Source organism: Kitasatospora sp. NPDC002543, assembly GCF_053594915.1.
The window spans coordinates 57,672-101,330 of sequence record NZ_JBSFWR010000019.1 but is presented as its reverse complement, the minus strand read 5'-3'; the positions used below and the strand labels follow the sequence as shown (position 1 = coordinate 101,330).

At 73.8% G+C, this 43,659-nt stretch carries 34 protein-coding genes and 2 tRNA genes (1 of these 36 cut by a window edge); 24 read left to right on the top strand and 12 right to left on the bottom strand.

The genetic code is table 11. The annotated features are described in order from the left end of the window. Positions 1 to 734 (bottom strand): GOLPH3/VPS74 family protein (locus tag ACWD4P_RS11615; protein WP_449779439.1); only part of this gene is annotated, 734 nt, incomplete at its 3' end. 298 nt (positions 735 to 1,032) lie between these two features. Here ACWD4P_RS11615 and ACWD4P_RS11610 point away from each other — a divergent pair. Next, the gene (locus ACWD4P_RS11610) at positions 1,033 to 3,480 is read left to right on the top strand and encodes a D-alanyl-D-alanine carboxypeptidase family protein (protein WP_449779438.1); all 2,448 of its coding nucleotides are present in this window, start codon (positions 1,033 to 1,035) and stop codon (positions 3,478 to 3,480) included. A gap of 79 nt (positions 3,481 to 3,559) precedes the next feature. On the opposite strand, the gene ACWD4P_RS11605 is transcribed toward ACWD4P_RS11610, so the two are convergent. Then, entirely contained in the window at positions 3,560 to 5,098 is a 1,539-nt protein-coding gene (locus ACWD4P_RS11605; protein WP_359828539.1) for a glycosyltransferase family 39 protein, read from the bottom strand. A gap of 165 nt (positions 5,099 to 5,263) precedes the next feature. On the opposite strand from ACWD4P_RS11605, the gene ACWD4P_RS11600 reads away from it, so the two are divergent. From ACWD4P_RS11600 to ACWD4P_RS11590, 3 genes are all read left to right on the top strand, one after another. Continuing rightward, positions 5,264 to 5,336, top strand: a tRNA-Arg gene (locus ACWD4P_RS11600). Between the two features lie 214 nt (positions 5,337 to 5,550). Beyond that, positions 5,551 to 7,242, top strand: a complete 1,692-nt coding sequence (locus ACWD4P_RS11595; protein ID WP_449779437.1) for a PKD domain-containing protein — start codon at positions 5,551 to 5,553, stop codon at positions 7,240 to 7,242. A gap of 248 nt (positions 7,243 to 7,490) precedes the next feature. Continuing rightward, complete coding sequence (locus tag ACWD4P_RS11590) at positions 7,491 to 9,968, top strand: FtsX-like permease family protein (RefSeq protein ID WP_449779436.1); 2,478 nt, start codon at positions 7,491 to 7,493, stop codon at positions 9,966 to 9,968. A 95-nt stretch (positions 9,969 to 10,063) separates the two neighbouring features. Here ACWD4P_RS11590 and ACWD4P_RS11585 read toward each other — a convergent pair whose 3' ends face one another. Together ACWD4P_RS11585 and ACWD4P_RS11580 are read right to left on the bottom strand one after the other, a co-directional pair. Continuing rightward, on the bottom strand, positions 10,064 to 10,954 hold the full coding sequence (locus ACWD4P_RS11585) for a carbon-nitrogen hydrolase family protein (RefSeq protein WP_449779435.1): 891 nt from the start codon (positions 10,952 to 10,954) through the stop codon (positions 10,064 to 10,066). A 53-nt stretch (positions 10,955 to 11,007) separates the two neighbouring features. Continuing rightward, positions 11,008 to 11,841 carry a phosphatase PAP2 family protein gene (locus ACWD4P_RS11580; protein WP_359828533.1) on the bottom strand — a complete coding sequence of 278 codons (834 nt, stop codon included), beginning with the start codon at positions 11,839 to 11,841 and terminating at the stop codon, positions 11,008 to 11,010. 422 nt (positions 11,842 to 12,263) lie between these two features. On the opposite strand from ACWD4P_RS11580, the gene ACWD4P_RS11575 reads away from it, so the two are divergent. Together ACWD4P_RS11575 and ACWD4P_RS11570 are read left to right on the top strand one after the other, a co-directional pair. After that, entirely contained in the window at positions 12,264 to 13,238 is a 975-nt protein-coding gene (locus ACWD4P_RS11575; protein WP_359828532.1) for a sigma-70 family RNA polymerase sigma factor, read from the top strand. A 122-nt stretch (positions 13,239 to 13,360) separates the two neighbouring features. Beyond that, on the top strand, positions 13,361 to 13,597 hold the full coding sequence (locus ACWD4P_RS11570) for a hypothetical protein (protein WP_449779434.1): 237 nt from the start codon (positions 13,361 to 13,363) through the stop codon (positions 13,595 to 13,597). Between the two features lie 38 nt (positions 13,598 to 13,635). On the opposite strand, the gene mscL is transcribed toward ACWD4P_RS11570, so the two are convergent. From mscL to ACWD4P_RS11550, 4 genes are all read right to left on the bottom strand, one after another. Further along, positions 13,636 to 14,055: a large conductance mechanosensitive channel protein MscL gene (gene mscL / locus ACWD4P_RS11565; protein ID WP_359828530.1), complete on the bottom strand. Its 420-nt coding sequence runs from the start codon at positions 14,053 to 14,055 to the stop codon at positions 13,636 to 13,638. 645 nt (positions 14,056 to 14,700) lie between these two features. Next, positions 14,701 to 15,009: an FmdB family zinc ribbon protein gene (locus ACWD4P_RS11560; RefSeq protein ID WP_359828528.1), complete on the bottom strand. Its 309-nt coding sequence runs from the start codon at positions 15,007 to 15,009 to the stop codon at positions 14,701 to 14,703. A 126-nt stretch (positions 15,010 to 15,135) separates the two neighbouring features. Further along, positions 15,136 to 16,527, bottom strand: a complete 1,392-nt coding sequence (locus ACWD4P_RS11555; protein ID WP_449779433.1) for an MFS transporter — start codon at positions 16,525 to 16,527, stop codon at positions 15,136 to 15,138. A 311-nt stretch (positions 16,528 to 16,838) separates the two neighbouring features. Continuing rightward, positions 16,839 to 18,323 carry a potassium/proton antiporter gene (locus ACWD4P_RS11550; RefSeq protein WP_449779432.1) on the bottom strand — a complete coding sequence of 495 codons (1,485 nt, stop codon included), beginning with the start codon at positions 18,321 to 18,323 and terminating at the stop codon, positions 16,839 to 16,841. A gap of 240 nt (positions 18,324 to 18,563) precedes the next feature. On the opposite strand from ACWD4P_RS11550, the gene ACWD4P_RS11545 reads away from it, so the two are divergent. Continuing rightward, complete coding sequence (locus ACWD4P_RS11545; protein ID WP_449779431.1) at positions 18,564 to 21,281, top strand: penicillin acylase family protein; 2,718 nt, start codon at positions 18,564 to 18,566, stop codon at positions 21,279 to 21,281. 98 nt (positions 21,282 to 21,379) lie between these two features. Here ACWD4P_RS11545 and ACWD4P_RS11540 read toward each other — a convergent pair whose 3' ends face one another. Next, positions 21,380 to 21,970 (bottom strand): 5-formyltetrahydrofolate cyclo-ligase, encoded by a 591-nt coding sequence (locus tag ACWD4P_RS11540; protein ID WP_359829303.1) that lies wholly within the window; start codon positions 21,968 to 21,970, stop codon positions 21,380 to 21,382. Between the two features lie 63 nt (positions 21,971 to 22,033). Between ACWD4P_RS11540 and ACWD4P_RS11535 the strand changes: the two genes are divergently transcribed. The 10 genes from ACWD4P_RS11535 to ACWD4P_RS11490 all read left to right on the top strand — a co-directional run bounded on the left by ACWD4P_RS11535 (position 22,034) and on the right by ACWD4P_RS11490 (position 31,547). After that, a complete protein-coding gene (locus ACWD4P_RS11535) occupies positions 22,034 to 22,996 on the top strand; it encodes a GGDEF domain-containing protein (RefSeq protein WP_449779430.1) in 963 nt (320 codons plus the stop codon). Between the two features lie 9 nt (positions 22,997 to 23,005). Beyond that, a complete protein-coding gene (gene galU / locus ACWD4P_RS11530; RefSeq protein WP_359829301.1) occupies positions 23,006 to 23,926 on the top strand; it encodes a UTP--glucose-1-phosphate uridylyltransferase GalU in 921 nt (306 codons plus the stop codon). Between the two features lie 34 nt (positions 23,927 to 23,960). Next, positions 23,961 to 25,298, top strand: a complete 1,338-nt coding sequence (glp, locus tag ACWD4P_RS11525; protein WP_359829300.1) for a molybdotransferase-like divisome protein Glp — start codon at positions 23,961 to 23,963, stop codon at positions 25,296 to 25,298. A 127-nt stretch (positions 25,299 to 25,425) separates the two neighbouring features. After that, positions 25,426 to 25,866, top strand: coding sequence for a cyclic pyranopterin monophosphate synthase MoaC (gene moaC, locus ACWD4P_RS11520; RefSeq protein ID WP_380635337.1), 441 nt, complete (start codon positions 25,426 to 25,428; stop codon positions 25,864 to 25,866). Next, positions 25,863 to 26,393, top strand: a complete 531-nt coding sequence (locus tag ACWD4P_RS11515) for a MogA/MoaB family molybdenum cofactor biosynthesis protein (RefSeq protein WP_359829299.1) — start codon at positions 25,863 to 25,865, stop codon at positions 26,391 to 26,393. Before moaC ends, ACWD4P_RS11515 begins: the two co-directional genes overlap by 4 nt. Beyond that, positions 26,390 to 27,016: a GNAT family N-acetyltransferase gene (locus ACWD4P_RS11510; protein ID WP_359829306.1), complete on the top strand. Its 627-nt coding sequence runs from the start codon at positions 26,390 to 26,392 to the stop codon at positions 27,014 to 27,016. The genes ACWD4P_RS11515 and ACWD4P_RS11510 overlap by 4 nt, the downstream gene beginning before the upstream one ends. A gap of 150 nt (positions 27,017 to 27,166) precedes the next feature. After that, complete coding sequence (sepX, locus tag ACWD4P_RS11505; protein WP_449779429.1) at positions 27,167 to 28,174, top strand: divisome protein SepX/GlpR; 1,008 nt, start codon at positions 27,167 to 27,169, stop codon at positions 28,172 to 28,174. A gap of 82 nt (positions 28,175 to 28,256) precedes the next feature. Further along, a tRNA-Ala gene (locus ACWD4P_RS11500) sits at positions 28,257 to 28,330 on the top strand. A gap of 351 nt (positions 28,331 to 28,681) precedes the next feature. Beyond that, positions 28,682 to 29,884: a glycosyltransferase 87 family protein gene (locus ACWD4P_RS11495; RefSeq protein ID WP_359824912.1), complete on the top strand. Its 1,203-nt coding sequence runs from the start codon at positions 28,682 to 28,684 to the stop codon at positions 29,882 to 29,884. A gap of 43 nt (positions 29,885 to 29,927) precedes the next feature. Next, a complete protein-coding gene (locus ACWD4P_RS11490) occupies positions 29,928 to 31,547 on the top strand; it encodes a DUF2079 domain-containing protein (RefSeq protein WP_359824915.1) in 1,620 nt (539 codons plus the stop codon). 97 nt (positions 31,548 to 31,644) lie between these two features. Here ACWD4P_RS11490 and ACWD4P_RS11485 read toward each other — a convergent pair whose 3' ends face one another. Together ACWD4P_RS11485 and ACWD4P_RS11480 are read right to left on the bottom strand one after the other, a co-directional pair. Continuing rightward, positions 31,645 to 32,517 carry a peptidase gene (locus tag ACWD4P_RS11485; RefSeq protein ID WP_449779428.1) on the bottom strand — a complete coding sequence of 291 codons (873 nt, stop codon included), beginning with the start codon at positions 32,515 to 32,517 and terminating at the stop codon, positions 31,645 to 31,647. A 2-nt stretch (positions 32,518 to 32,519) separates the two neighbouring features. Further along, positions 32,520 to 33,848 (bottom strand): VWA domain-containing protein, encoded by a 1,329-nt coding sequence (locus tag ACWD4P_RS11480; RefSeq protein WP_359824919.1) that lies wholly within the window; start codon positions 33,846 to 33,848, stop codon positions 32,520 to 32,522. Positions 33,849 to 34,013: 165 nt separating this feature from the next. On the opposite strand from ACWD4P_RS11480, the gene ACWD4P_RS11475 reads away from it, so the two are divergent. From ACWD4P_RS11475 to ACWD4P_RS11445, 7 genes are all read left to right on the top strand, one after another. Beyond that, a complete protein-coding gene (locus ACWD4P_RS11475; protein WP_449779427.1) occupies positions 34,014 to 34,865 on the top strand; it encodes an ATP-binding cassette domain-containing protein in 852 nt (283 codons plus the stop codon). Next, positions 34,862 to 35,548, top strand: coding sequence for an ABC transporter (locus ACWD4P_RS11470; RefSeq protein ID WP_449779426.1), 687 nt, complete (start codon positions 34,862 to 34,864; stop codon positions 35,546 to 35,548). The genes ACWD4P_RS11475 and ACWD4P_RS11470 overlap by 4 nt, the downstream gene beginning before the upstream one ends. A gap of 157 nt (positions 35,549 to 35,705) precedes the next feature. Next, a complete protein-coding gene (locus tag ACWD4P_RS11465; protein WP_359824926.1) occupies positions 35,706 to 36,203 on the top strand; it encodes a DUF1269 domain-containing protein in 498 nt (165 codons plus the stop codon). Between the two features lie 128 nt (positions 36,204 to 36,331). Next, a complete protein-coding gene (locus ACWD4P_RS11460; protein WP_449779440.1) occupies positions 36,332 to 37,666 on the top strand; it encodes an FtsW/RodA/SpoVE family cell cycle protein in 1,335 nt (444 codons plus the stop codon). Beyond that, positions 37,663 to 39,171 carry a penicillin-binding transpeptidase domain-containing protein gene (locus tag ACWD4P_RS11455; RefSeq protein WP_449779425.1) on the top strand — a complete coding sequence of 503 codons (1,509 nt, stop codon included), beginning with the start codon at positions 37,663 to 37,665 and terminating at the stop codon, positions 39,169 to 39,171. Before ACWD4P_RS11460 ends, ACWD4P_RS11455 begins: the two co-directional genes overlap by 4 nt. A 193-nt stretch (positions 39,172 to 39,364) precedes the next feature. Further along, positions 39,365 to 40,909, top strand: a complete 1,545-nt coding sequence (locus ACWD4P_RS11450) for an amino acid permease (RefSeq protein WP_449779424.1) — start codon at positions 39,365 to 39,367, stop codon at positions 40,907 to 40,909. 128 nt (positions 40,910 to 41,037) lie between these two features. Further along, the gene (locus ACWD4P_RS11445) at positions 41,038 to 42,474 is read left to right on the top strand and encodes a glycosyltransferase 87 family protein (protein WP_449779423.1); all 1,437 of its coding nucleotides are present in this window, start codon (positions 41,038 to 41,040) and stop codon (positions 42,472 to 42,474) included. Between the two features lie 79 nt (positions 42,475 to 42,553). On the opposite strand, the gene ACWD4P_RS11440 is transcribed toward ACWD4P_RS11445, so the two are convergent. Then, positions 42,554 to 43,659: the 3' portion of a penicillin-binding transpeptidase domain-containing protein gene (locus ACWD4P_RS11440; protein WP_359824931.1), read on the bottom strand. The gene runs 655 nt beyond the window's last position; the window shows 1,106 of its 1,761 coding nt (coding positions 656-1,761); the start codon falls outside the window, past its right edge; the stop codon is at positions 42,554 to 42,556.

The window sequence follows — 43,659 nt, the reverse complement described above, 5'->3', positions numbered from 1 at the left end:
GCTGACCATGACGGTCGAGGACTCGCTGCCGTCGGTGTGGATCGGCGACCACTGGCGCCCGTACGGCCGGGGGCGGCCCCGGAACCCTGGGAAGAACGGTTCTGCTGCGCCGGCAGGCCGTTCTGCACGTCCATCACGGCGTGCGCGACCATCCCGCCCAGCGGGTCGTACCGGATCAGGTCGCGCAGCCGCGACCGCGAGGACCGGCCCTCGTTGCCCGGGTACAGGTGCTTGCCCAGCCCGACCGAGTGGGCGAGCGCGGCGAGCGCGGCCGTCCGCGGGTCCGGCGGGACGCCGGTGCGGATCGCGGTGTCCAGCCGCTGCTTGATCGCGGCGTTGGTGCAGTCGTCGGACGCCTGGTACCGGGTCGTCGGCAGCACCCCGCACACCTGGCCGGGCACGGCCGTGACCATGCCGCAGCGCTCCAGGTGCGCCAGGTACGTCTGCCGCAGCCCCAGCCGGGGCCCGCCGATCCAGTGCGCCGCGCGGACCGGACTGCCGCGTCGGCGCAGCAGTTCCAGTGCGTGGTCAAGGGTCGGGTCGCCGGTCGGCCGTGCGAGCACGACGGCGATCCGGTCTCCCTCCGGTACGATCCGTCCGGCCAGGGACAGCTCGACGAGCTGCGCCCCGGCGAGTCCGAGGTCGAGGGTCTGCGGCTGCGCCGTGGTACCCGTGGTCGGGTCCAAAGCGAGCAGCAAGAGTTCCTCGGGAACAGTTCTGCGGCTCTTGCCCATCCAAGCCTCCCCGCGTGGATGAGAGACAGGGTGACGCCTCTCACACGGGCTTGTCGAGTACGCCTCCGAATCGTGACCTTGCGGTGAAGGCGCGGAACCGGCGGCGGCGGGCCCGGCGTCTGACCGGTGAACGGACCGCGGTGCGGCCGGGCGCCGACAATAAGCGCCGGTCGGGCGGGGTGTGCGCGGCCGGATCGGCCGACGGTGGCGGAGACTGTACAGGTACACGGAGCGGGGCGTCGGCTTCCCGAAATCGGGTTCGCCGGTGCCCCGCCGGGCGTTGAGGAGGCTGGGATACGTGGGCGAGTCCCCCGACAGGGTGCTGAGGGACGGCGACGAGCGGCAGCGGGACCGCGAGCGCGAACGGACCGGTGCGTCGGCCGGCGCTGCCGGGGCCGCCGCCGAGGCCGCCACTGAGGCCGCCGGGGGCGGCCGGGGCGCATCGGCCGAGCGTGCGTCAGCCGACCGCGCGTCAGCCCCCGGCGCCGCCGGGGCGACCTCCGGGACCTCCGGGACCTCCGCCGCCGACGCCTCCCCGGACGCTCCTGCGGAGACCTCCGGCGGGACGGGCCCGGAGACGGCTCCGGAGACGGTTCCGGAGCCGGCCGCCGACGCTCCCGCGGAGACGCCCAAGGGCGGCTTGACCGTGGAGCTCCGCGTCCGGGATGTGGACAGCAGGACGACGATGCTGCGGCTGCCGGTGGACGACAGGACCACCGCGCTGCGGCTGCCCGAGGCGCTGGTGAAGCCCGCCGGCGAGAGCACTTCCGAAGGTGGGGACAAGGAGAAGGAGTCCTCGCCGGACACCGCGGAGGCGGCCGAGCCCGCCGCGCGTCCGGTCGCCGCCGACCCCCGTCTCGCCATCCGGACGGCCGGCGCGGTGGCGGGGAAGGCCGGGAAGGCCGGGGAGAAGGCGGCCGAGTCGTCGGGGGAGACCGGCTCCGCCTCCGCCTCCGCGGGGGCCGGGAAGCCGACCGGGAAGCCGGCCGACGAGTCGGTCGGGAAGGCCGGAGGACAGACCGAAGCGGCGACGGCTGACGACGCGGCCGCCGAGGCCGACGGGACGGAGGGCGACCCGGAGGAGACCGCGGACGCCGGGCACACCGCCGCCGAGGACGCCCCCGCGAAGGGCGCCGTGACCCTCGCGCTGACCAAGACCGGGCAGCCTGGTCAGCCGTCGGGCCGGAAGCCGGACAAGCAGCCGGGCCGGGGCGCGAAGCTGGAGAAGCCCGCGCCGCTGCGCGCCGCGGCCGCCGTCCCCGCGTCCGGCACCGTGCCGGAGCCGAAGCCCAAGCCCCTCCCCGAGCCCGAGCCGACCCCCGGCCCGGCGCCGCTGCCGAAGCCGACCCCCGCTCCCCGACCGGCCCCGAAGCCGCTGCCGGAGCCCGACCCGCGGCCGGTGCCGCCGGTCCCACCGCTGCCCAAGCCCGAGCCGCTGCCCGCCCCGGAGCCGCTGCCGTCGCCGGAGAACACCGCCGAGGCGATGGAGGTCCTGGCCTCCCTCAACGCCCGCCCGGTCTCGCCGCTGCGGCGCGCCCTCAAGCGGGTGACCATCTGGACGGTCTTCTTCGCCGTGGTGCTCGGCGCGCTCGCGGTGGCCCAGCTGCTGCGTCCGCTGCCGGACCCCAAGCTGAGGATGACCGCCGCGGGCAGCTTCAGCTTCTCCGGCGACGCGCTCGACCTGGCCTGGCCGGCCAAGGGCCAGTCCGCCGCCGAGGTGGTCGGCGTGGGCAGCCTCGGCAGCTCGGGCCAGGAGACGCCGGCCTCGATCGCCAGCGTCACCAAGGTGATGAACGCCTACCTGATCCTCCAGAAGTTCCCGCTGAAGAAGGGGGAGAGCGGCCCGAAGATCACCGTCGACAAGCAGGCCGCGCAGGAGTCCGGGAACAAGGACGAGTCCCGGGTGACCCTCACCGAGGGCCAGGTGCTCACCGAGTACCAGGCGCTGGAACTGCTGATGCTGCCCTCGGCCAACAACGTGGCCCGGCTGCTCGCCCGCTACCACTCCGGCTCCGAGGACGAGTTCGTCAAGCTGATGAACGACACCGCGAGCAAGTTCGGCATGGCCAACACCATCTACGCGGACCCGGCGGGCTTCAACGCGGACACCAAGTCCACCGCCAAGGACCAGCTGAAGCTGGCCGAGCAGGTCATGCAGGACGAGATCTTCCGGCAGATCGTCTCCACCCCGGAGACCAACTTCAACAACGTGAAGATCCCCAACACCAACAACCTGATCAACCCGAAGACCGGCGTCATCGGCGTCAAGACCGGCTCCAGCACCCCGGCCGGCGGCTGCCTGATGTGGGCCGCGTACAAGGAGATCGGCGGCGTGAAGCGGATGATCCTGGGCGTCACGCTGGGCCAGCCGCCGGCGGTGCTCGCCCCGGGGGACGGCATCCTGGAGAGCGTGCTCAAGGTCAGCGGCAAGCAGATCCAGGCCGCGCAGAACGGCGTGACCGGTCAGACCGTGGTGAAGAAGGGCGACGTCGTCGGCTCGGTGGACGACGGGCTCGGCCGCAAGGTCGCGGTCGTCGCGACCAAGGACCTGGTGGTGGCGGGCTTCCCCGGCATCTCCGGCACGGTCACCCTGGAGTCGGCGAAGATGGGCCACAGCGAGCCGGCCGGCAAGGAGGTCGGCGTGCTGCGGGTGGGCTCGGGCGACGACAAGGCGGAGGTCCCGGTGGCCCTCCAGTCCGACCTGAACCCGCCGTCGATCCAGTCCCGGCTGCTGCGCACGCTGTGAGGCGTTGAGCCGCCGAGGCACGGAGGCAAGGAGAAGGGGAGCCGGTACGCACCGGCTCCCCTTCTCCTTGCCCCGGCGCCTACACGTCCCGGTCGAGCAGGGCGAGGGTGAGGCCGCCGAGCGGCGTCACCCGGTCCGGGTCGCCGTACTGGGCGCGGAGCGCCTCCGCCTGGTCCCCCGGCATCGCGCCCAGCGGGTCCTGGGTGTCGCCGAGGACCAGCAGCCAGATCCGGGGCACCCCGCCCAGGCAGTCCACCGGCTGCGCGCAGGGCGTCGGCCAGAGCTCCTCGGCGTCGTCGGCGCTCTGCGCGACGAAGACCGGGAAGGGGGCGACGTCCGCGGGCAGGTAGTAGCTGACACCCGGCCAGGCCATCGCCCAGGACTGGTCGCCCAGCGGGGCCGCCAGCCCGTCCCCGGAGCGGTAGCCGGCCGCTATCTCCCGGGCCGCCGCCTTGAACGGCTCCTCCGAGCCGTTGTGCGAGCCCACGTACCGGACGGTGGACTGCTTCGGCAGCGCTGCCACGGCCGGCACCGCGAGCAGCCCGACCGTCAGCAGCCCGGCCGTCGCGACGACCGCGCGGGGCGCCCGGCCGCGCCGCCGGGCCAGGGCCGCCACCGCGCCGTACACCGCCCCGGCGCCGCCGCCGGCCAGCACCGCCCAGGCGGGCACCGTGAACAGCAGGTACCGCCCGAGGAAGTACGAGGTGTCGGTCAGCCGGGACACCAGCCAGACGCTCACCACCGGCAGCTCCGCGAGCAGCAGCGCCTGCCAGGCCCGGAGCCGTCGGCCGGGCAGTGCCAGCGCGAGCAGCGCCAGCGGGACGAAGGAGTAGAACACGAGGTCCGAGCCGAAGAGGCGCTCGCCGAAGTAGGCGAGGCCGCGCATGGAGGGCGTCGGTATCCAGCCCAGCTGCCGGTCGGACTGCCGGCTGCCCAGCAGCACCACCGGCAGCACCGGAAGCGCCGCCACCACGACCGCCAGCGGGTACTGCCAGAGCAGCCGCCGGTCCGCCTCCGGGCGGGTGCGCCACAGGTGCAGCGCCAGGAGCGCCACCTGCCCGGCGACCGTGCTGAAGGAGACCAGGTGCCCGGCGCCGGCCAGCGCCATGGCCACGCAGTACGGCGCCCAGCGCCGCCAGGCCGGCCGCTCCAGCGCCCGCAGCAGGAAGTACGAGGCCGCCGCGATCGCGCAGGTCACCAGCGCGTAGGAGCGCGCCTCCTGGGCGTAGCGGGAGATCTCCGGGGGCACCGCGAGCAGCAGGCCGGCGGTGACCGCCGCCACCCGGTTGTCGAACAGCTTCCGCGCGGTGAGCGACACGAACGCCGCCGCCCCGGCCATCGCCAGCACGGAGGGTATTCGGAGCGAGACCGTCGAGTCGCCGAACACCGCCGTCCAGCCGTGCATCAGCAGGTAGTACGCGCCGTTGCTGGCGTCGACGTGCTGGAGCAGCCGCAGCATGTCGTCCAGCGAGCGGGTGGCCACCGTCCAGGTCGCCATCTCGTCCCGCCACAGGTCCGGTGTGCCCAGCCGGTACCCGCCCACGGCCAGCATGACCACCACGGGCCACACCCACACCTGCCCCAACAGCCGACCCACCGGGCGCACAGCAGGTTTCATCGGGTCCTTCGTCTCCTTAGCGCGGGGGCCCGGGCGGATCCCACCCTGCCCGGCAGGCTACTTGACCCGCCCTGACGCCCCATCGGCCGCCCGCACCCCCGCCGTCACCCCTCGCCCCAGCCCGGATCCGGTACGCTGTGAACGGCCTGGTAGCACTCAGGCCGTGCCTCAGTAGCTCAGGGGATAGAGCACGGCTCTCCTAAAGCCGGTGTCGCAGGTTCGATTCCTGTCTGGGGCACAGCGAACACGCAGGTCACAGGTCCTCCGCCCGCGTCGGGCGGGGGGCCTGTGCCGCTTTCCGGCCCGGTCCGGCCGGTCCGGGCCTCCCGTCCTCCTCCCGTCGGGAGGCGGCCGAATATTCCATCGGGTCCGAACCTTTGCTCGGGTAGGCTCTGGCCCAGGCTTTTTGAACTCGTTCAAGTACTGGGGGGCCGGTGCACCGTCACCGCTTCATGATCTCCGCCGCCGTCGTCGCGGCAGTCGTCGGCTTCGTACCCGCCACGGCGCAGGCGGCCGCTCCGTCCACCGGCCCGGGCCGGGCCGCGGACGCCACCGCCCCGGCCGCCGGGGCCGCGAAGGGGACGACCGAGCAGCAGAAGGCGGCCGAGCGGCAGGAGGCGGCCGTCGAGGCCGCCACCGAGCAGTCCGCGAAGGACGCCGCCGCCGGGGCCGAGGCCAGGACCGAGGCCGAGACCGCGCCGAAGGCCGCGGCCGCCGCACCGTACTTCCGGGTGTTCACGGGCTCGTCCACCTCCAACGCGCACGGCATGGGGATGGCGGCCGGAGTCTCCACCGACCTGAAGTACGCCGTCATCAACTACACGGTCGACTGGGGCGACGGGACCCCCGAGGGCCTGGAGTTCGGCATGCCCGGGGAGAACGTGTACCTCAAGCACACGTTCGCCAAGGCGGGTGCCCACACGGTCACGGTCACGGCGACCGAGCCGGTCGGCAAGCTGACCGACACCACCACCTTCGACGTGGTCGTGGACGGCTCCGAGTTCACCCCGTACGCGCCGACCCGGCTGCTGGACACCCGGGACGGCACCGGGGCCCCGGCCGCCGGCGCGGTCGCCGCGTTCGGCACCACCAAGGTGAAGGTGGCCGGCAACGGCGGCATCCCGGCCGGGGTGACGGCGGTGGCACTGAACCTCACCGCGACGAACGCGGTGGCGGACGGGCACGTCATCGCGTACGCGTCCGGCACGAAGCAGCCGACGACCTCGAACGTGAACTTCACGGCGGGGCGGACGGTGCCGACGCTGGCGATCGTGCCGGTCGGCGCGGACGGGTGCGTCGAACTGGTCAACCGCAGCGGCGGCCCGCTGGACCTGATCGCCGACGTGACGGGCTACTTCAGCAGGACCGCGGCCAACGGGTACACCTCGATGAAGCCGGCCCGGATCGCCGACACCCGCGAGGGCAGGGGCACCGCGCAGGGGCCGGCCGCCGGCCAGAGCACCTTCGACCTCCAGGTCGCGGGCGAGGGCGGGCTCCCCGCCCAGGGCGTGGCGGCCGTGGCGCTGAACGTCACGGTGACGAACCCGCAGGGCTCGGGCCACCTGACGGTCTCGCCGAGCGGCGGGCGGGTGCCGGGCACGTCGAACCTGAACTTCGAGCCCGGGCAGACGGTGGCCAACGCGGTGATCGTGCCGGTCGGCCCGGACGGCAAGGTGACCGTCCGCAACGGCTCCTGGTCCGGCGCGGACGTGATCGTCGACGTCACCGGCTACTACAGCGCCGACGGCAGGGCCGCCTACATGCCGACCGAGCCCACGCGGGAGCTCGACGACCGGACCTGGGGCACCGGAGGCGTCACCGGGCAGAACTACTACCGGCACTACGTTCCGCAGATCTTCGGCTCGTTCGACTCCGTCGTCATGAACGTGACGGTGACCAACACCCAGGGCGGCGGGCACCTCTCGGTCGCCCCGGACCCGAACCGGGCGGCCGACTACAGCTCCGGCAAGGCCGTCCGGCCGACGCCGCCGGACTCCTCGGTCCTGAACTGGGAGAAGGGCGCCACCGTGTCGAACCTCGTGCAGGCGAGCCTCAGGAACACCGACACGATCGACGTCTGGAACCGGAGCTGGTCGCCGACCAACCTGATCATCGACGTGTTCGGCCGCTACGAGACGAGCTGACGCCGCACCAGGCCCGTCGAACCGGCCGTCCGTCCCTCCCCGGGGCGGGCGGCCGTCGGCACACCCGGGGCGGGCGGCGTCAGGGGCGGCGTACTCCTCCAGGAGGAGGCGGCGGAGCACGACCGTCCGTCCACGGTGTGATCATGAAACAGACCTCGTGCCGATGGCTCGCGGCCACCCCCCTCCTAGGCTCGACGAGACCCCTGCCGGAGCACCGTTCCCGGCCAGGGCGGACGAGCCGGGGAACCATGACGACGTACCGATACACCGTGGCCGAGCTGCGCGGCCAACTGCGCCAACTGCTCCTGAGCGGTGCCGCGATCGCGCTGGGGGTGGCCTTCCTGATCGCCTCCGTCAGCGGCAGCGGCGCGCTGGTGGACTCCTACAGCCAGACCGCGGCGGCCGAGGTCGGGCCCGCCGACATCCAGGTGACCGCGAAGGCCACGGCCGGCGGAGCCGGCGGACTGGACCCGGCCGCCGCGGAGCGGATCCGGCAGACCGCGGGAGTCGCCTCGGCGGCCCCGCGACTGACCGGCAAGGGCGCCGTGCTGGCCGCCGACGGACGGCCGCTCGACCGCACCGCCGCGGTCAGCGCCGTCGCCGAGGACCCGGCGCTGCGCTGGCAGCTGCTCAAGGACGGCCGCTGGCCCGCCGGCCCCGGCGAGGTGCTGCTCGACACCGGGACGGTGCACCGGCTGGACGCCGCCGTGGGCGCCGAGGTCCACCTGACCCGGGCCGACGGAAGCGCCGCCACCGCCCGGCTGGTGGGCACCCTGGACGAGCGGGGCGCACCGAGCCTCGCCGGAGTCCCGATCATCGGCGTCCCGGCAAGTGCGGTCGCCGACTACGCGACCGGCGTCACCACCGACCGGATCGACGTCAGGGTCACCCCCGACGCCTCCCGGACCGGGACCGTCGACGCCCTGCGCGCCGCTCTCGGCACCGGCGCCCAGGTGCACACCCACGAGGCCTCGGTCGCCGAGGCGACCCGGCAGAGCAGCACCATGTACGGCGTGGTGCTGATCGCCGCGCTCTCCTTCGTCCTGATCGCGCTCGCGGTGGCGCGGATGGTGGTCGGCAACACCTTCACGGTCGTGCTCGCCCAGCGGACCCGCCAACTCGCCCTGCTGCGCTGCGTGGGCGCCGACCGGCAGCAGCTGCGCCGGCTGATCCGCCGCCAGGGGCTGCTGCTCGGGGTGGGAGCCTCGGCGGCGGGCGTGCTGCTGGGGGTCGGCCTCGGCGCGCTCGGCACCGCCGTGATCGGCGGGCTCGACCTCGGACCGGTGCACCTGTCGCTGATGCCCTCCCCGCTGACCTGCCTGCTGGCCGGACTGTTCGGGGTGCTGCTGACCCTGCTGGCCGTCCGCGGCCCGGCGAAGGCCGCCGCGGCGGTGCCGCCGATCGCCGCGCTCGGCGGCACCGCCGCTCCGGCCGACGGGGCCGCCCGGGCGCGGGCCGCGGTGTGGACCACCGGGCTGCTGCTCGCGGGCACGGCGCTGCTGGTGGCCGGGGCGGTGACCCCGCCGCCGCTGTCGCTGCTCGCCGTCACCGTCGGGGCGATCGCCAACTTCTTCGGAGTGCTGCGGCTCTCCCACCGGGTGCTCCCCGCGGTCGTCGGCCTGCTCGGCCGGCCCGCCCGCAGGCTCGGCGGTACGGCCGGGCGGCTCGCCACCCAGCAGCTGCGGCTCAACCCGGGCCGCACCGGTGCCACCGGCTCGGCCCTGCTGCTCGGCGTGACCGTGATGGTCGGTGCGGTCACCGCGCTGGACCTCACCTCGCGCTCCCTGGTGCCCGTGGTGTCCGCGCGGCAGCCCGGTGTCTTCTCGGCGACCGTCACCGGCGGCGGCGCCCTGCCCGCCGGGGCGCTCGGGGCCCTGGGCGCCGAGCCCGGACTGACCGTCACCCCGGTCCGGTCGGCCACCGTCGACCTCGACGGCCGGCCCACCGTGGTCGCCGCCGTCGACCCCACCCGGCTCAACTCCTCGACCGACGACGTGGACCGGGCCCGCGCGCTCACCGGGGGCGGCGCGCTGAGCGGGCTCGGCGACACCGGGACGCGCCGGGCCGGCGACGTCGAGCTGCGGCTCCAACCCGGCCGCAGCAGCCTGCCGTTCACCCTGCAGACCGATGCCACCCTGCTGGTGACGCCCGCGACCCTGGACCGCCTCGCCCCCGGCGCAGCCGTCACCACGGCCTGGATCAGCCCGGCCGCGGGCGGCGACCGCCCCACCGCCCGACGCGCCCTGGACCGCGCCCTCGCCGACCACCCGCAACTGACCGTCACCGACACGGCCGCCCAGGCCGACACCCTGCGCGTCCTGCTCGACCGCCTGAAGACCGTCAGCATGGCCCTGCTGTCCTTCTCCGTCGCCATCGCCGGCCTCGGCGTCGCGGCCACCCTGATGCTCAGCATCAGCGAACGCTCCCGCGAGATCGGCATGCTGCGCGCGATCGGGATGTCGCGTGAGCAACTGCGCCGGATGCTCACCCTGGAGGCACTGCTGCTCTCCCTGGCCGGCGCCCTGGTCGGGACCGTGCTGGGCGTCGCCTACGGCTGGACGGCCGCCCGCTCGATCACCTCGACACTGGGCACCGTCGGTACCCCGCCGCTCCTGCCGATCCTGGCCGCCCTGGCCCTGACCGTCCTGGTCGGCCTCGCCGCCGCGGTGCTCCCGGCCCGCCGGGTCGGCCGGATGACGGCGGTGGCCGCGATGCGGGCCTCCTGACGGGGCCGCCCTCGGCGGGCCGCACCGGGCCGGGGGCCGAGGGCGGGGCTGCTGGTCCGGCCCGGGGCGGGGGCGGCTCCGGCCGGAGCCGGGGCTCAGCCCAGGGTGAACCGGGCCCGCGGCGTGGGCGGGCTGTCGGCGGTGCGGGCGAGGTCGGCGAGGAGGGTATCGGACTCACGGGTGGCGCGCAGGACGGCCGGGTCGAGGTCGTGGACGACGAGTTCCCGCCGGTCCTCGCTCGCCTCGGCGATCAGCCGCCCGTCCGGGCCCCAGACCGCGCTGCCGCCGCAGGTGTCCCAACTGCCGGTCCGGCCGATGTGGTTGGCGAGCACCGTGTAGAGGGTGTTGTCGAGCGCGCGGGCCGGGAACCAGGTGCGGGACTCGTGGTGGCCGTTGCCCTTGGAGAACAGCGCGCCGACCAGGTAGGCGTGGCAGCCGTCGAGCGCGGCGGCCCGGGCGTGCTCGGGGAAGCCGGAGTCGTAGCAGATCCCGAGGCCGAGTCGCCAGCCGTCCAGTTCCAGGGTGCAGCCGGCCGTGCCGGGCCGGTAGTAGTCGCGCTCGGACCTGAACAGGTGCTGCTTGTCGTAGCGGGTGACGAAGCCGCCGTCCGGGCCGAAGACGAGGGCGGAGATGCGCAGGTCGGGTCCGTCGTGCACGGCGGCGCCGACGATCGCGGCGGTGCCGGTCCCGCGGCAGGCCTCGGCTATCGGCGCCAGGCGTGGATCGCCGGGCCGGACCGCGTACGCGACGGGGTCGGAGCTGATCAGCTCGGGCTCGTAGCCGGAGAGGAACTTCTCCGCGAACAGCACCAGCCGGGCCCCGTCCCGGGCGGCCTCGCGGATCAGTCCGGCGGCCTGTTTGGCGTTGGCCGGGATGTCGCCGGCCACGGCTCGGGCCTGGACGGTGGCGATCCGCAGCGGGCGCCCGGGGTAACCGGGGGCCGGTACGGACGCGGCGGGGGAACCGGGGGCGAGGGTATCGGACACGGCCGTCACCCTATGCGCTCCCGATGACGGAGCGTCAACGGGCGTTCCCGCCGTCAACGGACGCTCCCGTCCGGCCGGTCGGCTCGGTCGGCCCGGTCGGCCGGGGCCTCGTCGTCGTGCGGGGCGGTGGTGCGCGAGGACCGTCCGGCCGATACGACGACCCGCTGCACCCGGGGCCTGGTGCGCCAGTTGACCCGCCGTACGTCCCGGGCGAGTGCGCCGGGTCGCCAGAGCTGGATCACCGCGGTCACGGCGCCCAGCACGATCCCGGCGGCCAGCCAGCCGGCCAGGACGTCGCTGGGCCAGTGCACGCCGAGTGCGACCCGGGTCCAGCCGATGGTCAGCACCGTCGCCGCCGCCACCACGCAGGCGGCGGTCCGGCCGCGCCGGTGCACCCGGTACCAGAGCAGGCCGACCAGGACGGCGCAGGTGATCGCCGAGGCCATGGCGTGCCCGGAGGGGAAGGCGGGGCCGCCGGCGTGCGAGACGGGATCCGTGAAGGAGGGGCGGCTGCGGCCGAAGGCCAGTTTCAGCGCCCACTGGGCGCCCCAGCCGACCAGGGTCTGGGCGGCCACCCAGCCGGCCAGCACCCGGGCGCCGATCAACCAGAGCCACCCGGCGGCGATGCCGAGCAGCAGGCGCATCGTGGTGGTGCCGCCGATGTCCGAGAGCGTCTGGACCGAGGCGGTCCACATCCGGTGCCCCCGGGCGTAGGTGTGCAGCTCGCCGATCCACTCCTGGTCGAAGCGGGCCAGCGGGCGCCAGTGGCCGGTGACCAGGACCGCCAGCAGGCTGAACAGCGCGGCACAGCCCAGCGCGAGCGCGGCGTCCCGAAGGAGACTGCGGTTACGCGCAGTGAGGTTGGTCGTGCTGTTGGTCAGGTGCATGGCTGACACCTTCCCAGTGTCCTGTGCCCGGCAAGGGCCGGAGTGATAGCGATTCGGCATCGTTTGTGCGGAGGATCTGCGTGCGCCCGGGTGTGTGCGGGCGGAGCGCGGGCGCGCGGGGAACGCCGACGGCCGTTCGCGGGTTCAACGGGGTAGCAGGTGGCCGCGTGTGGGTGGAGTGAAGAAAGCGCTCCCGGAACGGTCACCCGGTGGCGCGGAAAGTGCCCGATCGGTCACCCAGTGTCCAAAGCCGGGGTGAAAACCGGCAGGATACTGCATCGCCGGGAAGAATCTGAGTGACTTGGGAATGTTGTCCGGAATCTGTTCGTTGGATCGTTACGTGTGAGCCCCCAGGGGCCCGCACTTCTTGCCCTCACCAGGCAGGCAGGCAGACCTCGGCAACACCAGCAAAGGGAGCAAGCATGGCCACCCGTGCCGTCGTTCGCGACAGGGCCGACCGGAGTCGCGCGGCCCGCCCGACCAACCTCGAGGCCGACCGCGACCTGGTCGGCATGTACCTCGACGAGATCGCCAGGACACCCCTGCTCGATGCCGCCGAGGAGGTCGAGCTCTCGCTGCGGATCGAGGCCGGCGTGTACGCCCAGCACCTGCTGGAGGAGGAGGGCGGGCTCCCCGCCGGCGTCACGCGGGAGGAGTTGGAGGCGATAGCCGCCGACGCCGAACGGGCCAAGGACGTCTTCATCCGCTCCAACCTCCGGCTCGTGGTCGCCGTCGCCCGCCGCTACCCGCGCAGCGGCCTGCCGCTGCTCGACCTCATCCAGGAGGGCAACGCGGGCCTGGTGCGTGCCGTCGAGAAGTTCGACTACGCCAAGGGCTTCAAGTTCTCCACGTACGCGACGTGGTGGATCCGGCAGGCGATCACCCGGTCCATCGCCGACCAGTCCCGCACCATCCGGCTCCCCGTGCACCTGGTGGAGGAGCTGGGGCGGATCCGGCGCGTGCAGCGGGAGAAGTCCAAGGAGTTGGGCCGCGAGGCGGAGCCGGCCGAGATCGCGGCCGAGCTGGACACCACCGAGGCCCGGATCAAGGACGTGCTGGACTGGGCGCGCGACCCGGTCAGCCTCAACATGTCGGTCGACGACGAGGGCGAGACCCAGTTCGGCGACCTCGTCGAGGACACCGGGGCCACGTCCCCCGAGGACGCCGTGATGGTCATGCTCCGTCGCGAGGAACTGGACGGCCTGATCGGGCGGTTGGACGACCGCACCGCCTCGATCATCCGCTCCCGCTACGGGATGGAGGACGGCCGCGAGCGCACCCTCACCGAGGTGGGCAAGCAGCACGGGCTCACCCGTGAGCGGATCCGCCAGATCGAGAAGCACGCGCTTGCGGAGCTGAAGAAGATCGCGGACCACGCGGGCTTCGAAGCCGCCTGACGGACGGGTCGGCTCCGGCCGAGCCCTCACCCGGGCCCTGATGCGGAGCGCTCCGCGCCAGGGCCCGAGGCGTGCCACGGGCCTCTTAGGCTGGAAGGAAACGAGCGGACGGAGTGGACGGCGTGAGCGAGCAGGGACAGGAAGAGGGCCGGGAGAGGGCGCAGGAGCCGGACCGGGCGGCGGAGCCCCGGAAGGCCGCGGCGGACGCCAAGGCCCGGCTGGTCTTCCGGGATCCGCTGGACCAGCAGTCCGGTGACGACACCGACGCCGGCTGGGGCGGACGCCCCGGGGCGGGGGAGAGCGGTGGGCGGGGGCTGGACTGGTACCTGAGTCAGCGCCCGCCGCACCACGGGGGCTGAGAGACGGGGCAGGGAGGGGGACGAGCGGCGCCCACCGGTCAGCGCAGCGGCGTGACCAGCGCGTCGCGGATCTCGGTCAGCAGTTGGACCTCCTTGGCCTCGGCCTCCGCCGCCTTCTCGGCGGCGGTCTTGCGGTGGGCCGCCATCCTGTTCATGGGCACGATCAGGGCGAAGTAGACGACCGCCGCGGTGATCAGGAACTGGAGCGCGGCGCTGAGCACCGATCCCCACAGGATGAGGATTCCGGACGTGACCTCACCGGTCGGGCCGACCTCGCAGGGCCCCTTGAGGCAGGAACTGTAGGACGCGAGGTCCTTCGTCCCGAATACGCCGACGATCGGATTGATCACGCCTTTGACGAAGGCGTTGACGATGGTGGTGAAGGCCGCGCCGATGACCACGGCCACGGCGAGTTCGACGACATTTCCGCGCAGCAGGAATTCCTTGAAGCCTTTCATGCCGCCTCGAACGACGAAGTCGCCTTCCGGTTACGGGTGATCTTCCGGAGCTCCGGACTGACAACCCGTCCGGCCCAACGCGCCGTCCTGGGGCGGCGGCAGACCCGCCCGCGAGGGCCCCAGCGCCAGTGCGGCCGCCACCGCGAGCAGCACCAGGAGGGGCACCCCGGCCCGCCGTCGCACCGCACTGCGCCAGCGGTGCCACCCGCCGCACCCGCGCCGGATCGGCGGGAAGCTCGGCAGCTCCTGCCGGGGCGGTACGGCGGGCGCGGGCAGTGGCAGTGGCAGGGGCAGGGAGAAGCTCGTGGCCGTCATCGGCGCACCTCCGGACTGTCGGCGGGCCGGCCCCTCGCGGACCGGATGCCCACACGATGGGCGTTTCCGCCGGACTCCGGAAGCCCTTTCCCCAGGGCTGTGGAAAACCCCGCCCCTGTGGACAACTTCGTACACTCGCGCCGGTGAACCGGGGCTGCCCAGGTTGACGGGACGCCCCTGAATCCGCGCTCGCTGCCCCCGAAACGGGCGTTCCGCGCACGCCGCACCCGCCCCGGACGCGCGGAAAGGCCCGCCGCCCCCGCGTGGATGCGGGGCCGACGGGCCTCTCCCAGGTCTACGGGCCGTCCGGGCCGGTGCCCGGCGCCGAGATCAGCTCGCGGCCGGAGCCGGGCTGGACGAGGTCGAGGAGCCGGAGCTCGACGACGTCGAGGAGGTCGTGGACGTGCTGGTCGACGTCGAGGGGGTCGACGAGGACCCGGCGCCCACCGAGCTGCTGGAGGACGAACGGCTGTCGGTCCGGTAGAAGCCGGAGCCCTTGAACACGACGCCCACGGCCGAGAAGACCTTGCGGAGCCGTCCCTGGCAGTCGGGGCACGTGGTCAGCGCCTCGTCGGTGAACTTCTGCACCGCCTCCAGGCCGTTGCCGCACTCGGTGCACTGGTACTGGTACGTGGGCACTTGTCTTCCTCCTGGCACTCTCGCGTGATGAGTGCTAACGATGGTCAATGATGCGGCATTCCGCGGGATCAGTCCAGCGACTCGGGTGTGAGATGGGCCGGACCGGCCCTCGGACCGCCGCGCCGCTCAGCCCTCGGCCGCGCCCACCAGCCGTCCGGCGCCGCCGAGTCCCGAGGAACCGGCACCCGCGTCGGTGCCCGAGTCGGCACCCGGACCGCCCGCGGAAGCGGCGCCCGCCCCGGCGCTCCCCGGCGCCACCAGCAGGTGCCGCAGCGAGACCAGCGCCACCAGTCCCAGCCCGGCCCCGGCCACCGGCACGAGGAAGCCGGTCGAGGGCCCGTGCCCGTCGATCAGCCGGCCCGCGGCCATCGAGCCGACCGCCAGCCCCAGCCCGATCGCGCCGGTCAGCCAGGTGAAGGCCTCCGTCTTGGCGCCGTCCGCGACCAGCGTCTCGACCAGGGTGTAGCCGCTGATCAGGGTCGGCGCGATGGCCAGTCCGCAGACCAGCCCGGCGGCGGTCAGCGCGACCAGGTCGGGCATCGCCCACAGCACCGAGCAGCCCAGCACCAGCAGCGCGTAGCTGATGAGCATCCGCTGCTGCACCGGCCGCCGCCAGGCGATCACGCCGTACAGCACGCCGGCCAGCATCGAGCCGCCGGCGAAGATCCCGTACACGGTGCCGCCGGCGTCGTGCCGCCCGACCGAGTCGGCGAAGGCGTTCACCGAGACCTGCATGCCGCCGAACACCGCGCCGACCCCGAGGAAGGCGCCGGCGAGCAGCCGGACGCCGGGGGAGGCGAGCGCCGAGGCGCGCTTGACGCCGGGTTCCGGGACGATCCGGGCGGGGGCGGTGCCCCGCTGCGCGGCGAAGGCCAGGCCGCCGACGAGGGTCAGCGAGGCCTCGGCGACCAGGGCGGTGGCCGGGTTGGCGAGGGCGGCGATGCCGGAGGCCAGGATCGGGCCGATCACGAAGGTGAACTCGTCCGTCACGGACTCGAAGGCGAAGGCGGTGCTCACCCGGGCCGCGGAGGCGTCGGAGGGGCCGTCCGCGGTGAACCTGGCGACCCACCGGGCCCGGACCATCGCGCCGACCTGCGGCACGCTCGCCCCGGCCGGGACGGCGGCCAGGAACAGGCTCCAGGCGGGGGCGTGGCCGAGTGCGAGCGCGGTCAGCGCGCCGACCGAGGCCGCGTGCACCAGGACGGTCGGCACGAGCACCGCGGACTGGCCGTAGCGGTCCGCGAGCCGCCCGGTCTGCGGCCCGATCAGGGCCTGGGCGACGGCGGCGACCGCGGTGACCGTACCGGCGGTGCCGTACGAGCCGTGGGTCTGGGTGACGAGCAGCAGGATGCCCATGCTGAGCATCGCGTACGGCAGTCGTGCGACCAGTGCGGGGGCCAGGAACGTCCAGGCCCCGGGCGTGCGCAGCAGCTCGCCGTACCCGACGCGGGCGGGGGCCGGAGCTGCGGGGGTGGCCGCGGGGTCCGCGGCGGTGTCGACCGTTCGGCGCGCCGTCACGGTCGGTCCTTCCTGCTGCCTGGTAGCGCGGCAGGGCACGGTGGAGCCCCGACGGCGCCGAGAGTCGTCCTCTCGCGCGTCGACCGGGGTAGATACCGGGTCGGTCCGGCCTGGTGGCCGGGGGCCGGACCGCGGCCGCCGAGCGGTCGCGCCAACTCTGCGTCAGGCAGATGCTGGGGGTGGTCTAGCTGTGGTCATACGGCGTGGTCGAACCATCATACAGTTACGCGCGTAGACGGCGCCAGCCCCCACGGCCGGACCGGAGCCCTCCCCGGCCCGCAGGGCAGGGGAGGACCGGCCGGGGCCCGGGCTCACCGCCCGTTGAGCCACCCCGCGAGCTTGCCGCCCTTGTCCACGGCCCGCAGCCGCCGCTCCGCCGCCTCGCCGACCTCGTCCGTCGTCACCACCAGCAGCTCGTCCCCGCCGCGCAGCACCGTCGCCTTGTCCGGCACGAAGGAGTTCCCCTCGCGCACGACCAGGGTGACGGCCGCCCCCTTGGGCAGCCGCAGTTCGCTGATCTCGACGCCCGACATCCTGGAGGCGGGGGAGAGCGCGACCGACAGCAGGTGTCCGTGCAGCTTCTCCAGCGGGGCGGACTCGATGCCCAGGTCCTGGCCCATGTCGCCCTCGTCGATCTTCAACCGCTTGGCGACCCAGGGGAGGGTCGGCCCCTGGAGCAGGGTGAAGACGACGACCAGGATGAAGACGATGTTGAAGACGTCCTCGGCCCGGTGCGCGCCGGAGACCACGGGGATGGTGGCCAGCACGATGGGCACCGCCCCGCGCAGCCCGGCCCAGCTCAGCAGCGCCTGCTCGCGGGCGGGCACCTTGAAGGGGGTCAGCGAGAGCAGCACCGACAGCGGCCGGGCCAGGAACACCAGCACCGCGCCGATCACCAGTGCGGGCACCACCGCGTCGCCCATGGTCTCGGGCGTGACGAGCAGGCCGAGCAGGACGAACATGCCGATCTGCCCGATCCAGGCCAGCCCGTCGGCGAAGCCCCGGACGGCCGGGCCGTGCGGCAGCTTGGAGTTCCCGAGTATCACCGCGCTGACGTAGACGGCGAGGAATCCGGAGCCGTGCAGCAGCGCGCCGCCGGCGTAGGCGAGGACGGTGAGCGCCATCACGGCGATCGGGTAGAGGCCGGAGGAAGGCAGCGCGACGTGCTTGAGCCCGTAGGCGCCTATCTTGCCGACGGCGAGGCCGATCGCGGCGCCGATCGCCAGCTCGGCGACGATCGTGCCGATCAGGACGTACCAGGAGTCCAGCTCGCCGGTGGTGGCGAAGGCGACGACCAGGATGACGACGGGCGCGTCGTTGAAGCCGGACTCGGCCTCCAGCAGGCCGGTGAGCCGGTGCGGCAGCGGGACCATCCGCAGGACGGAGAAGACGGCGGCCGCGTCGGTCGAGGAGACGATGGCGCCCAGCAGCAGCGAGGTGCGCCAGTCCAGGCCGACCAGCCAGTGGGCGCCGGCGGCGGTGGCGAAGACGCTGACGCCGACGCCGACGGTGGCGAGCACGGTCGCGGCCGGCATCACCGGCTTGATCTCGCGCCAGCTGGTCTTGAGGCCGCCCTCGGCGAGGATCACCACGAGCGCCGCGTAGCCGAGCACCTGGGTGAGTTCGGCGTTGTTGAACGTGACCCCGATCCCGTTCTGGCCCAGCGCCACACCGATCCCCAGATAGATCAGCAGGCTGGGCAGCCCTGATCGGGTCGAGAGTCGGACGGCACCCACCGCGAACAGCAGGATCACGGAGGACTCGAGCAGGAGCTGGTTCAGATGGGAGACGTTCACGCAGGGGCACCTCGGGCAGGCAGGGGCGGACGGGGTGTCTGGCGGTGCTGTGGGGCCGACGCGTTAAGAAGTCGTCAATACTCCCCTTGTGGATCGTTACGCAGTCTAACATTTTGCCATATCTTTAGCTTGGTCCCCCGTTCACGGTGCCCGGCCGACTCGGCCTAATGTGGTGCCCTGTCACGGCCGCAGGCCCTGGACACGCCCGCCCGCCCCGAAGTCAGGACCGCAAGGACCCAGATGCCCCGCTCGAAGAAGTTCCGGCGCGCCCGTCTGATCGTGATCGTGCTGGTCGTGCTGCTGGTGGCCGGTACCGGCTACGGCGGCTACCGCGGGGTCTCCGCGGTCCGCGCCTCCTTCCCGGAGGTCGACGGCAGCGTCAAGGTCGCGGGGCTGAGCGCGCCCGTCGACGTCAAGCGGGACGCCAACGGCATCCCGCAGCTGTACGCCGACACCGACGAGGACCTGTTCCGTGCCCAGGGCTACGTCCAGGCGCAGGACCGCTTCTGGGAGATGGACGTCCGCCGGCACATCACCGCCGGCCGGCTCTCCGAGATGTTCGGCGACAGCCAGGTCGACACCGACGCCTTCATCCGCACCATGGGCTGGCGGCAGGTGGCGCAGAAGGAGTTCGACACCAAGCTGTCGCCGGAGACCAAGAAGTACCTCCAGGCCTACGCGGACGGCGTGAACGCCTGGCTCGCCGAGCACCCCGGCGGCGCGAAGGCCTCGCTGGAGTACGGCCTGCTCGGCGTGGTCAACGGCGGCTACCAGCCCGAGCAGTGGTCCCCGGTGGACTCGGTGGCCTGGCTCAAGGCGATGGCCTGGAACCTCTCCGGGAACCTCCAGGAGGAGATCGACCGCTCGCTGCTGGCCCAGGACTTCGGCCCGGACAAGATCGCCGAGCTGTACCCGGACTACCCGTACGCGCGCAACGGCACCATCGTGAAGGCCGGCACCGTGGCCGGCGACAACTACCGCCCCGCCGACGGCTCCCCGCAGTCCGGCGCCGCCCCCGGGGCGGCCACCACCCAGGGCGCGGCCACCACCAAGGCGATGCTGCAGGGCCTGACCGACCGGATCGACGCGATGCCGCAGCTGCTCGGCCGCCCCGGCCAGGGCATCGGGTCCAACTCCTGGGTGGTCGCCGGCTCGCACACCACCACCGGCAAGCCGCTGCTGGCCAACGACCCGCACCTCGGCCCCGGCCTGCCCTCGGTCTGGTACCAGATGGGCCTGCACTGCCGGACCAACTCCCCGGCCTGCCAGTACGACGTCTCCGGCTTCACCTTCGCGGGCATGCCCGGCGTGGTCATCGGCCACAACAAGGACATCGCCTGGGGCTTCACCAACCTCGGCGCCGACGTCACCGACCTCTACCTGGAGAAGGTCACCGGCCCGGAGACCTACCAGGTCGACGGCAAGGACGTGAAGTTCGACCTGCGCAAGGAGACCATCAAGGTCGCCGGCGGGGAGGACCGCACCATCACCGTCCGCACCACCCAGACCGGCGCCCCGCTGATCTCCGACCAGAGCACCGAGCAGCAGAACGTCGGCAAGTACGCCCCCAACGGCACCTCCGCCCCGGACCGCGGCACCGGCGGCTACGGCGTCGCCCTGCAGTGGACGGCGCTCAGCCCCGGCAAGACCATGGACGCCGTCTTCGAGCTGGACAAGGCGAAGAACTGGGACGAGTTCCGCGCCGCCGCCAAGGACTTCACCGTCCCCGCGCAGAACCTGATCTACGCCGACGCCAAGAACATCGGCTACCAGGCCCCGGGCACCATCCCGGTCCGCGGCAAGGGCGACGGCAGCCTCCCGGCGCCGGGCTGGGACTCCGCGTACCAGTGGAAGGACCCGATCCCCTTCACCGCGCTGCCCTGGAGCCTCAACCCCTCGGCCGGGTACATCGTCACCGCCAACCAGGCCGTGGTGGACCCGAGCTACAAGTACAGCCTGACCAAGGACTGGGAGTACGGCACCCGCGCCAAGGAGATCACCGACCAGATCGAGGGCCTGCTCAAGAACAACGGCAAGATCTCGCCGGACGACATGCAGACCCTCCAGCTGGACAACACCAGCGTGATGGCCAAGACGCTGGTCCCGCTGCTGCTCAAGCAGCCGATCAGCGACCCGTACGTGCGCGAGGCCCAGGACCTGCTGAAGGACTGGAACTTCCACCAGGACGCCGACTCCGCGGCCGCCGCCTACTACAACGGCGTCTGGCGCCAGCTGCTGATCCTCGCCTTCGGCCAGAAGTTCCCGGCAGACCTGCGGGCCAAGGACAACTGCCTGCTGGTCCGCCAGCAGGACGACCCCACCAAGCCGGACAGCTCCACCAAGATCGTCACCGAGTGCGGCACCCGTGAGCCGGGCAAGGCCCAGCCGGACGGCGGCGACCGCTGGACCGAGGTGGTGCGCCAGCAGCTGGAGAAGCCCGACAGCTCCTGGTGGACGTACATCGACGACCAGCACAAGGAGCAGAAGGGCCTGGACAACCTGCTCCAGGAGGCGATGAAGAACGCCCGCCAGGAACTGACCTCGCTGCTCAGCAAGGACGTCTCCACCTGGAGCTGGGGCCGCCTGCACAAGCTGGAGCTGCGCGAGCAGACCCTCGGCACCGACAACTCCTCGATCGCCTCCGGCGCGGTGCACAAGCTGCTCAACCGCGGCCCGTACCGGCTCTCCGGCGGCTCGGCGGCGGTCGACGCGGCCGGCTGGAACGCGGCGGCCGGCTACCAGGTCGACTGGATCCCGTCGATGCGCATGGTGGTCGACCTCAACGACCTCGACTCCTCGCGCTGGGTCAACGTCGGCGGCGCCTCCGGCCACGCCTTCCACGACAACTACAACGACCAGACCGACCTCTGGCTCAAGGGCAAGCTGCTGACCTGGGCCTACTCGCCCGACGCGGTCGAGAAGGCCACCAAGCACAAGCTGGTGCTCACCACCGGCTGACGCCCGTACGGCCCGGCGGCCCCGTTCCCCCCCAGGGGAGCGGGGCCGCCGCCGTTCCGGGGCACGGGGCAGCGGCGCTCCCCGGCCGAGCCGGCTCCTCAGCCGAGCCGGCGCACCCCCGAGGGCAGGACCGCCAGGTCCACCGGCCGGTCGTGCGGCTCGGCCGGCACCCCCTCCAGCAGCTCGTGCTCGTACAGCAGCACCGCCAGCACCGGCCGGGCACCGGAGCGGGCCAGCCGGGCCAGCACCCGGTCGTAGCTGCCGCCGCCCCGCCCCAGCCGCAGCCCGGAGCGGTCCACCGCCAGGCCCGGCAGCAGCACCACCGAGGCCTCCGTCACCGCCTGCGGCCCGAGCCGCGGGCCGACCGGCTCCAGCAGCCCGCGCCCGGCCGGGGCCAGCGCCTCGGGCCCCGCGTACGCGGCCCAGTCCAGGTCGTTGTCCGGCAGCAGCACCGGCAGCAGCACCCGCACCCCGCGCGCCCGCAGCGCGTCCAGCAGCGGCCGGGTCCCGGGCTCGGCGCCCACCGAGACGTACGCGGCCACCGTGGCCCCGGCGGCGGCCAGCTCCCCGGCGTGCCCGGCCAGGGCGTCGGCCGCCGCCGCGCGGTCCCCGGCGGCCAGTTCGCGCCGCCGAGCCAGCAGCCGTGTCCTCAGGCCGCTCTTCTCGTTGGGCATCCGATCCTCGTTCATCCGATCCTCCTGGCCTGCGCACCGTCGACGCGCAGAGCCTTCCACGCGAAGGGGCACCCCCCATTGACCACCCCGCTGCTGGTCCAGGCCCTGGCCGCACTGAGCGTCCCCGCACTGGCCGGCGCCACCGCCCTCGGACTGCGCGGACGGCGGGAGCGGGCCGGGGCCGCCGCCGGGGCGCAGCGGCTGCGCGGGCGGATCGCCGAACTGGAGGAGCGCTGCGCCGACCTGGAGCGCACCGCCTCCTGCGACCCGCTCACCGGGGTGTGGAACTACCGCCACCTCCAGCTCACCCTGGACCGGGAGATCGAACGGGCCCGCCGCGCCGAGCACACCGGGCAGGCCGACGGCCCGCGTCCGCTCGCCGTGCTGATGCTGGCCATCACCGGCTTCGACGCGGTCGTCGCCGAGCACGGCCGGGGCCGGGCGGGCGCCGTCCTGCGCGACCTCGCCCAGCGGCTCGCGATGGAGATCCGCCGGGCCGACACCCTCGGCCGCTACGGCGGCGAGGAGTTCCTTGTGGTGCTGCCGGACACCGGCGCGGAGGGCGCCGCGCAGGTCGCCGAGCGGCTGGTCTGGTCGGTCCGCCGACACCTGCTGCTGGACTGGTCCTCCGGCCCGCGCGAGTCCCGCCCGGCCGGCGGCAACGGCCTGACCGCCGCCGCCGGCATCGCCGTGCTGCCCGAGGACGGCGCCCACGCGGCCGTCCTGCTGCGCGCCGCCGACACCGCGCTCGCCGAGGCCCGGGCGGCCGGCGGCGACTGCTGGCGGCTCTCGGTCCGGTCCCCCGGGGAGCCCGGCCGGCCCCGCGCCGACCGCTCCGAACAGGCCGGTCGCCCGCCCGGTCACGGAGCGGAGCCCGAGCGTCACCGTTCGGAAAAGGCGGGTAGTCTGTCGGCCTGTGTCGGCCGGGACCACGTCTCCCGGCCGGTCGTGACCCATACGCCAGCCACCGTGGCCGGGCCCCGCGACGTGCTGTCCTGGCCGTCCGCCCGCGCTCGGCCGGGCGAAAACGTGCCTGAGTAAGGTAAACGCATGACGACGACCAACTCCCGAGTTCCGGTAACCAAGGCCGTGGTACCCGCGGCCGGACTGGGCACCCGCTTCCTCCCGGCGACCAAGGCCACCCCGAAGGAGATGCTCCCGGTCGTCGACAAGCCGGCGATCCAGTACGTCGTCGAGGAGGCCTCCGCCGCGGGCCTGTCCGACATACTGATGGTCACCGGCCGCAACAAGCGCGCGCTGGAGGACCACTTCGACCGCGCCTACGAGCTGGAGGAGCTGCTGGTCCGCAAGGGCGACGAGCAGCGCCTGGCCCGGGTCCGCGAGTCCGTCGAGCTGGCCAACATGCACTACGTCCGCCAGGGTGACCCGAAGGGCCTCGGCCACGCGGTGTCGGTCGCCGAGCAGCACGTCGCCGGCCAGCCCTTCGCCGTCCTGCTCGGCGACGACCTGATCGACCCGCGCGACCCGCTGCTCTCCCGGATGATCGAGGTGCAGCAGCAGCTCGGCGGCTCGGTCGTCGCCCTGATGGAGGTCGAGCCCTCCCAGATCCACCTCTACGGCTGCGCCGCCGTCAAGGCGAACGGCTTCGGCGAGGACGTCTTCCAGGTGACCGACCTGGTCGAGAAGCCCGAGCCCGGCGAGGCCCCGTCGAACTACGCCGTGATCGGCCGCTACGTCCTCGACCCGCTGGTCTTCGAGGTGCTGCGGGAGACCCCGCCCGGCCGCGGCGGCGAGATCCAGCTGACCGACGCCCTGCGCGAGCTGACCAACCGCGAGGCGGCGGACGGCGGCCAGGTGCACGGCGTGCTGTTCAAGGGCCGCCGCTACGACACCGGCGACCGGGCCGACTACCTGCGCGCTATCGTCCGTCTGGCCGCCGAACGCGAGGACCTGGGCCCGGAGTTCCGCTCCTGGCTGCGGGAGTTCGTCGGCTCCGAGATGCAGGCCTGACGCAGGACCGACCACGACAGAGAGCGAGCCGCCGATGACCGGGTCCACCGAGCACCGCACCACGCCCAGCGCCTGCTGCGACGCCGGAGCGGACCCGGCCCCGGCGGCCGCGCGGCTGTGGACGGTGGACGAGCACCTCGCCGACGTGCTGGCCGCGGTCGGCCCGCTGCCCGCGATCGAGCTCCAACTGCTCGACGCCCAGGGCTGCCGGCTCGACGAGGACGTGGTCGCCGACGGCGACCTGCCGTCCTTCGACAACAGCTCGATGGACGGCTACGCGGTCCGCACCGCCGACACCGACGGCGCCACCGACGCCTACCCGTCGGTGCTCTCGGTGGTGGGCGACATCGCCGCCGGCGCCGGTGAGCTGCCCCGGGTCGGCCCCGGCCAGGCCGCCCGGATCATGACCGGCGCCCCGCTGCCGCCCGGCGCCCAGGCCGTCGCCCCGGTCGAGTGGACGGACGGCGGCACCGGCACCGGGGTGGCCGCCGCCGCGATGACCGCGCCCGTCCCGGACGAGGAGGTGCGGGTCCTGCGCCCGGTCGCCGAGGGCGCGCACGTCCGCCGGCGCGGCAGCGACGTCGCTGCCGGCACCCGGGTGCTGGAGGCCGGCACCCGGCTGGGCCCCGCCCAGCTCGGCCTGCTCGCCGCGATCGGCCGGCCCACCGTGAAGGTCCGCCCGCGCCCCCGGGTCGTGGTGCTGTCCACCGGCAGCGAGCTGGTCCAGCCCGGCGAGCCGGTCGGCCCCGGGCAGATCTCCGACTCCAACAGCTTCACCCTCACCGCGGCCGCCCAGGACGCCGGCGCCATCGCCTACCGGGTCGGTGCCGTCCCGGACGACGCCGACCGGCTGCGTGCCGTCCTGGAGGACCAGCTCGGCCGGGCCGACCTGATCGTCACCAGCGGTGGGGTCAGCGTCGGCGCGTACGACGTGGTCAAGGAGGTCTTCGAGTCCTACGGCGGGGTCGACTTCCGGCGCCTGCGGATGCAGCCCGGCAAGCCGCAGGGCTTCGGCCGGATCGGCGGCGCGGCCGGGGTGCCGCTGCTGGCCCTGCCCGGCAACCCGGTGAGCGCCTACATCTCCTTCGAGCTCTTCGTCCGCCCGGTCATCCGCACCATGCTGGGGGCGGCCGAGGTGCACCGCCCGGTCGTCCGGGCGCTCTGCCCGGCGGAGCTGCGCTCCCCGGCCGGCCGGCGGCAGTTCCTGCGCGGCCGCTACTCGGCGTTCTACGGCACGGTCGAGCCGGTGGGCGGCGCCGGATCGCACCTGGTCGGCGCGCTGGCGCGGGCGAACTGCCTGATCACCGTCCCCGAGGAGACCACCCGCCTGCCCGCCGGCAGCGAGGTGGACGTGGTGTTGCTGGACTCCTGATCCGTTCGCCGGACCGGGGAACGGTACGGTAGCGCCGTATTCGACCTGCGCGCCCCTGGAGTTACCCGTGACGACACCTCCCCCCGGCGACCGCCTCACCCACGTCGACGACCAGGGCGCGGCCCGGATGGTCGACGTCTCCGAGAAGGCCACCACCGCGCGCACCGCGGTGGCGGCCGGCCGGGTGCGGGTCTCCCCGCAGGTGGTCGAGCTGCTGCGCGGCGAGGGCGTGCCCAAGGGCGACGCCCTCGCGGTGGCCCGGATCGCCGGCATCATGGGCGCCAAGAAGACCCCGGACCTGATCCCGCTCTGCCACCCGATCGCGGTCTCCGGCGTCAAGGTCGACCTCGCGGTCGCGGACGACGCCGTCGAGATCACCGCCACCGTGAGGACCGCCGACCGCACCGGCGTCGAGATGGAGGCGCTGACCGCCGTCGCGGTGGCCGGGCTGACCGTCGTCGACATGGTCAAGGCGGTGGACAAGGGCGCCACGATCGAGTCCGTCCGGGTGCTGAGCAAGACCGGCGGCAAGAGCGGCGACTGGTTCGCCCCGGAGGTGGACGCGTGACGCCCGCCGGGCGGGCGCTGGCCGTCACCGTCTCCAACCGGGCCTCGGCCGGGGTCTACGAGGACCGGGGCGGCCCGCTGCTGGTGGCCGGCCTGACCGCGATGGGCTTCACCGCCGACGGCCCCCGGGTCGTCCCGGACGGCGAGCCGGTGGAGGCCGTGCTGCGCGAGGCCGTCGCCGCCGGCTACGACGTGGTGCTGACCACCGGCGGCACCGGGATCTCGCCGACCGACCTCACCCCCGAGATGACGGCCCGGGTGATCGACCGTCACGTCCCGGGCATCGCCGAGGCCGTGCGCGCGTACGGCCGGGAGAAGGTGCCGACCTCGGCGCTCTCCCGCGGGCTCTCCGGGCTCGCCGGACGTACCCTGATCGTCAACCTGCCGGGCTCGACCGGCGGCGTCAGGGACGGCCTGGCCGTCCTGGAGCCGCTGCTCGCCCACGCCGTCGACCAGCTCGGCGGCGGGGACCACCCCCGGACCGACGCCCCGGCCCCCGGGGCTCCAGCATCCAGGAGCGGGCACTGAACGCCGGCTGGCCGGTAGAACTCCACGAGGGGGAGGTCGTGCTGCGCCCGATCCGGGCCCGCGACCAGCGCGAGTGGCAGGAGGTGAGCCGCCGCAACCGGGACTGGCTGCGCCGCTGGGAGGCCACCGTGCCGCCCGGCCCGGCGGGCCGGGCGGCCGGCCCCAGGCCGACCTACCGGCAGATGGTCCGCTTCCTGCGCGGCGAGGCCTCGGCCGGCCGGATGCTGCCCTTCGTCGTGCTCCACAAGGGGCAGCTGGTCGGCCAGTTGACCGTCGGCGGGATCACCTGGGGCTCGATGTGCTCGGCGAACATCGGGTACTGGGTGGACGAGGCGGTGGCCGGCCGGGGCATCATCCCGACCGCCGTGGCGCTTTCGGTGAACCACTGCTTCCGCACGCTCGGACTGCACCGGATCGAGGTCTGCATCCGCCCGGAGAACGGCCCGAGCCGCCGGGTGGTGGAAAAGCTCGGCTTCCGCTCGGAGGGAATCCGTCCGCGCTATCTCCACATCGACGGCGACTGGCGCGACCACCTCGTCTACGCGTTGACCGACGAGGAGGTCCCGGAGGGGATGCTGGAGCGCTGGCGGGCGCTCAGTTCCGGGCGCGGGGCAAGTAATTGAATGTATGTTCGAAAGAAATATCGATATGGCATCGAAGGCGCACCGGACCCGCACAAATAGCGGCAAAATAGTCGGAGAATCAGCTTGATCACACGACACGCCGCGCCAAATTGCTGCCAGGCCTTCCCCACCGCCCGTACGGTGTGAATCGTGAGCAGTAGCGGCCTTATCTACGCCGTCATCGTAGGGGCCTGGGCCGCCTATCTGGTGCCGATGTGGCTCCGCAGGCAGGACGAACTCAACGAGGCGCGCCCGACGGAACGCTTCAGCACCGCCATCCGCCTGCTGGCCGGGCGTTCGGCGCTGGAGCGGCGGGCGGCCCGGGCCCTGGGCGACGAACCGCGTGACGACGACAAGCAGAGCAGCGACGGCCCTCCCGAACGGGACGAGGCCGTCTCCGGCGACCCCGCGCGGGAGCCCGAACCCCCGGTGCGGCGCCCGGCGGAACGGCCGGTCCCCGAGCCGGCGCAGGCCGGCACCGAGCGCAGGGCGCGGCTGCTGGCCCGCCGGCGCCGGATGGTCACCGTCCTCTTCCTCTCCTTCGCGCTCGGCGCGGTGGTCGCCGCGGTGGCCGGACTGGCCTTCCTCTGGGTCCCGGCCGTCCCGGCGGTCCTCCTCACCCTGTACATCGGCCACCTGCGCAAGCTGGAGCGCCAGCGGTACGAGGTGAAGCTCGACCGGGTCCGGGCCGCCCAGGCCGCCGAGCAGCTGCGCAAGCGCGAGCAGCGGCGCGCCGCTGCCCCGGCGCCCGACAGTGCCCCGGCCGAGGCGCCCGCCGCCGAGGAGCCGGCCCCGGCCGCGCCCGTCGAGGGGCGGGCCGCCCGCCGCCCGCACCTGCGGCTGGCCGTCGACCCCGAGCAGGCGACCGTCTCGGTGCCCTCCGCCTCCGCGGTGGCCGAGGCGACCGAGCACGAGGAGTGGGTCGACGGCATGCGCGAGCGCGGCGCGGCCGGACCGGACTCCTGGGAGCCGGTGCCCGTCCCGCTGCCGACCTACGTGACCGCCCCGGTCGCCCCCAGGGTGTCCCGCGGCCTCGACCTGTCGGCCCCCGGCACCTGGACCGCCGGCCGCCCCGCGGAGTCCCGCAAGACCCCGCTGTTCGACCAGTACGCGGAGCCCCAGGCTCCCGAGTCGCGCCCGCGCGCGGCCAACGAATGACCAGGGCCACCCCCCGGCCGGGACCGCGATCCGGGGGGTGGTCACGGACCCCCTCCGAAAGGTGCTAGAGTTTCTTCTCGTTGGGGCTGTGGCGCAGTCCGGTAGCGCACCTCGTTCGCATCGAGGGGGTCAGGGGTTCGAATCCCCTCAGCTCCACCCAACGGACCGGCTCAGGCCGGTCGACGAAATCCCGCCGGGAGGCAACTCCCGGCGGGATTTCGCGTTTTGGCCGCCGGGGCCGCCGCCGGAGCCCCCCAAGGGGTGTTCGTGAGCGAGGTCACACCGTTCTCCTGAACCCGTTTCTGACGCGGTTTGGGCCTCAGGGGGGTCGGTTATGGTGGGTTGGCCCAGACGCTGACGAGGGAACGATCTGGTCTATCTCGACGAGGTGCCATCGCGGTGCGCGAGTTCGGTCTGAAACGGCGGGTGCGGCAGTCGGGCCCGGAACAGTCCGACGGCGCGGCGGAAACCGGAAGACCGAATTCCTGGACGTTCACGGCGGCCTGCGTGGCGGCGGTCTCCCTGGCACTCTTCGCCTGGTTCCGGCACACCCACGGGGCCACCATGGTCGACATGCTGGTCTACCGGGCCGAGGGCCAGGCCGTCGTCCGCGGCGAGGACCTCTACGCGATGCGGCTGCCCGGCTGGGACCTGCCGGCCACCTACCCGCCGTTCGCGGCGATGCTCTTCGTGCCGAGCACCTGGTTCGGCGTGAGCACCCTGCGCGTCCTGGTGATGCTCCTCAACTACGCGCTGCTCGCCGCGGCCGTGCACCTCTCGCTCAAGCTGGCCGGCTGGCCCAGGCAGCACCGCGCGGCCGTGGTGATCCTGGCGACCGGCGTCGGCGTCTGGCTGGAGCCGGTCTTCACCACCTTCCAGTACGGCCAGGTCAACCTCGGCATCCTCTGCCTGGTCCTGTGGGACCTGACCCGCCCGGACGGCAACCGCCTCAAGGGCGTGGGCATCGGCCTGGCGACCGCCATCAAGATCACCCCCGGCCTGTTCGCCGTCTACCTGTTCCTGACCGGCCGGGTCCGGGCCGCGCTGGTCTCGGCCGGCACCTTCCTGGCGGCGGGCCTGATCGGCTGGGCCGCCCTGCCGGAGGCCTCGTACGGGTTCTGGACGAACTACCTCTGGGACCCGAGCCGGGTCGGCGTGACCGTCCTGGTGGACAACCAGTCGCTGCGCGGGGCGGTCTGCCGGCTGCTCGACGTCAACGACCCCGGCACGGTCGGGCTCGTCGCCTCGGCCGTGGTCGCGGTGTTCGGGCTCGGCGTGGCGGTGCTGGCCGGGCGCTCGGCGAAGGTGCTGCGCCGGGCCGACGCCTGGGGCGCGGTCTGCGCCGCGCTCACCGCGCTGCTGGTCTCGCCGATCAGCTGGACCCACCACTGGGTCTGGTGCGTGCCGCTCCTCGCCCTGCTGGCGGTGGAGGCCCGGACCAGGGCCCGGCAGGTGCTGTTCGGCCTGACCCTGCTGGTGTTCCTCTCCCACGTCATGTGGACGGTGCCGCACCGGTGGGGCCGCGGGGTCGCCTGGTACTGGCAGCTGCCCGGCGCGATCTACCCGCCGATCGCGATCGCCGTCCTGGTCACCCTGGGCGTGCGGCTGTACCGCGCCCGGAGCCAGGCCGTCGCGGCCACCGGCGGCGGGACACGGGCCCTGTCCGCCGACCGGCCGGACCGCGACCCAGAGCTGACGAACCGGACCTGACGGACCGGACCCACGGACCCAGACCGGACGGACCAGACCTCACGTGACCACCCAGACCGCACCCCCGACGCCGACCGCCGCCGTGCCCGCCGCCCGCCGGCTGGCCGCCGCCGTCCTGCTCGGCCCGGCCCGTCGCACCGCGCTGCTCACCGCGCTCTGCTTCGCGGTGACCTGCGCCATCGGCCTGCAGGGCTGGACGTCCGTCTCGCTCGGCGGCTTCGACCTCGGGATCTTCGACCAGGGCGTGCGCGGCTACGCCCACTTCGGGCTGCCCGTCTCCACGCTGAAGAGCTTCCACCACGAGTTCCCGCCCGGCTTCTCGCTGCTGGGCGACCACTTCTCGCCGGTGCTGGCGCTGCTCGCGCCGCTGTACTGGATCTGGGACGACCCGCGCTCGTTGATCATCGGGCAGTCGCTGCTGTTCGCGGCCGGGGTGCCGCTGATCCGGCGGATCGCCGGGTACGCCTTCGCCGGCGCCGAGCCGCGCACCGCCCGGCGGGCCGCCGACCTGGCGGGCCTGGTCCACGCGCTCGGCTGGCCGCTGCTGGTCGCCGCCAGGGTGGGCTTCCACGAGGTCGCCTTCGCGGTCCCGCTGACCCTGCTGATGCTGGAGCGCGGGCTGGCCCGCCGGTACGGCACGGTGCTGCTGGCCGGCCTGCTGCTGTGCTGCACCAAGGAGGACCTCGGCCTGATGGTCGGGGCGTACGGCCTGGTGCTGCTGCTGCGCACCCGCCGCACCGGCGACCGGGCGGGCCGCCTCACCGGCCTCGGGCTGCTGCTGGGCGGCCCGGCCGCCTCGGCGCTGGCCATCGGCCTGCTCATCCCGGCGATGGGCGGGGAGCCCGGCTACTACTGGAACTACGCGGCGCTCGGCGCGGACGGCGGCGAGGCGCTGCGCAACCTGCTGCACGACCCGTTCCTGCTGGTCCGGACCGCCTTCGACCAGCCGCTCAAGCCGCTGCTGCTGCTGTGGCTGTTCGGCACCACGCTGCTGCTGCCGCTGCGCTCGGCCACCGTGCTGTGCGCGGTGCCGCTGCTGGCCGAGCGGATCCTCTCCAGCAATCCCAACCACTGGTCGATCGCCCGGCACTACGACTCGTTGCTGTGGCCGATCCTGCTCACCGCCGCGATCGAGGTGCTGGGCCGGCTGAGCGCCACCGGGCGGCCGGAGCGGAGCGTGCGGCGGGCCCGCCGGCTGGGCCTCGGCGCGGCCGGGATCGCGCTGGTGGCCGCGCTGCCGATCGGACTGCTGCCGTTGGCGGTGCCGTCCTCCTGGGCGCCCAGGACCAGCGAGGCGGCGCTGGTGCGGGCGGCCGCGCTGATCCCGGACGGGGCCTCCGTCGAGGCGGACAACCAGATCGCGCCGCGGCTGACCGCCCGGACGGACGTGGTGCTGGTCGACGACACGCCGCGCGGGCGCGAGTACGTGCTCATGCGGGGCGACAAGCGGTCCTTCCCGTTCAAGACGGACACGGAGCAGGCCGCGCGGATCCGGCTGCTGCTGGCGCACGGCTACCGGCAGCTGTGGGCCGAGGACGGGGTCGTGCTGCTGCACCGGGAGGGCGACGAGCCGGTCCCCGGCGAGCACGTGCCGGGGCCGGGCAGCGCGCCGTTCCAGGACGAGGTCCCGTCCGACGTGGGGCACAACCTGTTCCGCGGCTGAGCGCGGTGGACGCGGCCGTACGCGGCCGTACGCCACCGACCCGGGAACGCCGGAGGGCCGGCCGGAACGACGTCCGGCCGGCCCTCCGGGAGGTGCCTCAGGGGCGGTCCGAGCCCGCGTAGCTGCCGCTGTGCGGGGAGCCCTGGGGCGGGACGGCGCCGTAGCGGCCGGGCCGCTGCCCGTGCGGGTGCCGGGTCAGGTTGTAGCCGAGGATGCCGGCCAGGGCGGCCAGGAAGGCACCGCCGACCGTCCAGTACCAGCGGCTGTTCCAGCCGGAGAACCAGCCGGTGTACCAGTGCTCCTCCTGGGCCACCGGCGCGGCCGCCTTGGCCGTGCTCGCGCCGCCGCCGGCCGGCGGGACCAGCGGGGCCTTCAGCTCGCCGCCCTCCGGCTGGGCGTTGTCGGCGTCGCCCTTGGCGGCCACGTGCAGCCGGACCGAGGAGGCCAGGCCGAGGTCCGGCTGGGGGACGTCGCTGACGGACAGCCGCACGTAGTAGGTGCCGGGCAGCGGGTCGCCGGACCACGGCTCGGCCCAGGTGCGGACCTCGCGCAGGGTGCAGTCGAGCGTCAGGGTGGTGGCGCTCTGCTCGGCGGTGGCGTTCTGGGTGCCGGCGGTGCACGCCTGGCGGCGGCGCAGCCCGTCGAAGACCTCGACGGACCAGGTCTGCGGGCCGTGCCGGTCGGCCGAGGGGGCCAGGTTGACGGTCAGGCCGACCGTCGGGGTCTGGCCCTCGGAGGCGCCGAACGCCCAGTACAGGTAGTCACCGGTGGAGACGGCGACGTTGGCGTCCTGGCCGGGGGAGAGGTTGACCGCGGTCAGGAAGGAGGTCCCGGCCTTGGTCGCCGGGGCCGGGGTGCCGTTCGCGCTCGCCGAGGGGGACGGCGAGGCGGCCGAGGCGGCCGGGGCGCCCAGGGCCAGGGCGGGCAGCAGGGCGAGGGCGGCGAGGGCGCCGCGGATCGTCGTACGCATGGTCAGTTCTCCCGCCAGACGGAGATCCGCCAACGGGCGATCCAGCCGAAGAGCAGGCCGAAGACGAGGCCGGCCAGGGTGAGGGTGAGCAGCAGGATCCAGCCGCGGCCCAGGCCCATCGCGGCGCCCTCCGGGGCGGGCGAGGCGGTGGCCAGGTCGACGGTCAGCTCCACCGGCATGCCGGGGTCGGCCTGCACGCCGGCCTGCGGGGCCAGCGCGTTGCTGACGACCAGGCAGACGGTGGTCTCCGGCTTCTCCTTGGCGTCCTTGGTGGCCTTGGGGCTCGTGGCGACGTAGCCCTTGGAGTCGTCGGTGGACCAGCGCAGACCGGTGGAGACCACGTCGGTGCGACTGCTGCCGGCGTCGGTGCCGCGGACCAGCTCCTGGCCGGTCGCGCTGGTGGCCTGGAGCAGGACGCCGTAGTCCCGGGCCACCGGGCGGTCGAGGGCGACGCTGACCGAGGCGCGCAGTTCCTGGCCGGACTTGACCGGGACCTTGTAGACGCGGTGCTCGGAGAACTTCTCGCGGTCGGTGTAGACGCCCGGGGCGAGCACCGGGGCGTTCTCGCACTTGTCGGTGCCGGTGGTCTTGACCGGGGTCACCGTGTAGGTGTCGTTGGAGCGGTCGACCAGCTGCTTCACCTTGTCGGTGAGCTGCTCCTGGGTGCGGACGTCGGTGTAGGTGCCGCCGGTCGCGTTGGCGATGCAGAGCAGCTGCTGGCGGGTCTTGTCGTCGTGGGCCAGGCCCAGGGTGTCGACCACCAGGTGGATGCCCTGGGAGGCGAGCTCGCGGGCGACGTCACAGGGGTCGGGCGGGGTGCAGGTGTCCTCGCCGTCGGTGATCAGCACCACCCGGCGGGTGGTCTCGCCCTTGCCGAGGTCCTGGGCCGCGCCGCGCAGGGCCAGTCCGATCGGGGTGAACCCGGTGGGCCGCAGGGTGGCGACGGCGGTCTTGGCCTCGACCTTGTCGGTCTTGCCGACCGGGTAGAGCTGCCTGGTGTCCTGGCAGCCCTGGGCCTTGTCGTTGCCGGGGTAGGTCGCGCCCAGGGTGCGGATGCCGAACTCGGTCTCCGCGGGCAGCGCGTCGATCACCTCGTTCAGCGACTGCTGGGCCACCGCGATGCGGCTCTTGCCCTGGATGTCCGCCTCGCGCATGGAGCCGCTGACGTCCAGGACCAGGTCGACCCGGGGGGCCTCCTTGGTCGCGGGAGCGGCCCCGGCTGATGGTTCGTCGGCGTGGGCGGGCAGGCCGAGGAGCAGCGAGGCGCCCGTTATCGCCAAGGCCGCCAGCAGGCTGCCGAGCCTGGTCTGTGGTCGTCGTCCGGTAGTCACCCGGCCGATACTAGGGATCATCAGTTCGTCATGGCGAAACGAGTCCGGATCGTGCCTCAACCAGCTCCGGCGCGAACTCCGGCGCACGGATGAGGAATTCGCTCACACGGGCTTCACTCCCGGCTGGATAGCCTTCCGTGCACAACGGACCGGAGCGGGGGCGGGATGGAGCTGACGGCGGTCGGCAAGCGGTACGGGCGGCGGGAGCGGTGGATCCTGCGCGGGGTCGATCTGGCGGCGGGGCCGGGCGAGTTGGTGCGGATCGCCGGGCGGAACGGGAGCGGCAAGTCGACCCTGCTGCGGCTGGCCGCCGGGATCGAGCGGCCGAGCACGGGGCGGGTGACGCGGCCCGGTCCGGCGGCGTACGTGCCCGAGCGCTTCCCGCCGGCGCTGCCCTTCGACGCCGCCTCCTACCTGCTGCGGGTGGGCCGGGTGCACGGGCTGCCGGCGGAGCGGGCGCGGCGGCGGGCGGGGGAGCTGCTGGACCGCTTCGGTGTCGCGGACCGGGCGGGCACGCCGCTGAGCCGGCTGTCGAAGGGCACCTGCCAGAAGGTCGCCGTCGCCCAGGCGCTGCTCCCCGAGGCACGGGTGCTGCTGCTGGACGAGGCCTGGACCGGGCTGGACCCGGAGGCCCGGGCGGTGCTGGACGAGGCCGCCGCCGAGCGGGCGGCGGCGGGCGGCACGGTGCTGTTCGTCGACCACGACCCGGCCCGGCTGGCCGGGCTGACCAGCGCGGCGTACCGGGTCGACGCGGACGGCGGGCTGCGGCCCGTCGAGGAGGGGGTGCGGGAGCCGGTGCCGGACGGCCCGGTGATGGAGGTCGAGGTGGACGTCGAGGACGGTGCCCCGCTGCCGGCGCGGCTGCCGGGAGCGCCGGAGGCCGCCGCGCTGGCCGGGACGGCGGTGCGGCTGGTGGTGCCGGCCGCGCACTCGGACGCGCTGCTGCGCCGGCTGCTGCTGGGCCGCCCGGCCGTCCGGGTGCTGGCGGTGCGGCGGCGCGAGGAGGGGGAGCGGTGACGGCGCGGATCGGGGCGCTGACCCGGTACCACCTGGAGCTGCTGCTGCGCTCGCACGCCTGGCTGCCGCCGTTCCTGGCGTACGCGCTGTCGCTGGTGGTCGGGGTGGCGGCGGGCGACCCGCTGCTGGGCGGCCTCGGCTTCGGCGCGGGGGTGCTGTTGCCGGTGAGCGCCTGGTACGTGCGCAGCGTGCTGGCTGCGGAGCCGCCGGCCTCGCGGGCCTGCCTGGTGGCGGCGGCGGGCCCGGTCCGGGTCCATCTGGGGGCGCTGCTGGCGGCGCTGACGGTGTCGCTGGTGCTGGCGGCGGGTCAGGTGGCGGCGGTGTGGTGGACCAGCGGGCCGGTGGCGAACGCGGGGGCGCCGGGGGCCCCGGGGGCCGGGCCGGCGGTGGCGGCCGGGCTGGCGGCCTCGGCGGTCTGCGCGCTGCTGGGGGTGCTGGTCGGGGCGGTGTCGAACCGTCCGGTGCCGGTCCGGGCGCAGTACGGCGTCCCGACGGCCCTGCTGCTGGCCACGCTGCTGCTGGTGGTGCCGGCCTCGCCGGCCAACGCGGCGGTGCGCGGGCTGGTCTCGGCGGCCCGGACCGGTCGGATCGCGGTGCCCTGGGCGAGCCTGGCGGTGGCCGTCGTCCTGCTGGCCGGGGTCGGGGCGGGGGTGGCGTCGCTGGCCGGGCGGCGGCCGGAGTGAGCGGGGTCCCGGGTGATTCCGGCAATGGCGGACACACCGCAGCGAAGAACCGATAAACATGGATATTGCTCGTTAGGGTGACGAAACGGGACACGGGCGCCGCCGTACGGGCGTCCGGACCCGGCCGGCCTGTCCGACACCCTGGAAGGACCCCGCAGTGAGCAACCTGTTCGCGATCGCCTACCCGGACCTCGCCACCGCCCAGGCGGTGCGCAGCGAGGCGATCGGGCTCCAGAAGCAGAAGCTGATCGAACTGGAGGACGCGGTCGTCGTCGAGCGGCGCGCGGACGGCAGGATCAAGCTGCACCAGCAGGTCAGCACGACCGGGGCGGGTGCCGCGAGCGGCGCGCTCTGGGGCGGGGTCATCGGCCTGCTGTTCTTCATGCCCCTGGTGGGCGCGGCGGTCGGCGGCGCGACCGGGGCGGCGGTGGGCGCCTCCACCGACATCGGGGTGGACGACGACTTCATGCGCCAGGTCGGCGAGCACCTCCAGCCCGGCACCGCCGCCGTGTTCCTGCTGGTGCGCACGGCGACCGCGGACAAGGTCGTCCCGGCGCTGGCCCGGTTCGGCGGGCAGATCATCCAGACCTCGCTCTCGGACGCCGCCGAGGCCGAGCTGAAGGCGACCGTCGAGGCCTCCCGCGCCACCGTCTGACCCCGAGTCCGACCGCCGCTCCCACCGGGGTGGACCGGCCCCGCCGGTCCGCCCCGGCCGGCATCCCCCGGCCGGCGGCACCGGGTCCTCCCGCTACCCCAGGACGGTCCGTGGCGACACCCTCCGCCGTGCCGAGATCCGCCGCCGGGCCGCGCCGGCCGGTGCCGACCGGACGTGCCACCGAGCTCGCCCTGGTGGTCGGCGCCGTCCTGATCGCCGTGTTCGGCTACGTCGAGGTGGGCGTCAACCTGGACGGCCGCGTCCCGGCCGACGCGGCCGGGTACGGTGCCGCGCTCGGGGTGCTCGCCCTGGCGGCGCACGCCGTGGTCCGGTGGCGGGCCCGGTACGCGGACCCGCTGCTGCTGCCGATCGCGGTGCTGCTGAACGGGATCGGGCTGGTGGTGATCCACCGGCTCGACCGGGCCACCCGAGGGCCGGGCGCCGCCACCACCCAGCTGCTCTGGTCGGCCCTGGGAGTGGGGCTGTTCATCGCGGTGCTGCTGTTGCTGCGCGACCACCGGCGGCTCCGGCGCTACGCGTACATCGGGGCGCTGGCGGCGCTGGTGCTGCTGGTGCTGCCGATCTTCTTCCCGCCGGTGTACGGCTCCCGGATCTGGGTCGTGGTCGGGCCGCTCTCCTTCCAGCCCGGGGAGTTCGCCAAGATCCTGCTGGCGGTCTTCTTCGCGGCGTACCTGGCGGTGCACCGGGACGCGCTGGCGCTCACCGGCCGCCGGGTCTGGCGCTGGCAGCTGCCGCGCGGGCGGGTGCTCGGTCCGGTGCTGCTGATCTGGGCGGCGTTCGTCGGCGTCCTGGTGCTGGAGACCGACCTCGGCACCTCGCTGCTGTTCTTCGGCCTGTTCGTGGTGATGCTCTACGTGGCCACCGCGCGCACCGGCTGGATCGCGATCGGCCTGGGCCTGGCCGCCGTCGGGGCGGTGACGGTGGGCTGGCTCTCGCCGCACGTGCACAGCCGGGTCGCGGACTGGCTGGACCCGCTGGGTTCGATCGCGGCGGGCCGGGGCGCCAACCAGATCGCCCAGTCGCTGTTCGCCTTCGCCTGGGGCGGCGAGCTGGGCACCGGGCTCGGCAACGGCCACTCGGTGCTGATCGGCTTCGCGGCCAAGTCGGACTTCATCCTCGCCACGATCGGCGAGGAGCTCGGGCTGACCGGGCTGGTCGCGGTGTTCCTGCTGTACGCGGTGCTGGTCTCGCGGGGCTTCCGGACCGGCATCGCGCTGCGCGACCCGTTCGGGCGGCTGCTGGCGATCGGGCTGGCCGCGATCGTCGGCCTCCAGGTGTTCGTGGTGGCGGGCGGGGTGCTCGCACTGATCCCGCTGACCGGGATGACCATGCCGTTCATCGCCCAGGGAGGCTCCTCGGTGGTCACCAACTGGATCATCGTCGCGCTGCTCGGACGCATGAGCGACATCGCGCGCCGCCCGGCCCCCGAGGAGGTCCGATGAGACGCGCACGGGCCGGGGGGAACGGCCCGCAGGGGCTGCCGGGCATCTCGGTCACCGGGCGCCGGGCGGGCACCTTCTGCCTGCTGCTGGTCGTGGCACTGTGCGCGCAGGCCACCCGGGTGCAGGTGTTCCAGGCGAGGGACCTCGACCGCAACAGCGCCAACCAGCGGCTCACCGTCGAGCGCTACGCCCAGCCGCGCGGCGACATCCTGGTCGGCTCGGACCCGGTGACCGGCTCCGAGCCGACCGGCGGCCGGTACGCCTACAAGCGCAGCTACACCGACGGCCCGACCTACGCGGCGGTCACCGGCTTCGCCTCGCAGGCGTACGGCACCACCCAGCTGGAGGCGACCGAGGACGAGCTGCTGACCGGCACCGACGGCCGGCTGGCGGGCTGGTCGGTCTGGGACGCCGTCTCCCGCCGGCAGAACCCCGGCGGGGACGTCCACACCACGCTGAACCGGGCCGCCCAGCAGGCCGCGATGCGCGGGCTCGGCGACCAGAAGGGCGCGGTCGCCGCGATCGAGCCGGCCACCGGGCGGATCCTGGCGCTGGCCAGCACGCCCTCCTACGACCCGGGCGACTTCGCCGGGTACGGTGCCGGGGACCAGGCGGCCTGGAACCGGTTGCAGGCCGACCCCGACGAGCCGATGCTCAACCGGGCGCTGCGCCGGACCTACCCGCCGGGTTCGACCTTCAAGGTGGTCACCGCCGCGGCCGCGCTGGCGAGCGGGGTGGTCACCGATCCCGGCGCGCCGACCGGGGCGCCGTTCCCGTACGTGCTGCCCGGCACGACCACGCCGCTGGTCAACGACACCCCGGCCTGCGACCGGCCGGACCTGTCGCTGGCCGCCGCGATGACCGCCAGCTGCAACAGCGTGCTGGGCTACCTGGGGGTGCGGACCGGGCTGGACAGGATGGCCGCGACGGCCGCGGACTTCGGCTTCAACGACGCGGGGCTGGACGTCCCGGTGCGCGCGGCCCGGTCGAACTTCGACACCCGGATGGACGAGTCGCAGCTGGCGCTCTCCTCGATCGGGCAGTTCGACACGGCGGCCACCCCGCTGACGATGGCGATGGTCGCGGCGGGGGTCGCCAACGGCGGGACGGTGATGCGTCCGCAGCTCGTGGACAGGCTGACCAGGAGCGACGGCACCACGGTGCAGCTGATGAAGCCGTCCGTGTACCGGCGGGCGCTGACCCCGGCGGTGGCCGGGCAGGTGCGCGCCCTGATGACCGACGTGGTGGAGAACGGGACCGGCGGCAACGCCCGGATCCCCGGGGCGGTGGTCGGCGGCAAGACCGGGACGGCCCAGCACGGGGTGGACAACAGCGGCACGCCGTACGCCTGGTTCATCTCGTGGGCCGTGCCGGCCGGCTCGGACGCGGTGCCGCCGGTGGCGGTGGCCGTGGTGGTCGCGGACAGTGACGCCACGGACGTCACGGGTGGCGCGCTGGCGGCGCCGATCGCCCGGTCGGTGATGCGGGCCGTGCTCGACGGGTGATCTCCGCAGGGGTGCTGAGCTGCTGCTTTAATGGCCCGAACGTCGATGCGCCGTCTACGAAGTGTCCGGTTTGTGCATCGATATGCGCCGATTCGGACAATGCGCCGGTTGGGACTGTTCGTTTGCGACACTGGTGCTTTCGCGGGGTACTGTCCCATGTTTGTTCGGTTGGTCCCCGATGACACCCCCTGGCATGTCGGGTGACCACCTGCCAGGACACCCTCCCCCGCCCAGAAGGACCGCAGTTTTGGCCAGCAACACCCTTGGTGCGCGTCTGCTGCGACGCAAGCCCGTCTCGACACTGATCGCCGAGACCGAAGGCAAGGACTCCCTCCCGGCCGGCGCGCCCGAGGAGGGCGGGCGCTCCGGCATCCACCTGCGCCGCTCGATCGGCCTGTGGCAGCTGTCCTCGATCGGCATCGGCGCCACCATCGGCACCGGCATCTTCTTCGTGCTGAACACCGCGGTGCCCTCGGCCGGCCCGGCCGTCATCCTGTCCTTCGTGATCGCCGCGGTCACCGCCGGACTCACCGCGCTCTGCTACGCCGAGATGGCCTCCGCGATCCCAGTCTCCGGCTCCTCGTACTCCTACGCCTACGCCACCCTCGGCGAGGGCGTCGCCTTCGCCGTCGGCATCTGCCTGCTGATGGAGTACGGCGTGTCCGCCTCCGCGATCGCGGTGACCTGGGCCGAGTACCTGAACAAGTTCTTCGACCTGGCCTTCGGCTTCAAGATCCCCGAGGCGCTGTCCGGCGCGCCGGACAGCGACCACTGGTTCAACCTGCCGGCGCTGCTGCTGGTCGCGATGGTCTGCTTCCTGCTGATCCGCGGCGTGAGCGAGTCGGTCAAGGTCAACGCGGTGATGGTCGCGATCAAGATCGCGATCCTGCTGATGTTCATCTGCGTGGCGCTCACCGGCTTCCACTCCGGCAACCTGACCCCGTTCATGCCGCTCGGCTTCAGCGGCGTCCAGATCGCCGCGTCCAGCATCTTCTTCTCCTTCATCGGCCTGGACGCCGTGTCCACCGCCGGTGAGGAGGTCAAGAACCCGCGCCGCACCCTGCCGCTGGCGATCATCATCTCGCTGGTCGTGGTGACCCTGCTCTACATCCTGGTCGCCCTGGCCGGCATCGGCGCCCAGCCGTGGACCAAGTTCGACGGCCAGGAGGCCGGCCTCGCCCAGATCCTCCAGGACATCACCGGCCAGAGCTGGCCCGCGATCGTCTTCGCGATCGGCGCGATCGTCTCGATCTTCAGCATCACCCTCGTGGTGATCTACGGCCAGACCCGCATCCTGTACTCGATGGGCCGCGACGGCATGCTGCCCAAGCGCTTCGCCAAGCTCTCCCCGCGCAGCGGCACCCCGGTGTGGAACACCGCCGTGGTGGGCCTCGGCGTGGGCGCGCTGGCCGCGTTCATCCCGCTGCGGGTCCTGGCCGACATCACCAGCCTCGGGACGCTCATCGCCTTCTCGGTGGTCTCGATCGGCGTGATCGTGCTGCGCCGCACCCAGCCCGACCTGCCGCGCGGCTTCAAGGTGCCCGGCTACCCGGTCGTCCCGCTGATCAGCGTCGGCTTCTGCATCTACCTGATCACCGGCCTGCACGCCGACACCTTCCGGGCCGGCGCGATCGCCCTCGCCGTCGCCCTCGTCGTCTACTTCGGCTACAGCATCAGGCACTCCCGGCTGGAGCAGGACGAGCCGCAGCCGGTGTCCTCGGACAGCGCCGCCGGCTGACCCGGAGGCAAACCCCGCGTGAAGGGCCGCCGACCGCCGAGACGTCCGGCGGCCCTTTTCACGCCATAGCCCGTCCGGTGTCCGACGCCATGGCGACAGGGCCCGGCTCCCACCCATAACCTTCCATCATGGTGAGCACCCGCACGCCCGGCTACTCCCGCCCGCGCGGCCGCTTCACCGGCCGGGGCAGAACGCCGGCCCAGACCCCCGCGACCGAGGCGCCGTCCGGACCGGGACGGCCACCGCGCGGCTTCTCCGCCCGGCCCCTGCCCCGCCAGCGCGGCGAGAGCACCTTTCCGCCCACGCCCGGACGGCTGAACACCAGCAGGCTCGCCGCGCTCGCCTCGCTGCGGACCGTCCAACTGCTCGGCTGCCTGGTGGCGGCCGGCTGGGCCGCCGCCTTCCCGCTCGTCTCCGACCTGCCCAACCAGCGGATCTGGGGCACGATCGCGGCCCCCGCCTACCTCCTGGCAGGGCTGCTCTGCCTGGTCCTGCCGCGCCGCTTCGCGGCCCGGGCCGCCGCCTCGGTCGCCCTGGTCGGCGCCGTGGTCGTCCCGCTCGCACTGCTCGCCCTGACCGGCCGCCACCAGTCCGAGGTCATGGTGGTCGAACGCTCGGCCCACCTGCTGCTCACCACCGGCACCGCGTACCTGCCGCACCCGGTGGTGGTCACCGACTACAACCCGTACCTGCCGGCGATGTCCCTGTTCGGGATGCCGCGCCAGCTGCTCGGCGACTCCACCGCCTTCGCGAGGGTCGCCGGGGACGCCCGGATCTGGTTCGCGCTGACCTTCTTCGTCTGCCTGCTGGCCGCCTGGCGGCTGCTGCGGCCCGCCCGCCCCGGCGGCGGCGACCCGCGGGCGCCGCTGCTGCCACTGGCCGTCCTCACCGCCTCGCCGCTGATCGCGCTCGCCCTGGCGGTCGGCGGGGTGGACCTGCCGCTGATCGGGGTCTGCTGCCTGGCCATGGCGCTCGCCGAGCGGGACCGCACGGTCGGCGCCGGACTGGTGCTCGCCCTCGCCTGCACCCTGAAGTGGACGGCCTGGCCCGCGCTGCCGGTCGCCGTCCTGCTGCTCTGGCGGCTGTACGGCCGGCGGCCGGCCGCCCGCACCGCGCTCATCGGGGTCGGGGTCAGCGCGCTGGTGGTCCTGCCGTCCGTACTGACCCAGTCGGCCGCGCTGCGTGAACAGGTGGTGCGCTTCCCGCTCGGGATGACGGCGATCCGCACCCCGGCGGGCAGCCCGCTGCCCGGCAAGGTGCTGGCGGGCTTCGGCCCGACCGGGCACGCGATCTCGCTGGCGCTGATGACCGTGGCCCTGGTCGCGGTGGCGATCTGGCTGCTGGCCCGGCCGCCGGTCTCCGCGATCGCCGCGGCCGACCTGCTGGCCGCCGGGCTCGCGATCGCCTTCATGCTGGCCCCGGCCGGACGGTTCGGGTACCTGGCGCTGCCGGCGGTGCTGATGATCTGGCCCCGGCTGGCGGCCGGGCGCTGGAACAGCCGGCGCCCGGCCCAGCCCGGCCGGACGCGGGGGAGAGCGCGGCAGCCCGTCCTGCCGGGGGGCTGACGGGCCGAGGGGCCCTGGAGACGGCCGCAGCCCGCCCGGCCGGGGCCGAGCGGGCTGCGCAGGGATCGTCGGGCGGGCCTCAGCGGCCGCTGCCGTTGGCCTTCAGGATCGAGGCGACGGCCGGGCCGGCCGCGTCCACGCCGTGGCCGCCGCCCTGCACCTCGGCGGCCACCGCCAGGTTGCCGCGGAAGGCGGTGAACCAGCTGTTGGTGGTCGACGCGCCCTGGACCTCGGCGGAGCCGGTCTTGGCGCCCGCGTTGTCGGTGATCCCGGACATCACCTGGCTGGCCGTGCCGCCGACGGCGGTGGCGTTCATCATCGCGCGCAGCTTGGCGGCGACGTCCGGCGAGATCTGGCGGGCCGCCGCCTGCTGCGGCAGGCCGGGGACCAGGATGGGCTGCTTGAACGCGCCGCTCTGCACGGTCGCGGTGATCGAGGCGATGGCCAGCGGGTTCATCTGGACCTTGCCCTGGCCGATGTAGTTCATGGCCTGCTCGTCCTTGCTGCCCGGCGCCGCCGGCACCTTGCCGTCGGCGTTCGGCAGGCCGGTCTTCCACTCCAGGCCGATGCCGAACACGTCCTTGGCCGTGCCCGACAGGGTCTCCGGCTTGAGGCTGGTCAGGCCCTGGTTGATGAAGGCCGTGTTGCAGGACACCATGAAGTCCTGCTGGAGCGTGTTGGTCGGGAAGGACCCCGGGAAGTCGTTCGGGATCGCCACCGGGTTGCTGCTCTTGTCCGGGCAGGCCACCACGGTGTCCGGGTTGATCCCGGCCTCCAGCAGCGCCGCCGAGGTGACGATCTTCATCGTCGAGCCCGGCGCGAGCAGCCCGGCGAAGGCCCGGTTCTGGCCGTTGGCCGGCGAGTTGGCGAAGGCCAGCACGTTGCCGGTGCTCGGCTCGATCGCGACGATGGAGCCGGGCTTGCCGCCCAGGTCGGTCATCGCCTTCTCGGCGACGGCCTGGAGGTTGTTGTCGATGGTCAGCTTGAACGGCTTGCCGGGCTTCGGCTCGACGATGGTGAACAGCTTGTCCACCGGGCCCTTGCCGGCCGGGTCGGAGACCACCACCGCGCTGCCCGCGTCCTGGTCCTTGGTCGGGTCCGCCGGCAGCAGCTTGTTGGCGTTGTCCTGGAGGGTGGTCAGCAGCGACTGGGTGAGCGAGGCGCCCTGGACCTGCTTGCCGTTGC

Coding starts and splice junctions, on each gene's coding strand:
- ACWD4P_RS11605 (WP_359828539.1), bottom strand. CDS start 5,098: ATGAAACCTGCTGTGCGCCCGGTGGGTCGGCTGTTGGGGCAGGTGTGG.
- ACWD4P_RS11595 (WP_449779437.1), top strand. CDS start 5,551: ATGATCTCCGCCGCCGTCGTCGCGGCAGTCGTCGGCTTCGTACCCGCC.
- ACWD4P_RS11590 (WP_449779436.1), top strand. CDS start 7,491: ATGACGACGTACCGATACACCGTGGCCGAGCTGCGCGGCCAACTGCGC.
- ACWD4P_RS11580 (WP_359828533.1), bottom strand. CDS start 11,841: ATGCACCTGACCAACAGCACGACCAACCTCACTGCGCGTAACCGCAGT.
- ACWD4P_RS11575 (WP_359828532.1), top strand. CDS start 12,264: ATGGCCACCCGTGCCGTCGTTCGCGACAGGGCCGACCGGAGTCGCGCG.
- mscL (WP_359828530.1), bottom strand. CDS start 14,055: ATGAAAGGCTTCAAGGAATTCCTGCTGCGCGGAAATGTCGTCGAACTC.
- ACWD4P_RS11545 (WP_449779431.1), top strand. CDS start 18,564: ATGCCCCGCTCGAAGAAGTTCCGGCGCGCCCGTCTGATCGTGATCGTG.
- ACWD4P_RS11540 (WP_359829303.1), bottom strand. CDS start 21,970: ATGAACGAGGATCGGATGCCCAACGAGAAGAGCGGCCTGAGGACACGG.
- galU (WP_359829301.1), top strand. CDS start 23,006: ATGACGACGACCAACTCCCGAGTTCCGGTAACCAAGGCCGTGGTACCC.
- glp (WP_359829300.1), top strand. CDS start 23,961: ATGACCGGGTCCACCGAGCACCGCACCACGCCCAGCGCCTGCTGCGAC.
- moaC (WP_380635337.1), top strand. CDS start 25,426: ATGGTCGACGTCTCCGAGAAGGCCACCACCGCGCGCACCGCGGTGGCG.
- ACWD4P_RS11485 (WP_449779428.1), bottom strand. CDS start 32,517: ATGCGTACGACGATCCGCGGCGCCCTCGCCGCCCTCGCCCTGCTGCCC.
- ACWD4P_RS11475 (WP_449779427.1), top strand. CDS start 34,014: ATGGAGCTGACGGCGGTCGGCAAGCGGTACGGGCGGCGGGAGCGGTGG.
- ACWD4P_RS11455 (WP_449779425.1), top strand. CDS start 37,663: ATGAGACGCGCACGGGCCGGGGGGAACGGCCCGCAGGGGCTGCCGGGC.
- ACWD4P_RS11450 (WP_449779424.1), top strand. CDS start 39,365: ATGTCGGGTGACCACCTGCCAGGACACCCTCCCCCGCCCAGAAGGACC.
- ACWD4P_RS11445 (WP_449779423.1), top strand. CDS start 41,038: ATGGTGAGCACCCGCACGCCCGGCTACTCCCGCCCGCGCGGCCGCTTC.